50 protein-coding genes and 6 pseudogenes (1 of these 56 running past the window's edge) are annotated in these 54,709 nt (G+C 60.5%); 19 read left to right on the top strand and 37 right to left on the bottom strand.

Features of this window, described 5'->3' with window-relative positions; all coding sequences use genetic code 11:
* The 3 genes from HJB89_RS19350 to HJB89_RS19360 form a co-directional block, all read right to left on the bottom strand.
* Positions 1-471, bottom strand: partial view of a chemotaxis protein CheB gene (locus tag HJB89_RS19350; protein ID WP_221150409.1) — the start only. 552 nt of this gene lie to the left of the window's left edge; 471 of the gene's 1,023 nt are visible here — the first part of the coding sequence; its start codon is at positions 469-471; its stop codon lies off the left edge, out of view.
* 191 nt (positions 472-662) lie between these two features.
* A complete protein-coding gene (locus HJB89_RS19355; RefSeq protein ID WP_221150410.1) occupies positions 663-1,058 on the bottom strand; it encodes a response regulator in 396 nt (131 codons plus the stop codon).
* Between the two features lie 191 nt (positions 1,059-1,249).
* Positions 1,250-2,401, bottom strand: coding sequence for a helix-turn-helix domain-containing protein (locus HJB89_RS19360; protein ID WP_207585800.1), 1,152 nt, complete (start codon positions 2,399-2,401; stop codon positions 1,250-1,252).
* A gap of 229 nt (positions 2,402-2,630) precedes the next feature.
* Here HJB89_RS19360 and HJB89_RS19365 point away from each other — a divergent pair.
* A pseudogene (locus HJB89_RS19365) lies at positions 2,631-2,909 on the top strand (SDR family NAD(P)-dependent oxidoreductase); the annotation flags it as partial.
* Positions 2,910-3,024: 115 nt separating this feature from the next.
* On the opposite strand, the gene HJB89_RS19370 reads toward HJB89_RS19365, so the two are convergent.
* Entirely contained in the window at positions 3,025-3,288 is a 264-nt protein-coding gene (locus tag HJB89_RS19370) for a hypothetical protein (protein ID WP_207585801.1), read from the bottom strand.
* Positions 3,289-3,336: 48 nt separating this feature from the next.
* Positions 3,337-3,582: a hypothetical protein gene (locus tag HJB89_RS19375; RefSeq protein WP_221116245.1), complete on the bottom strand. Its 246-nt coding sequence runs from the start codon at positions 3,580-3,582 to the stop codon at positions 3,337-3,339.
* 182 nt (positions 3,583-3,764) lie between these two features.
* Here HJB89_RS19375 and HJB89_RS19380 point away from each other — a divergent pair.
* Together HJB89_RS19380 and HJB89_RS33620 are read left to right on the top strand one after the other, a co-directional pair.
* A pseudogene (locus HJB89_RS19380) lies at positions 3,765-4,651 on the top strand (protein-L-isoaspartate(D-aspartate) O-methyltransferase); the annotation flags it as partial.
* A 3-nt stretch (positions 4,652-4,654) separates the two neighbouring features.
* A pseudogene (locus tag HJB89_RS33620) lies at positions 4,655-4,729 on the top strand (DUF305 domain-containing protein); the annotation flags it as partial.
* Positions 4,730-4,918: 189 nt separating this feature from the next.
* Here the strand turns inward: HJB89_RS33620 and HJB89_RS19385 are convergent.
* The 7 genes from HJB89_RS19385 to HJB89_RS19415 all read right to left on the bottom strand — a co-directional run bounded on the left by HJB89_RS19385 (position 4,919) and on the right by HJB89_RS19415 (position 12,449).
* Positions 4,919-5,683: a FadR/GntR family transcriptional regulator gene (locus HJB89_RS19385; protein ID WP_221116244.1), complete on the bottom strand. Its 765-nt coding sequence runs from the start codon at positions 5,681-5,683 to the stop codon at positions 4,919-4,921.
* A 21-nt stretch (positions 5,684-5,704) separates the two neighbouring features.
* Positions 5,705-6,769: a four-carbon acid sugar kinase family protein gene (locus HJB89_RS19390; RefSeq protein ID WP_207585804.1), complete on the bottom strand. Its 1,065-nt coding sequence runs from the start codon at positions 6,767-6,769 to the stop codon at positions 5,705-5,707.
* Positions 6,766-7,758 (bottom strand): ABC transporter ATP-binding protein, encoded by a 993-nt coding sequence (locus tag HJB89_RS19395; protein WP_207585805.1) that lies wholly within the window; start codon positions 7,756-7,758, stop codon positions 6,766-6,768. Before HJB89_RS19395 ends, HJB89_RS19390 begins: the two co-directional genes overlap by 4 nt.
* Entirely contained in the window at positions 7,758-8,765 is a 1,008-nt protein-coding gene (locus HJB89_RS19400; RefSeq protein WP_207585806.1) for an ABC transporter ATP-binding protein, read from the bottom strand. The genes HJB89_RS19395 and HJB89_RS19400 overlap by 1 nt, the downstream gene beginning before the upstream one ends.
* The gene (locus HJB89_RS19405; protein ID WP_207585807.1) at positions 8,762-9,721 is read right to left on the bottom strand and encodes an ABC transporter permease; all 960 of its coding nucleotides are present in this window, start codon (positions 9,719-9,721) and stop codon (positions 8,762-8,764) included. The genes HJB89_RS19400 and HJB89_RS19405 overlap by 4 nt, the downstream gene beginning before the upstream one ends.
* A gap of 2 nt (positions 9,722-9,723) precedes the next feature.
* Complete coding sequence (locus HJB89_RS19410) at positions 9,724-10,680, bottom strand: ABC transporter permease (RefSeq protein WP_207585808.1); 957 nt, start codon at positions 10,678-10,680, stop codon at positions 9,724-9,726.
* Positions 10,681-10,811: 131 nt separating this feature from the next.
* A complete protein-coding gene (locus HJB89_RS19415) occupies positions 10,812-12,449 on the bottom strand; it encodes an ABC transporter substrate-binding protein (RefSeq protein WP_207585809.1) in 1,638 nt (545 codons plus the stop codon).
* Positions 12,450-12,775: 326 nt separating this feature from the next.
* On the opposite strand from HJB89_RS19415, the gene HJB89_RS19420 reads away from it, so the two are divergent.
* From HJB89_RS19420 to pdxA, 4 genes are all read left to right on the top strand, one after another.
* Entirely contained in the window at positions 12,776-13,681 is a 906-nt protein-coding gene (locus tag HJB89_RS19420; protein WP_207585810.1) for a dihydrodipicolinate synthase family protein, read from the top strand.
* An 11-nt stretch (positions 13,682-13,692) separates the two neighbouring features.
* Positions 13,693-14,880 (top strand): exo-alpha-sialidase, encoded by a 1,188-nt coding sequence (locus tag HJB89_RS19425; RefSeq protein WP_221116241.1) that lies wholly within the window; start codon positions 13,693-13,695, stop codon positions 14,878-14,880.
* Positions 14,881-15,236: 356 nt separating this feature from the next.
* On the top strand, positions 15,237-16,370 hold the full coding sequence (locus tag HJB89_RS19430) for an iron-containing alcohol dehydrogenase (RefSeq protein ID WP_207585812.1): 1,134 nt from the start codon (positions 15,237-15,239) through the stop codon (positions 16,368-16,370).
* A gap of 14 nt (positions 16,371-16,384) precedes the next feature.
* Entirely contained in the window at positions 16,385-17,398 is a 1,014-nt protein-coding gene (pdxA, locus tag HJB89_RS19435; protein WP_207585918.1) for a 4-hydroxythreonine-4-phosphate dehydrogenase PdxA, read from the top strand.
* Here pdxA and HJB89_RS19440 read toward each other — a convergent pair.
* The 5 genes from HJB89_RS19440 to HJB89_RS19460 all read right to left on the bottom strand — a co-directional run bounded on the left by HJB89_RS19440 (position 17,367) and on the right by HJB89_RS19460 (position 22,407).
* Entirely contained in the window at positions 17,367-18,458 is a 1,092-nt protein-coding gene (locus HJB89_RS19440) for an acyltransferase (RefSeq protein ID WP_207585813.1), read from the bottom strand. The two genes, pdxA and HJB89_RS19440, sit on opposite strands and share 32 nt — an antisense overlap.
* Before the next feature lie 88 nt (positions 18,459-18,546).
* The gene (locus HJB89_RS19445) at positions 18,547-20,073 is read right to left on the bottom strand and encodes a lipopolysaccharide biosynthesis protein (RefSeq protein WP_207585814.1); all 1,527 of its coding nucleotides are present in this window, start codon (positions 20,071-20,073) and stop codon (positions 18,547-18,549) included.
* Positions 20,074-20,093: 20 nt separating this feature from the next.
* Positions 20,094-21,179 carry a polysaccharide pyruvyl transferase family protein gene (locus HJB89_RS19450; protein WP_207585919.1) on the bottom strand — a complete coding sequence of 362 codons (1,086 nt, stop codon included), beginning with the start codon at positions 21,177-21,179 and terminating at the stop codon, positions 20,094-20,096.
* 317 nt (positions 21,180-21,496) lie between these two features.
* On the bottom strand, positions 21,497-21,979 hold the full coding sequence (locus tag HJB89_RS19455) for an RES family NAD+ phosphorylase (RefSeq protein WP_221116240.1): 483 nt from the start codon (positions 21,977-21,979) through the stop codon (positions 21,497-21,499).
* Complete coding sequence (locus tag HJB89_RS19460; protein WP_207585816.1) at positions 21,976-22,407, bottom strand: antitoxin Xre-like helix-turn-helix domain-containing protein; 432 nt, start codon at positions 22,405-22,407, stop codon at positions 21,976-21,978. The genes HJB89_RS19455 and HJB89_RS19460 overlap by 4 nt, the downstream gene beginning before the upstream one ends.
* A gap of 254 nt (positions 22,408-22,661) precedes the next feature.
* Here HJB89_RS19460 and HJB89_RS19465 point away from each other — a divergent pair, with 254 nt between their 5' ends.
* The 4 genes from HJB89_RS19465 to HJB89_RS19480 all read left to right on the top strand — a co-directional run bounded on the left by HJB89_RS19465 (position 22,662) and on the right by HJB89_RS19480 (position 27,304).
* Positions 22,662-23,675: a sugar ABC transporter substrate-binding protein gene (locus HJB89_RS19465; protein WP_207585817.1), complete on the top strand. Its 1,014-nt coding sequence runs from the start codon at positions 22,662-22,664 to the stop codon at positions 23,673-23,675.
* A 65-nt stretch (positions 23,676-23,740) separates the two neighbouring features.
* On the top strand, positions 23,741-25,291 hold the full coding sequence (locus HJB89_RS19470; protein ID WP_221150411.1) for a sugar ABC transporter ATP-binding protein: 1,551 nt from the start codon (positions 23,741-23,743) through the stop codon (positions 25,289-25,291).
* Entirely contained in the window at positions 25,281-26,300 is a 1,020-nt protein-coding gene (locus HJB89_RS19475) for an ABC transporter permease (RefSeq protein ID WP_221150412.1), read from the top strand. The genes HJB89_RS19470 and HJB89_RS19475 overlap by 11 nt, the downstream gene beginning before the upstream one ends.
* A gap of 2 nt (positions 26,301-26,302) precedes the next feature.
* Positions 26,303-27,304, top strand: coding sequence for an ABC transporter permease (locus tag HJB89_RS19480; protein WP_221150413.1), 1,002 nt, complete (start codon positions 26,303-26,305; stop codon positions 27,302-27,304).
* Positions 27,305-27,340: 36 nt separating this feature from the next.
* Here the strand turns inward: HJB89_RS19480 and glpK are convergent, their stop codons facing one another.
* The 10 genes from glpK to HJB89_RS19530 all read right to left on the bottom strand — a co-directional run bounded on the left by glpK (position 27,341) and on the right by HJB89_RS19530 (position 38,522).
* A complete protein-coding gene (gene glpK, locus HJB89_RS19485; protein ID WP_221116236.1) occupies positions 27,341-28,843 on the bottom strand; it encodes a glycerol kinase GlpK in 1,503 nt (500 codons plus the stop codon).
* A gap of 151 nt (positions 28,844-28,994) precedes the next feature.
* A complete protein-coding gene (locus HJB89_RS19490; protein WP_207585822.1) occupies positions 28,995-30,719 on the bottom strand; it encodes an ABC transporter substrate-binding protein in 1,725 nt (574 codons plus the stop codon).
* A gap of 78 nt (positions 30,720-30,797) precedes the next feature.
* A complete protein-coding gene (locus HJB89_RS19495) occupies positions 30,798-31,094 on the bottom strand; it encodes a DUF2160 domain-containing protein (RefSeq protein ID WP_164011166.1) in 297 nt (98 codons plus the stop codon).
* A complete protein-coding gene (locus tag HJB89_RS19500) occupies positions 31,094-32,005 on the bottom strand; it encodes a carbohydrate ABC transporter permease (RefSeq protein ID WP_207585823.1) in 912 nt (303 codons plus the stop codon). Before HJB89_RS19500 ends, HJB89_RS19495 begins: the two co-directional genes overlap by 1 nt.
* 1 nt (position 32,006) lies before the next feature.
* Positions 32,007-32,873, bottom strand: a complete 867-nt coding sequence (locus HJB89_RS19505; protein WP_007637179.1) for a carbohydrate ABC transporter permease — start codon at positions 32,871-32,873, stop codon at positions 32,007-32,009.
* 2 nt (positions 32,874-32,875) lie between these two features.
* Entirely contained in the window at positions 32,876-33,946 is a 1,071-nt protein-coding gene (locus tag HJB89_RS19510; protein WP_207585824.1) for an ABC transporter ATP-binding protein, read from the bottom strand.
* Positions 33,947-33,955: 9 nt separating this feature from the next.
* A complete protein-coding gene (locus HJB89_RS19515) occupies positions 33,956-35,035 on the bottom strand; it encodes an ABC transporter ATP-binding protein (RefSeq protein ID WP_207585825.1) in 1,080 nt (359 codons plus the stop codon).
* Positions 35,036-35,078: 43 nt separating this feature from the next.
* Positions 35,079-36,593, bottom strand: coding sequence for a glycerol-3-phosphate dehydrogenase (gene glpD, locus HJB89_RS19520; protein WP_221116235.1), 1,515 nt, complete (start codon positions 36,591-36,593; stop codon positions 35,079-35,081).
* Between the two features lie 141 nt (positions 36,594-36,734).
* Entirely contained in the window at positions 36,735-37,508 is a 774-nt protein-coding gene (locus HJB89_RS19525; RefSeq protein WP_207585826.1) for a DeoR/GlpR family DNA-binding transcription regulator, read from the bottom strand.
* A 96-nt stretch (positions 37,509-37,604) separates the two neighbouring features.
* Positions 37,605-38,522 carry a DMT family transporter gene (locus HJB89_RS19530; RefSeq protein WP_221116234.1) on the bottom strand — a complete coding sequence of 306 codons (918 nt, stop codon included), beginning with the start codon at positions 38,520-38,522 and terminating at the stop codon, positions 37,605-37,607.
* 72 nt (positions 38,523-38,594) lie between these two features.
* On the opposite strand from HJB89_RS19530, the gene HJB89_RS19535 reads away from it, so the two are divergent.
* Both HJB89_RS19535 and HJB89_RS19540 read left to right on the top strand, forming a co-directional pair.
* The gene (locus tag HJB89_RS19535; RefSeq protein WP_207585828.1) at positions 38,595-39,524 is read left to right on the top strand and encodes a LysR family transcriptional regulator; all 930 of its coding nucleotides are present in this window, start codon (positions 38,595-38,597) and stop codon (positions 39,522-39,524) included.
* Positions 39,525-39,572: 48 nt separating this feature from the next.
* Positions 39,573-40,141: pseudogene (locus HJB89_RS19540) on the top strand (dienelactone hydrolase family protein).
* A gap of 14 nt (positions 40,142-40,155) precedes the next feature.
* Here the strand turns inward: HJB89_RS19540 and HJB89_RS19545 are convergent.
* The 6 genes and pseudogenes from HJB89_RS19545 to HJB89_RS19570 form a co-directional block, all read right to left on the bottom strand.
* The gene (locus tag HJB89_RS19545) at positions 40,156-40,623 is read right to left on the bottom strand and encodes a GNAT family N-acetyltransferase (RefSeq protein ID WP_207585920.1); all 468 of its coding nucleotides are present in this window, start codon (positions 40,621-40,623) and stop codon (positions 40,156-40,158) included.
* 92 nt (positions 40,624-40,715) lie between these two features.
* Positions 40,716-41,237: a DUF992 domain-containing protein gene (locus tag HJB89_RS19550; RefSeq protein ID WP_221131145.1), complete on the bottom strand. Its 522-nt coding sequence runs from the start codon at positions 41,235-41,237 to the stop codon at positions 40,716-40,718.
* 409 nt (positions 41,238-41,646) lie between these two features.
* Positions 41,647-41,811, bottom strand: coding sequence for a DUF1328 domain-containing protein (locus HJB89_RS19555; RefSeq protein ID WP_003571841.1), 165 nt, complete (start codon positions 41,809-41,811; stop codon positions 41,647-41,649).
* Between the two features lie 100 nt (positions 41,812-41,911).
* Positions 41,912-42,500, bottom strand: a pseudogene (locus tag HJB89_RS19560) (hypothetical protein).
* Positions 42,501-42,569: 69 nt separating this feature from the next.
* Positions 42,570-42,962 (bottom strand): VOC family protein, encoded by a 393-nt coding sequence (locus HJB89_RS19565; protein WP_221131146.1) that lies wholly within the window; start codon positions 42,960-42,962, stop codon positions 42,570-42,572.
* 98 nt (positions 42,963-43,060) lie between these two features.
* Positions 43,061-44,683: an ABC-F family ATP-binding cassette domain-containing protein gene (locus tag HJB89_RS19570; RefSeq protein WP_221141303.1), complete on the bottom strand. Its 1,623-nt coding sequence runs from the start codon at positions 44,681-44,683 to the stop codon at positions 43,061-43,063.
* Between the two features lie 200 nt (positions 44,684-44,883).
* On the opposite strand from HJB89_RS19570, the pseudogene HJB89_RS19575 reads away from it, so the two are divergent.
* Positions 44,884-45,212: pseudogene (locus HJB89_RS19575) on the top strand (DUF6665 family protein).
* Between the two features lie 100 nt (positions 45,213-45,312).
* Positions 45,313-46,182 (top strand): aldose 1-epimerase family protein, encoded by an 870-nt coding sequence (locus HJB89_RS19580; protein WP_207585833.1) that lies wholly within the window; start codon positions 45,313-45,315, stop codon positions 46,180-46,182.
* 61 nt (positions 46,183-46,243) lie between these two features.
* Here the strand turns inward: HJB89_RS19580 and HJB89_RS19585 are convergent, their stop codons facing one another.
* Positions 46,244-47,827 carry a DHA2 family efflux MFS transporter permease subunit gene (locus HJB89_RS19585; RefSeq protein WP_221150414.1) on the bottom strand — a complete coding sequence of 528 codons (1,584 nt, stop codon included), beginning with the start codon at positions 47,825-47,827 and terminating at the stop codon, positions 46,244-46,246.
* 24 nt (positions 47,828-47,851) lie between these two features.
* Entirely contained in the window at positions 47,852-49,036 is a 1,185-nt protein-coding gene (locus HJB89_RS19590; RefSeq protein WP_207585835.1) for an HlyD family secretion protein, read from the bottom strand.
* Between the two features lie 134 nt (positions 49,037-49,170).
* Between HJB89_RS19590 and HJB89_RS19595 the strand changes: the two genes are divergently transcribed.
* A complete protein-coding gene (locus tag HJB89_RS19595; protein WP_221116230.1) occupies positions 49,171-49,818 on the top strand; it encodes a TetR/AcrR family transcriptional regulator in 648 nt (215 codons plus the stop codon).
* A 70-nt stretch (positions 49,819-49,888) separates the two neighbouring features.
* Here the strand turns inward: HJB89_RS19595 and uxuA are convergent, their stop codons facing one another.
* Both uxuA and HJB89_RS19605 read right to left on the bottom strand, forming a co-directional pair.
* Positions 49,889-51,076 (bottom strand): mannonate dehydratase, encoded by a 1,188-nt coding sequence (uxuA, locus tag HJB89_RS19600; RefSeq protein ID WP_221150415.1) that lies wholly within the window; start codon positions 51,074-51,076, stop codon positions 49,889-49,891.
* A 45-nt stretch (positions 51,077-51,121) separates the two neighbouring features.
* On the bottom strand, positions 51,122-51,838 hold the full coding sequence (locus HJB89_RS19605) for a GntR family transcriptional regulator (protein ID WP_221116228.1): 717 nt from the start codon (positions 51,836-51,838) through the stop codon (positions 51,122-51,124).
* 201 nt (positions 51,839-52,039) lie between these two features.
* Between HJB89_RS19605 and HJB89_RS19610 the strand changes: the two genes are divergently transcribed.
* The 3 genes from HJB89_RS19610 to HJB89_RS19620 all read left to right on the top strand — a co-directional run bounded on the left by HJB89_RS19610 (position 52,040) and on the right by HJB89_RS19620 (position 54,484).
* On the top strand, positions 52,040-52,438 hold the full coding sequence (locus tag HJB89_RS19610) for a DUF2934 domain-containing protein (RefSeq protein WP_221116227.1): 399 nt from the start codon (positions 52,040-52,042) through the stop codon (positions 52,436-52,438).
* Positions 52,439-52,474: 36 nt separating this feature from the next.
* Entirely contained in the window at positions 52,475-52,726 is a 252-nt protein-coding gene (locus tag HJB89_RS19615) for a hypothetical protein (RefSeq protein ID WP_207585839.1), read from the top strand.
* Positions 52,727-53,209: 483 nt separating this feature from the next.
* A complete protein-coding gene (locus tag HJB89_RS19620; RefSeq protein ID WP_207585840.1) occupies positions 53,210-54,484 on the top strand; it encodes an O-antigen ligase in 1,275 nt (424 codons plus the stop codon).
* The last annotated feature ends 225 nt before the right edge of the window (positions 54,485-54,709 follow it).

Below are 54,709 nucleotides of genomic sequence, written 5' to 3' on the forward strand. Positions count from 1 at the left end.
CGCATCGAGAGGGTGCTGCACCACGGCCGTGCCGCCATTGGATTTGATCGCATGAAGCCCTGCCGCGCCGTCATTGAGCATCCCGGTCAGGACGAGCCCCACCACGCGTGGTCCGAATGACAGGGCAGCAGAGCGAAACATCGGATCAATCGAGGGCCGGGCCATGTTTTCCCGTGGGCCGGCCCCGAACATGATCGTTTCGCCCATGAGCAGAAGGTGGCGGTCGGGTGCAGCGAGATAGACGTGTCCGCGCTCGATCGGCTGGCCGTCAACCGCCTGCGTCACCGGAAGCTTGGATCTCGCCGCTAGCATCTCCGGCAAAAAACCGGGTGAGTTTGAAGGAATGTGGGTACTGAGGAAGACGGTTGCCGGAAGGTCAGCAGGTAGATCAGCGACCAGGGTCTTGAGCACAGCTCCACTCCCCGTCGAACCGCCGATAGCAATGATATCCTTGGTCGCGCTTGATGACATGACCTTTGACCTTTCAAGATCATGCTCAACAGTCGGCGAGGCCTCATGGTTCCGCGTCGTACGCAGACAGGCCTAATTGTTCTTCCACATGGCAGCTCAATCGCGAAACCCTGCACCTGCGGCCGGGCTGTCGGTAGATGGGTCGACCGCGCGTCTCAGCAGATTCAAGACAGCTCCATACGGCGAGACGATCAGTTAAGCTTTTCGAACCCGCCGGGTGGACCAAAGAGTGCGACGGCGATCTGCTCGAGTTCAGTTGGTTTTTCGCAGAGCGCAAACCCCTTGTACTTTACTGGGATGTGGGAGGGGTCGTAGCCGGTAGCAAAGACGAAGTTGATGTCACGCGCCTCCAATTCATCGGCGACGGCAAATACAAGCTCGTCACCAAGGTAGACGTCGAGGATCGCTGCGTCGATGTGTTCCCGGTCGATAAGTTCGAGGGCGCGGCCAACGTTTGACGTCGGACCTACCACGATTGCCCCAAGATCCTCCAGCGTCCGGCGAGTCTCGTCAGCCAGAAAATATTCGTCTTCAACGATCAGGATGCGCTTTCCCGAAAAGAGTCTCGTTTGATTGCTATTTTCCACCGGGCACCTTTCCAACGAGGCGGGATTCGAAGAGCAGATAGATGCGTCCTGCGAACACAAGGAATTGGTTCATGATCTGGCTCCTTCGCCTGTCAAACTATAACTTGAGGCAAAAGTTGCGCCCCACGGCAGGTTTAAACGCTGCGACGAGGTGCTCACCGCTCATAGGAATATAGGCTTTATTTTCGTCCTTAAAGTTTTCGGGATTGAAAAGCGGGGATATGATTGGCCGAGTTCATCGAAATGTTCTCGGCGCCGCGCAATGAGAAACCCATCAGGCGCTCGTATTCCGCCTCGGGGATGCCGTAAGAACCATGGGCCTTCAGAACAAGCCCGTCCCGATCGACGACGATGACCTTTCCTCGTACGGATCTGATGAGCTTTTCGCCTTCCAGAACGTGGAGCGCGCCCGTCACTCCGGAACGCCGGACGCCGAGCATGAAAGACATATATTGATGGGTCAGATTCAGCACTTGGCTGTCGGCGCGATCATTGAGCATGAGCAGCCAGCGCGCCAGCCTCTGCTCTATGGAATATCGGCCATTAGCCAAGGCCGTATAGCTGATCTGGATTCCGAGCGACCGCGAAAATGACGATGAAAGAGATCGCAACTGCGGCGCCTTCTGCGTGAGACGAAGAAAGCTGTCGACATCGATGCGCTGGGCAGTTCCCTCGATCTGCACCATCATAGCGTAAGGCGTGCGCCAATCGCCTTCCAACAATCCGGTACCGGTAACGCCTTCACGCCCGATCAGACCGGCCTCTACTTGTGCGCCATCGAGGGACAAGGCGATCAGCGATACAATCCCGGCTTCGACGAAGGAGACTGCCGTTATCTCTCCAAACTGCCGTTCAAGGATCTCGCCTTGAACCAGCCGAATCGATTTCAGATGCGGCTGGATGACATCACTTTCACGGGACGAAAGCGCGGAAAGAATGAGATTTTTGTGGTCGCCCGATGCCTTCTCCGCCGGGCCTCGGCAGTTGGAAAGGGCTTCGAAAATCGCGCTCTTGTCCAGCGGCTTTTCCACGAAGATCCGATCCGCAAATCGCGGAGGAACGACGTCCCGGCTGTAGCCGGTTGCAAAGAAAAAGGGGATATTGCGCTTCGATAGCTCATCGGCGACAGGGAACACCATCGTTCCACTAAGATTGATGTCCAAGACCGCAACGTCAATTTGGGAACCGTCGTCAATATAATTCAGGGCTTGCTGGACGTTGGGTGCAGGCCCGATGATCTTCATTCCGGCTTCTGACAGCTTGGACGCGAGGTCGCTCGCAAGGACGTAGTCGTCCTCAACGACCAGGGCCACCCGCGCGGGCTTGTTGAAAGCCGTATTCATGCCGCTTGCCTCCTAACGTCATGTTCTGCTGCAGGCGAAAACGTTTGGGTTATCGACCTGTTCCAAATCGACCCCAAAGCGCCATTCCCAACATCGCGATCGACGGTGGCGCCACAGGACGCGAAGATCGTTCGGGTTGGAACTCCGGTTTCCAATAACCATTATCGCGAGGGATGGGTGTCGGGCCGCGCCGGCACCTCGTCCATCAACGCTGCGTTCGTCGCAGGGCCATGCGATCGGCAACCAGATGCGCAGCCGCGGCGAAGGCCGCATCTTGCCGACGGGCTCGATCGCCGGTCTCATGCCCGGCTCCGCCGTCTATAACGGCACCAAGGCCTTCATCAACAGTTTCTCTTTTGCCTTGCGCGAAGAACTGAAGGGATCCGGCGCGACCGTCAGCTGCCTCATGCCGGGCGCGACGGAGACCGAGTTCTTCAAGCGGGCCGATCTCATGGGTACTGCGATCGGCCAGGCGAAGAAGGATGACGCGGATGACGATGCGCGGATGCCAACGTCGCGCGGCAAGCATTCTGTCCCATCAGCATTCGGTTCGGGCACGAAATAAGAGCAAGTTTCTGGGGCGGCGCTGCGATCCGGTCCCGCGTCGCCATCCGTCCAGCAATTTAGTCGCGCTCGACGAATTTGTTGAATCGGCTGATCATCCCGTCCTTGGTCTTGTCCTGGTAGAGAAAAGCCAGCTTGTTCTGGTCGAAGATCTTGAAGAATTCATCCCAACCGATCCCGTCGAATTCCTCTTCTTTTTCTCCGAAATCGATGCGCAGCACGCCGCCTTTACCGCCGGCGCGGATAACCGCCGGCTTACCGTCCCTTTTCTCCGCCCATTTCTGGATCGCCTTGTGGTCCGTCGTCGTCTCGGAACTGCTCATTGCTGCCTCCATCTGTTGTTTTGTATTCGGCATATGATCGTCGGGTCGTCACAGCAGCGGTTGCCTTTGCTTCCAGTCGCGATATGGCGCGAGCAGTTCGCCGGGATAGCGCCGCTCGATCTCGCTTTCGGTCAAAACAATCCGGGGAAGGATCTCTTGCGCCGCATCGTCCCCGGCAGCTTCGCTGGCGCTTTCCAGCTCGCTCATGGTCATAAACACCTCGTCGTCGGTCATCACCTCAAGGCGGGAGGCAAGGTCGTCGACCGGTTCGTTGATGAGTGGGTTCGTGGACACTGACGCCTCATCGGAACGGAATTTCCTAGTTTGCATAGGCCTGTCGAACTTCGCTCTTCACACTAAGTTCCCCACATGGACCGAGCAGCGCATCGGAATGACGAGGCTCTCCCGTTGTTTCCATTCTTCTGCCCGGCCGAGAAGCTTGCCCCTAGCCACAACGCCGACAGTGGAGCTGATCCATGGATATGACGCAAATCCGAGACCGCATGGTGGAGCACCAGCTGACGCGTCGCGGCATTCGCGATCGAAGCGTCACCGAGGCGATGCGCACGGTGCCGCGCGAAAAATTCGTTGCTCCAGGTTTCGAGGAATTCGCCTATGAGGATGCGCCGCTGTCGATCGGCGAGGGCCAGACGATTTCGCAGCCCTTCATCGTGGCACTGATGCTCGAAAAGGCCAGTCTGGATGCCGGCGACAAGGTGCTCGAGGTCGGAACGGGCTCCGGCTACGCTTCAGCCCTCATGAGCCGAATAGCAAGGCAGGTCTATTCCATCGAGCGCCATGAAAGGCTGGCGCTTCTGGCCAGGGAACGGTTCGAACAGCTCGGATACCACAATATTGACGTTCGCGTCGGTGATGGCAGCAAGGGCTGGCCGGAAGCCGCCCCATTCGATGCCATTATCGTTTCTGCGGCAGCACCCGAGGTGCCGTCCGCCTTGAAGGAGCAGTTGGACCTCGGAGGGCGGCTTATCATCCCGGTCGGCCGCAGCGAAGAGCAGCGCTTGAGACGCATCATGCGCACCGGGGCCGCCCAGTTCGAGGAGGAAGATCTCGGCGGGGTGGTCTTCGTTCCCCTGATCGGCGAAGACGCCTGGACTGCTGCACATCCGAGGTACACGGCGACGGTCCCGGTATCGCCGGGAACTCTTGCGTCCGGCCCCGGTTCTCTGCGAAACGCACAGGGAGAGGGCATGGGAGAGATAAGCAAATCGCCGGCGCTACCCGAAGGCATGCTCGACCATACCGAGTTCCAGCAACGATTCTGGGCAGTTCAACGTATTTCGTGGATCGTGTTCACGCTTCTTCTGGTGATCTGCTTGCTGCTTTACTTGGAACAGGCGGCCCTCGGGACGATTTCAACAAGCAATATCACTCGGACAAGGAAGCCGCCGCCCACGAAGACGCCGCCGATCTCTTCAAGCGCTAATGCGACGAAGGGGACAATCCCAAGCTGAAGGCATGGGCCGCAAGCACACCTGGATGGGGAATGATCAAATGCCGTAGAAACGACGAGGCCGACGACGCACTGCCCCTCCCACCCTGGGGCATTGCTCGAGGAAATCATCCCGGCAACGGCAAAGACCAAGGTGGAAATCGCCCATCTGCTAGATCCTCAGAAGGACAGGTCGAGCGCCCTGCCCTCGAACAGACGGTCGCGGGAGCCTTCGAGATGCGCCTTCATCAGCCTTTGCGCATCGTCAGCCCGGCCATCGGCGATCGCTTTGTAGATGGCGTTATGCTCTTCATAGACCTGTTCCAGCCCTTGGCGAGGGCCAAGCAGGGAGAGGCCGTGGAGATGCATGCCGACGGCGATATGCGCCTTCAGCGCGTCGATCGAAGCGGTATAATAATGATTGTTGGCAGCCTCAGTTACCGCGCGATGGAAGATGAAATCGGCATCGGTGCGGTGCAACTGATGGCTGGTCGCCTCGCGCAGATCCGCAAGGGCGCCGGCGATTTTCTGGATCGCCGATTCATTGCGGCGCTTGGCGGCGAAATAGGCGGCGGCCGGCTCGATGGTCAGGCGGAATTCGTAGCAGCGCTGAATATCGGCGATCGTCTTGACCGGCGAATAGGCAAGCTGCGTCGTCGGCGACCCATGGGCGCTGACGAAGGTGCCAGCGCCCTGCCGGGCATAGACCATGCCCTGATCGCGCAGGCGGGCCAGCGCATCGCGGACGATCGGCCTGGAAACACCGAGCATCGAGGCAAGCTCATGTTCGCCGGGAAGGCGTGAATCCGGTGGATAGTTTCCGCCGCGGATACGCTCGAGCAGCTGGTCGAAGACGCGATCGACCAGCTTGACGGCCTTGCCGCGTTCGGGCTTGCCCGGCGGGCCGGCTTCCGCGTTCAAAGATTCGCCATTCACTTCAGCCACGTCATTCTCCCCGGCGGTATCTTATGCCGCCTGATTCCAAAGAACCAGTTTTAACAAACTATCCGGATTGCCGAAGCCTCCCGACTTCACGGCGCACCGAAATTGCCGCCCGTCAGCGGCCGTGATATCAAACCAAGGGATCCCAGCCTCGATCTCGCCCTTTGGCGCCAAGACTCTCACCCCAAGTGCCTGGAAAACGGCAAGCGCCGTATCGCCGCCGCCGACCATCAGCATCTCAGGCCTGGTGTCGTCGATGGCCAATCTGACGCCTGCCGCAAAGCGGCGGGCGACGAGTGCTGCATCGGCCTCCATCTCGCCGGTGCAGCGCAGCAGCGCCGGCAGCGCCAGGCCCTCGCCGCATTCGATCTTGCCCATCGGCGCATCCGCCAGCACGCGCAAGGCGCCCGAAGCTTCGAGCCGGTTCATCTGGACTGAGGTGATCGGATCGCGCGAGCCAAAGGCAAACAGCGTGCGCGGGGTTGCCGTAAATTCCGTCATCGGCCGCCGCCCCGTTTCGCCGAGCCGGCGGGCAAATGCCGCACCGAGACCACGCGCACCGACGCCGAGCGTCGTCAGCCAGTCATGACCCTCGACGATCTGATCGAGATCGCTCTCATCCTCGGCATCGGCAACGACAACATCGCCCGCACTGCCCGCAAAAAGCATGGCGATCGGCAGCGGCGTGTTGACGCCGCGGCCGACGACACATCCGCGGTAAGTCACGCGCTCCTGATCGGGGATGGCGGGCGCCACGAGGATGGTCTTCAGGCCGAGCGCCTTTTTCAGCGCCAGGCTTTCCGCAGCGACATTGCCCTTCAGCCGGGAGTCGATCTTCTTCATAACAACGGAAGGTTTGATGTCACGAATGACCTCGGCGGCCGATCGGACCCTTTCGGCAGCTTCACGCTCGCTAAGAGCGCGAGAGGCGGTGTTGATGACCAGGACATCGCAGCCGGTGGCGATCGCAGCCTGTGCCGCCTCGACATCGATGGCGACCGCAACCGAAAGGCCGGCCGCGACGAAGGGCGTGCCGGTATCGAGCGCACCCGTCAGATCGTCGGCAATGATCGCAGCCTGCAGCGTCATGCGATTTGCTCGGTATTGACGGCGTGGCAGGCAACGAGATGGCCGGGCCTGGCCTCCTCCCAGGCGGGAATAACTTTGCTGCAGACATCCATCGCGATCGGGCAGCGCGTGTGGAAACGGCAGCCGGAAGGCGGGTTCAGCGGGCTCGGCACGTCGCCCTGCAGGATCTGGCGCTGGCGGGTGCGCTCATGCTCCGGATCGGTCTCCGGAACGGCCGACAGCAGCGCCCTGGTATAGGGATGCAGCGGATTGTCGAACAGTTCCTCGCGGCTGGCAAGCTCGGCGAGCCGCCCCAGATACATGACGCCGACGCGGGTGCTGATATGGCGCACCACCGCCAGATCGTGGGCAATGAACAGATAGGTCAGCCGGTATTTCTCCTGCAGATCGAGCAGCAGGTTGATGATCTGCGCCTGGATCGACACGTCGAGCGCCGAGATCGCCTCGTCGCAGACGATGAATTTCGGCTGGCAGGCAAGCGCGCGGGCAATGACGACACGCTGACGCTGGCCGCCGGAAAGCTCATGCGGGTAACGCTGGGCAAACCGCGTGGGCAGGCCGACATCGGTGAGCAGCGTCGCCACTTTCTCTTTCAGCTCGGCCTTGGTGCAGAGTTTGTGGAAGAGGATCGGCTCGCCGATCGCCTCGCCCACCGTCATACGCGGATTGAGCGTCGAATAGGGATCCTGGAAGACGATCTGCAGGTCGCGGCGGAAGGGCCGCATCTGCTTTTCATCGAGCGTCGCGAGGTCCTGGCCCTTGTAAACGACCTTGCCGCTGGTCGCCTTGTAGAGGTTGAGGATGGTGAATCCGGTCGTCGACTTGCCGCAGCCGGATTCGCCGACGAGGCTCAGCGTCTCGCCTTCCATGATATCGAGATTGACGTTGTCGAGCGCATAGACCGTCGCCGAGCGTTCGCCGAAGGCGCCGAGCTTGACGTGGAAATGCTTGACCAGGTTTTCGACCTTGAGCAGTGGTTGAGCATCCATTACGCGGCCTCCTGCATTCTCTGGACGACGAAACAGGCGGCGCGATGATTGCTGCTGCCGCTTAAGCGTTCAAGCTGCGGCACCTTTTCGTGGCAGATCGTCTCGGCGAGCGGACAGCGCGGCGCAAACGGGCAGCCCTTCGGCCGGCGGCCGGGCTCCGGCGGCGTGCCGCCGATCGAACTCAGCCGGCTTGCCGGCGGGTCGGACAGTTTCGGGATCGAGGAGAGCAGGCCGCGGGTATAGGGATGGCTCGGGCGGGCATAGAGCTCGTCGACCGGCGCATCCTCGACGACCGTGCCTGCATAGAGCACGGCGACGCGGTCGACCAAGCCGGCGATCAGCGCCAGATCATGGGTGATCCAGACGACCGACATGCCGAGCTTGGCGCGCAGGTCCTTCACCAGATCGACGATCTGAGCCTGGATGGTGACGTCGAGCGCCGTCGTCGGCTCATCGGCGATCAGAAGCTTGGGATTGCAGGCAAGGCCGATCGCGATCATCACGCGCTGGCGCATGCCACCGGAAAGCTCGTGCGGAAAGGCCTGCAGGCGCTCTTCCGGGCCGGGAATGCCGACGAGGCGCAGAAGCTCGACGGCGCGGGCGCGGGCCGCAGCCTTTTTCATCCCGCGGTGATACATCAGCGGCTCGCAAATCTGGTCGCCGACGCGCATGACGGGATTAAGCGACGTCATCGGATCCTGGAAGACAAAGCCGATATCGCCGCCGCGCACCTTGCGCAGCTCGCGATTCGACATCGTCTGCAGATCGCGGCCGTCGAAGGTGGCCGTTCCCTTGGTGACCTTGATCTTGTTCGGCAGGAGCCGCATCAGGCTCAGCATGGTGAGGCTCTTGCCGCAACCGGATTCGCCGACAACGCCGAGCGTCTCGCCCTTGTCGACATGGAGATCGATGCCGTCGACGACGACGGCCGGGCCATTGCGGCCGTCGATCTCGACGGTGAGGTTCCTGACATCGAGCAGGCGTTCGGTGTTTTTGGTGTCGATCATTTGCTGCCCCGCGGATTGAGCGCGTCGTTGAGACCGTCGCCGAGGAAGCTGAAAGCAACCGAGGCAAGGCCGAGCACGGCCGCCGGAGCGGCAAGGAGATGCGGATAATGCTGCCAGACGCGAAGGCCGTCCGAGATCATGTTGCCCCAGCTCGGCGTCGGCGGATTGACGCCGACACCGAGGAAGCTGAAGGCGCTTTCCAGCACCATCGCCGTGCCGAGGCCGGCGCTGACCGAGACGATCAGCGGTCCAAGCGCATTCGGCACGACGTAACGCTTGATGATGACCCAGTTCGAAAGGCCGAGTGCCTGGGCTGCGGTGATATAGGGTCGGCTGCGAATCGACAGAACCTGGGCGCGCACCAGACGGGCATAGGGCGGCCAGGAGATCAACGCCATCGAGCCGAAGACGAGGATGAAATCCACCCATATCGTCTGGCGATAGAAGGGATTGAAGGTCTCGAGGTAACGCGCCTCCATCCATCGGGTGATCGGCGATTTCAGCGATGCGTTGATGACGACGACGAGCAGCAGGTTGGGAACCGACATTGTCACGTCGGTCAGCCACATGATGGCGCGGTCGAAGGGATTGCCGAAGAAACCGGCCACCGCGCCGAGCGTGAGGCCGATCAGCACCGCAAAGAAGGTGACGATGACGGCAACGAGGAAAGCGGTCCGCGTGCCGAAGACCACCCGGCTGAAGACATCGCGGCCGAGATCGTCGGTTCCAAAAAGATGGCTCATCGACGGCAGCGCGTTACGTGCGTTGAGATCCTGGCTCAGATAGTCATAGGGCGTCAGGTAAGGCCCGAAGATCGCTGTGAAGGCGAGGATCAGGACGATAACCAGGCCGAAGACGGCGAGCTTGTTGCGCTTCAGCCGATACCAGGCGTCGCGCCACAGGCTGACCGGCTGTTCCTCGACGGTTTCGGTGGTGGATAGAGGGATTGCGGACATGGTCAGCGGCTCCTTCTTGCATCATTGGCGCGCGGGTCAAGCAGCGGATAGAGCACATCCACCAAGAGGTTCGACACCATCACCAGGAACGATCCGATCAGCGTGATCGCCAGGATCACCGGATAGTCGGAATTGATCAGCGCCTGCACCGTCAGGCGTCCGAGCCCCGGCAGGCCGAAGACCAGTTCGACGAAGATCGCGCCGTTGACGATGGTGATCATGATCAGGCCGAGCTGCGTCACCACAGGCGTCAGTACCGGCCGCAGGATATGGCGCAGCGCCACGATGATCTCGGGCACGCCCTTGGCCCGCGCGGTCCGGACGAAATCCTCCGACAGCACCTCGATGACGGCAGCCCGGGTCTGGCGCACGATGAGCGCGATCGGCTGGAAGGAAAGCACGAGCAGCGGCAGTAGGATACGGACATCGAAAATGCCGCCCCAGCCATAGGGCACGCTCGCGCCCGGCAGCAGCACGATGAGGCCGACCATCAGCAGCGGCCCGGCGACATAGGCCGGGATCGCCCAGAGGAAGAGCGCGGAGCCAAGAATGGTATAGTCGAGGCGCGAATTCTGGTTCAGCGCCGCGATCATGCCGAGCGGGATCGCAACGACGGTCGTCAGGATGACGGAACAGAGGGCGAGCTGGAAGGAGACGGGAGCGGCCGCTGAGACCATTGCCCAGACGGCGCGGCCCGACGTCAGCGAGTTGCCGAATTGGCCGTGCAGCAGGTTCCAGATGTAAAGGCCGAACTGCTCGATGAAGGGTCTGTTAAGGCCAGCACTTTCGCGGATGGCTTCGATGCGCTGCGGATTATAAGCGACGTCGCCCGGTGCGCGCAGGAAGATCAGCTTGATCGGATCGCCGGCGCCGTAGAAGGCCAGCGCGTAGACGGCCAGCATCACCACCAGAACGGAGGGAATCCAGATGGCAAACCGGGTTAGCACGTAGCGCAGCATGGCCACCTCCCGTCAGTTGTTCGATGCGTTCTTGTCCTTCGCAGAAGCCCGACAGATCGCATCTCTTCTTGAAATTTGCGCGAAGACCTTGCGGCCTTCGCGCGTTTATCGCCAGGAACGATTGTTCCGGATCAACCGATGGAAATGTTCCAGGGTTCGACGATCTGCCAGTCGAGGTTCTTGTCCAGGCCCTTGACCTCCTTGGTGGCCCAGCGCGACATCGCCTGAGAATACCACGGAATGAAGGCCCAATCGTCGCGGAACGCCTTCTGGGCTTCCTGGGCAAGAGCGATGCGCTGCGGATCGTCCGCAGCCTTGGTCGTCGCCTCAGTAAGGGCGCTGTCGACCTTGTCGTTCTTGTATCCGCCGAGCTTGTTCTGCGCATTCGACGAGGTCGAGGCGATGCAGCCTGCCAAATAGGAAACGGCATCGGGAACGCGGGTGCCGACATCGTCGCGGAAGATTTGGACCGAGTTCTGGTCCGGGCCGGCATAAGCATCCTGCTGCGGCTTCATGTCGACGGCGGTGATGCCGAGGTTCTGGCGCCATTGCTCGGCGATGAACTGGGCGGCGGCCTGAATGGCCGGCGCCGAGATGCCGACGAACATGATCTTCGGCAGGCGCTCAGGTCCGCCATAGCTCGATTCGGCGAGCAGCTTCTTTGCGGCTGCCGGATCAAAGGGAAAGGGCTCGAAGCCGGAATCTTCGGCGCCCGGAACCGAGTTGAGGATCTGGTCGGCCTTCTTGTGCGGCCCGTCCGGATAGGACGCCTTGAACAGGCCGTCGCGATCGATCGCCATGATCAGCGCCTGGCGGACCTTCGGATCGTCCATCGGCGCGCGGGAGATATTGAACCAGAAGTGCTGGCTGGTCGGGATCAGCGGGCCGGCGGAGAATTCGGGGCCGAGATCCTGGATGATCGTTGAAGTGACGAGTTCCGTATGTGCGTTGAACTCGCCGGATTTGATCAGCGATGTCGCCGTCACATTGTCCTCGATCGAGGTGACCTCGATGCGCGCGAGCTTCGGCTTCGGGCCGAAGAAGTTCTCGTTCGGCTCGAAGGTGAGCTTGCCGGCGTCGATATCGATGCTCGTCAGCTTGAAGGGGCCGGAGAAGGCCGGCTTGCTGTCAGGCTTGTACCAGTCGATGATCTCCTCGCCGTCGCTGCCGCGCGACTGCGAGGCCTTGGTGATCGGCGCGATGTGGTTTGCCAGGCGCATGAAGAAGATCGGATCGGCTGCCGTCAGCGTCACGACGACCGTCCCCTCGTCGGGTGTCGCGACACCCGTCAGCTCTTTGCCGGAGCCGGCAGCGATCTCGGCGTAACCCTTGACCTTGCTCAGCACCTGGTCGGCGCGCTGGCTCTTGGTGTTCGGCATCGAGGCGACTTCCCACGATCCCTTGACGTCGGCCGAGGTGATCTTGCTGCCGTCGGAGAAAACGGCCTTGGGGTCGATCTTGAAAGTCCAGACGGCGTTGTCGGCCGATTCCCAACTGGTGAAGACGTAAGGCTTGATTTTGCCTTGGCTGTCGAAATACATCGGCGAGGCCCACCAGATCGAATTCCAGCGGAACGTCCTGCCGCCGCCGCGCAGCGGCGACCAATCCTGATCGAAGGCCGGATGTGCGACCTTGAGGACCTGGCCCTCGTCGGCCGTTACGATGCGGGCATTCATCCCGAACACGGTGAGGCCGACGCCGGCCGCAAGACCGAGCTTCAGCGCGTTGCGACGCGATATATTGGTTTTATCCGATTGATCTAAAGACATGGCATTCCTCCCAGGTGAATTCGGCAGCGCTCTCCCTGCCCCTTGCCAGGCGCAGCACAATCCGTCCCGTATCGTTCTCTCGTTATTGTAAATATGTCAACAAAAAATCGCATTTTCCATTCCAACAAAATTTCCAATGACAAATACCCATGCAATAACAATTAGTTAAATTTTACGTCTCGAAGGAATGCATTTTGTCTGCTTGACAAAAGGGCCGCAATGGAAAAGTTTTCCGCAATCCATCGCGACAGACGAATGACAATGGAATGTGCAGCCGGCCGGTTCGAACACGCACCGGCAGGACGGGACGCACCGAGGAGGGCGAAATGAGCCATCACAGGATTACAGGCGTTTTCAGCGCCGCCGCAACGCCGCTGACTGCGGACAATACGCCGGACCTCGCGCTTTTCACCGACCATTGCCGGCAGCTGCTGGCCGAGGGATGTCATGGCGTGGCCCTGCTCGGCACGACAGGCGAGGCCAATTCCTTCTCCGCAGCCGAGCGCCGCGCCATTCTGGAAGCGGCGCTAAAGGCCGGCATTCCGGCCGACAGGCTTTTGCCGGGCACCGGCGTCGTCGCCATTCCGGAGACCGTCGAACTGACCCGGCACGCGCTTTCGCTCGGCGTCACCAAGGTGGTGATGCTGCCGCCCTTCTATTACAAGGGCGTCTCCGACGACGGCCTCTTCGCCGCCTATTCGCAGGTGCTGGAAAAGGTCGCCGATACGCGTCTGCGGGTGATCCTCTATCACATTCCGCAGGTTTCTGGCGTTCCGCTCTCCATTCCGCTGATCGGCCGGCTGATTGCGGCCTTCCCGGAAACGATTGTCGGCATCAAGGAATCTGCCGGTGATTTCAACAACATGCAGGCGATAATTGCCGCCCATCCCGGCTTTTCGGTGCTGGCCGGCGCCGATCCGCTGCTGCTGCCGCTGCTGAAGGCTGGCGGTGCGGGCTGCATCACCGCAACCTCCAATCTCGTGGCGGATTCGCTGCGCACCGTCTACGACCATGTTCATGACGAAGCCCGCGCCGCCGATGTCGAGGCAGCGCAGGCGCGCATCAACGCCTATCGCACGCTTTCCAATTCCTACGTTCAGATCCCGACCATCAAGGCAATGGTGGGGTTAAAGACCGGCAATCCCGCTTGGAAGCGCACACGCGCGCCGTTGATGCCGCTGAGCGAGGCGGATTATGCCGCGCTCGCCGAAAGCTACGCCAAGCTGCCTTGAGGAGATCCGCTATGAGTTTTACCGGCCTGCCTTCGGAAGCCGTGCCCGCCCTGATGACTGGGCTTATCACCCCGCACCCCTCCATTCAGGGCCGGGCTGATGCCTATCTGCCCTCCCCTTGCATCCAGAACCATGCGGCCAATCTCGCCTTTCTGCCGGACGGCACGCTGACCTGCGTCTGGTTCGGCGGCACGATGGAGGGCATGGGTGATATTTCGATTTACATGTCGCGGCTGGCACCGGGCTCCCAGCGCTGGTCCAAGCCGGAGAAGATGAGCGACGACCCAGAGAAATCCGAGCAAAATCCGTTGATTTTCAACGCTCCGGACGGGAAAACATGGCTGCTCTACACCTCACAGACCTCCGGCAATCAGGATGGCTCTGTTGTCAAATGCCGGATATCGGGGGATGGCGGTAAAAGCTTCGGCCCGGTTCGCATCCTCTGCGACAGTCCCGGCACCTTCGTTCGCCAGCAGATCGTCGTCAACGACCGGGGCGACTGGCTGCTTCCGGTTTTCCGCTGCGTCGGCCTCAACGGCCAGCGCTGGAGTGGCGACGCCGATACGGCGGCGGTGCTGATCTCACGAGACGGCGGCGCCAGCTGGCAGATGCGCGATATTCCAGACAGTATCGGCGCCGTGCACATGAACATCCTGCCGCTCGGCGGCGACGAGATGGTCGCCTTCTACCGCAACCGCTTCGCCGAGAGCGTTCTTTCCAGCAGATCGACCGACGGCGGCGAAACCTGGAGCGTGCCCGAGCCCACCGAACTGCCGAACAACAACTCCTCGATCCAGGCTACCATGCTGAATGATGGAGCGATCGCAATGGTTTACAACCATTCGAATGCCGGCATGTCGGACGCGCGGCGTCAGTCCCTCTATGACGAAATCGAAGGCGACGAGCCCAAAGAGGCCACTATGGTCGCCGCCGATATCGGCCGCAAGGCGGTCTGGGGTGTTCCGCGTGCGCCGCTCAGCTTCGCGATATCGAGGGATGGCGGCAGAAGTTTTCCGCATCGCATCGATCTCGATACCGGCGACGGCTTCTGCCTCAGCAACAATTCGAAGGACTCGCTGAACCGCGAATTCTCCTACCCCTCGATCATCCAGGGCAGCGACGGCACGCTCCATGTGGCCTACACCTACTACCGGCGCGCCATCAAATATGTGCGGCTTGCCCCGCAATCCCTGCCGTAAGCGAGCCGGCGGCCGAAAATTGTAAATCTGTGTCCGGTCGAGCGCGAAAGCATGCAGGCTGGAACTGGCGTTGATCGGCATCGCGAGAGAATGTGACAACATCTCCGCGCTGTTCGGCACCGACGCAAATGGCGGCCCATCCTTCATGTTCGAATGCCAGTTCATCGAACAATTTACCGTAACAATCTGATATTCAATAAGATATTGACGCGCCGACGTCAGTTTGAACCGCATTTGACGCCATGTTCAGCGATAAAAATTTACTCACCTGGGAATGCTGGCTTGACATTAATCTTACAACTTTACATTAAAGACAGACGACATCGCCGCAAGGTCTTTGCAGGGAGGACTGGTTCATGGCCAGCTTGGATTCGCCAATCACGATCGTTCGGCCGCACCTGATCGAATTCGGCATCGGCACGGCGGGAAAGCTCGGCAAATGGGCTGCCGAAAAGGGCTATCGGCGCATGCTTGTCATCTCCGATGCCTTCAATGCCTCGCGCATCGACGTGCTGGAGCTGAAGGGCGAAGTGACGGTCTTTGCTGAAGTGACGCCCGAGCCGGACACGGCCAATCTCGAAAAAGTCCTGGCCGCGGCCAACGGCGCCAACGCCGAACTGATCGTCGGCTTCGGTGGCGGCAGCGCCATGGACCTGGCAAAACTTGCCGCCGTTCTTGCCGGCTCCGCGCAGACGCTGCATGACGTCGTCGGCCCCAACAAGGTGCATGGGCCGCGTAAGGCAGCACTCGCCCAGGTACCGACCACCTCGGGCACCGGCAGCGAGGCCGGCATCCGCGCGCTGGTCACCGATCCGGCCACTATGGCGAAGCTTGCCGTCGAAAGCCTGCATATGCTGGCCGACATCGCCGTCATCGATCCGGCCCTGACCTTCAGCGTGCCGGCCCGCACGACAGCCGCTACCGGCATCGACGCGATGGCCCATTGCGTCGAGGCTTTCACCAATCGCAAGGCCCATCCGATGGTCGATATCTATGCGATCGAGGGAACGCGGCTGGTCGGCAAATATCTCGCCCGTGCCGTCAAGGATGGTAACGACGGCGAGGCGCGCGCCGGCCTGTCGCTCGCCTCGCTGTACGGCGGTTTCTGCCTTGGCCCGGTCAACACTGCCGGCGGCCATGCGCTTGCCTATCCCCTCGGCACGCGCTGGCATGTTGCCCATGGCGCGGCGAACGCGCTGATCTTTCCGCATGTGCTTGCCTTCAACACGCTGGCCGCCCCGGAAAAGACCAAGACGGTGATGGCGGCTCTCGGACGTCAAACCTCGGAAACCATCGCATCCGTCTTCGATGCGGCTTACGCTTTCTGCGCCGAACTCGGTATCGAGATGAAGCTCTCCGGCCTCGGCGTGCCGGAAAGCGATCTCGACGCCATGGCCGACGATGCCTTTGCCATTCGCCGTCTGCTCGACAATAATCCGCGCGATCTCACACGTGCCGACATCCGCTCGATTTACGCAGCCGCGTTGTAGAAGGGACTTTTATGATGGACAGGAATGCGAAAGTCGCCGTGACGCTCGGCGATCCGGCCGGTGTCGGCCCTGAGGTGATCGTCAAGGCCTTGGCGGCCCTTCCGAGCGAAGAGCGCCGCGATTTCGTCATCGTCGGCAATGTCGAAGCGCTGGAGCGCGCCGACCGCGTCACCGGCACCGGTCTGCGGTTCGGGCCCGCCGATCGCCCCGGTGACGACAGGATCGCCGTAGATGAGGTTGCGCTCGGCGCGGCCCTGCCCGAGATCGGCAAGGTCAGCCCGGTCGCCGGCGATGCCTCGGTGCGCTATATCACCCGCGCGGTCGATCTTGCGATGTCTGGTGAAGCCGATGTCATCGTCACCGCGCCGATCAACAAGGAAGCGATGAACCTTGCCGGCCATCACCATGACGGCCATACCGGGCTTCTCGCCCACCTCACGGGCTCGAAGAGTTCCTTCATGCTGCTTGCCTCCGAGCGGCTGAACACCATCCACGTCTCCACCCACATCTCGCTGAAAGGCGCGATCGAACGCGCCAAGACCGAGCGGGTGCTCGCCACTATCGAAGCAGGCCATAAGCATTTCCTGAGGCTTGGCAAGAAGGCGCGCATCGCCGTTGCCGGCCTCAATCCGCATTGCGGCGAAAATGGCCTGTTCGGCACTGAGGACACGGAATTCCTGGCGCCCGCCGTCGAGCAGGCGCAGGCGAAGGGCATCGACGTCGTCGGCCCGATCTCCGCCGACACGGTGTTCGCCCGCGCCTATAACGGCGCCTTCGATCTGGTCATCGCCCAATATCACGACCAGGGCCACATCCCGATCAAGCTCGTCGCCTTCGAGACGGCGGTCAACGTCTCGCTCGGCCTGCCGATCGACCGCGTCTCGGTCGACCACGGCACCGCCTTCGACATTGCCGGCACCGGCAAGGCCAACCACGTCAACATGCTCTCGGCCATCGCCTATGCCCGGCTGATGGCGCGCTCGCCGCGGCGGGATGTTATTGAGCTCGGCGGGTCCGTACAGCCATAGTTTTGTCTAGGAAACGAGCGGTTACATAAGCAAAACATACGACTGCGCTGAGAAGCACGAAGAAGGCGAGAGGGCCATTCACCCCGATCGACCCGGCAACTGGCTTGAAAACACCGATCACACCTCGGTGCAAGATGTAGACGGGGTAGGAGATATACCCGATCCACGTCGCCAACGCCTCTAATTTTGCAGGCATCTCCAAAAAGAGGCCAAGCATCACGATGAGCGGCGCCAAAGCCATCGCGAACATCAAATCGTAATAAGGCCGCAGCACGGACGGAACCGGCGCTGCGATGCAGATCATCAGAAGCAGGCATGGCACTAAGGCGGTCCAACCCTTCCTCCAGGCGGGCATACCACCGAATAGACGGCTGATCACGACCCCTGCAGTAAATGAAAACATTACTCGTGGGAGTCCACCTATCGCGGAAGGCCACTCCCAGCCGATATTCAACATACCGTACTTAAGACCGACACAAACCAATAATGCAGCCGAGACCAAGGCAACGAGACAAAGGGCGCGGATAGAGAGCCGAAAAAGCCAACATGCAAAGAGTATGTTCACCAACAGTTCCCAGAACATCGACCATGCCGGGCCATTGATTGGAAACATCCCCTGCATTGGGTTGGCTTGAAGGAAATACATCGGGCTGGGCAGAAAAGCCCCGTTAGCAACTGTCGACACCAGCAGGTCAACGACACTTTGGCCTCTCAGCCCCCAGCTTGTCAGCAGAATGATCTGTACGAGACCGACTAAAATTCCGATCAGATAGAGCGGATAAAGACGTTTGATTCGTGCCGTCATAAACGCCTGGAATGGCAGACCGCGCGAAAGCCTTTTTCCGTAAATGTCCGCGATAATAAATCCGCTGAGAACGAAGAAAAAGTCGACTGCCAGATAAGCGGAGGGGGCATATCTCTCTTGGAAATGTGTAGCCACAACGCAAATTGCGGCAAACCCGCGCATTGCATCGAGAGAATAGTAACGGCTGCGGTCGGTAATCGAGACTCCTCCGTTGTCAATCACCGGTGGCGCATAACCGCGGTCGAGACTGGTCATCTTATCGATATCCTATGACACTTTATCTGAGGGGCGTGCACAGCGGTCGGCTCCTCCGCAGTACGGTCGCTGCGGAGGAGCCGAGATATCACGATTGATGGGCGATAGGGTCGACAATTGCGTCCCTATTGGTCTTGCGCTGCCGTACCTGCTTTATACTGCCGATCAAGACATTCAAACGAGCCCTGCAAAGGGCAAATATCAGGCAGCAGTACGCAATCCCGCCTGCAACGATTTCCACGGCCAACCGTGGATAAGGCGACCAATGAATCAGCGATTCGTGCAGGAGCAAAACGACGGCAACCATTCCCGCACAAGCCAGGCTTGGCCGAAGGAATTGCATCAGATAGGCCCCGACGCTCAGCTCTATATGCCGCGAAACCTTCCAACTGGTGATCGGCCAAAACAACAGAACTTCGACCATAATGGCGAAAACAATTGTTGTGACGCCATAGGGATAAAGAATTGCGATGGTCAGGAGCGTGAGGAGATTTCGCGCCAGCTGGTAGTAAAACCACCAATCCATCTCCCCTTGGCTCTTTATCAAGGATGCCTGCACGTAGCCGATCCCAGCCATCAACCCGATGACGCAGTAGAACCGGACTGGCCAAACGGCCTCGATCCAATGTGCGCCGAAAATAGTGGTGATCGCATCACCGGCAACTGCGGCAAGGCCAATGAACACCGGGTACGACACCAGAGAGCAGCCGAAGGTTGCCATCAGGAATGCTTCTCGAACTTTCTTCGGATCGCTTCGCAATGAGGAAAGCAACACGTGCGTGACGGATGTTAAGCCCCCGGCGATAACGTTGTTGATCATATCAAACAAACGCTTCGAAAAGTTATAGATACCGAGTGCCGATGGGCTCAAGAGCACGCCGATGATCAAGTTGTCCAAGCTCATGGTCTGTAAGAACCGAGTGCCAGAAGCAAAAAAGCCATAGTGAAGAAGGTCGTTCAGGCTTGCTCTCTTCAAGTGCAGTCCAGGCGACCACCCCGCACCCCAGAAGGCAGCGCCGCATGATGCCGCCGTGGCCGCGATCTGTGCAATCGCCAGCGCCCACAAGCCGAAGCCCGCGAGAACCAATATAAGGCAAATGCAAGCAGACGTGATCGTGGCGATGACGGTACGGACGGCCACCAGATGGAATGACATCTTTCTATTGACAATCGCATTCGGAACGATGGCCGTGAAATCGAAGAAGACCTTCAGCCCTATGATGTAAATAAGGTACGTGACTTCCTTATGCCCCACGTATGCCGCGATTGGCGACGCGGCTAAACACAAAACTCCGTAGACCAAAAATGAAAAGACGAGGGAAAGTAGGAATATGGTATCGAGATGGCTACGCCTTATTTCGGCTCTCTGTATGATTGCTTCACCAAACGCAGTCGGTCCAAAACTGCCTGCAAACGACACGATACTGAATGCCAAGGCGACAAGACCGAAATCCTGCGGTTGGAGAACGCGAGACGTCACCACGAAAACCGCGAAGGTGAGGACTGTCGGAATAAGCGTACTCATCGCCGACCAGAAGGCACCCGTTACGGCTGCGGCGGATCGGTTCTTACTGACATGGCTGAATAGAATATCATCGTCTCGTGCAAGCGACAAAACTGAGCTCCTACGGGCAATCAAACTATAGAGGGTTGAGGGACGAGATCCGGGGCGGGAAGACCGGGACGCAGATCTATCGGTCGACTTGACTTGTACCAAGCACCGTTCATCTCATACGGAAGGCGGGACATTGCCGCCAAAAGCTCACTGGCATTTGCCGCCTTTTCCACCAGGAGAGTGTCGCCAGTCCAGCTACTGATGAAGTCGTGCAGTTTGCTTCCGTTTCTCGCAACCGCGACATGCGGCTTATTGATCAAAAGACAGAGAGCATGACCATGTAAACGGTTGGTGATTATCCGTTGCGCGCCGGACAGCATCTTCACGCCATAATCGACATACCGAGCAGCGACATCCTCATGATGTTGGGCCACCATCTCGGAACGGCTGAAGCCACGCCGCATTGCGGCCTTGACGACACTCGACTTGCGCAAGCGCGACAAACTATCCGGACCGCTGATCCAATTGGTAAGGGGTCCGTCAACGATCGCTCGGGCTTCAGCTAGATCAACGTCGTCCTCTCCAAAAGGCTGCATGACGTATAATACCCTGAGAGGATCAGCTTCGAATGGTTTAAGCAGCCCGATACCGAATGCCGTGTCCGGCCCAGCTTCGACATCGCAATCGAAGTTCGCCTTTGCCAGATCGAAACTTTGCTCATCGCGCGTCATAAAGAAAAAATTGCGATGCCTCCCAATCGTACGCTTCGCGTACTCCATCAGTGCCTCGTTAGCGAAATCGATTGTCTGAGGCATCTGAATGATGGTTCGATCCGGATATTTGCACGCCAGGCGATAGCGAATATCATCTCTGCCGGTCCGAGCATCTCCGAAGTCGGCCCACCCGCAAATGAATATTGGCGCGTCGCCGGGAGTGTCTTTTATTTCATTAATACTTTGAAGTGATCCGCCGGTAAGCACCGGCAGGCGCCCTGTCACATCCTGCAATACTTTTGCCAATCCCAACCAACTTGCGTGGTGGCCGGGATCTTTATTGGATGGAAAATCCATTATAATGTAAGGTTGTCCTCTACTAACAAATTTCCTTACCGATTTAATCAACTTTTCTTGCAGTCGCCGTATTGCAACTTCGCCGAGATGATACATATATTCTACTTGCATTTTCAAAATTCGACCAGCAATTACATGCCCAAGTTTAGAAGTCAATTGGACTATCGTGCGTCATAGCTACGCACCAAACTTGCCTTACTTTTAACGTAAATAATGATGACGAGGTTCGGACCTTGCGCGCTCCGGAAGCATGACAAGGTCGTTGTGCTTGGCAGCGAAGGCAGCAGGTCGCCGCTTTTGCTCACGCCTATACCGGCGCCTTCGATTGGCGCGTTCGACGGCGGCAGACGGCGTCACCCCGACATTGGAAAGGGTAACGGCGCGGAAGGACGCGATTGCGACCGACCGCCCCATCACATCCCGAACAGACGGCGATCCCAGAAGACGGGTTGGTGGAGGCTGACCGTGAGCGATGAGAATTCCGGGTGGGCCGGATTGATCAGCACGTTGCGGTCGACGCGGGCGACGACGCTCGGCACCAGCAGGATGGCGCTGCGCTTTTCCTGGCACCAGTTTTCGCCGAACGCCTTGCTGACAACAGCCGGCATGCTGTCCCAGCCCGGCAGCGCCGGTTCGGAGAAGACCTCGTAGCTGAGCCCGCGCGGCATGGTGATCGTGACATAGTGCTGGTTGGGCGGCAGCCTGCCGCTGCCATGGACGAGCTTTTCGAGCAGCGCGGTCGAATAGTGCTCGCTCGTATAGATGATCGGGCTGCCCGACGCGTTCCACCGCCCCGGCGCGATGGTCGAGCCTGTGGCATCGAAGATCGGGTAGGTTCCATTGGGATCGCCGATGCGGACGGATGTCAGCGTGCGGTCAAGAAGCTGTGCGCTCACGCAGCGCTGCCGTATTTCAGGCTTCCAAGGATATCGAGCACGAGTTCGCCGCCGATCTCGCTCTGGATGACGACGTCGATCGGCCGCCTGTCCTCCAACATCGCATGCGGGCGAAACAGGAAATCACGCGCCTCGGCCTCGGTCTGCCAGACATCGAGCGCCAGCCCCCAGACCCGCGCGAGGCGGGCGAGCCTTATGCCCTCGTCGGAGGAGAGCCGATGCTTGGACTTGCGCCGCTCATAGGTGGCTTTGGGAACGAGCCGGTATTTGAACTGGAGATCATCAGGCGCCAGAAGCAGCGCCATGCGGTCAAGCGCCTTGACCGGCAGTCCCGCCTCAATGCTGGAAAGCAAGCCGAAGGCCGAGCGCGACGCCGGCTCCCTGGAGGGTAGCCCGAGAACATCGGCAACGGCAGCAAATCCCATCATGATCGTGGATCCTTTTCACATGAGGTTATATTTAGTCTCATGTGAGACGATGTTCAATAGCGCCATTCCGCTTATCTTCGAGAACAGCGGATTGCCGCATTCCGTCGACGGACCGGTCGCGGGAAACCGCAGCCAGGGATGCGCTCTCGCTCCCTCCACTCTTTTCCCCGAAGATCGTTCTTTTGGAAATTCGTTCCTCCTCATTCGCATTAATCTAGTTAATCTATAGACATAATTAATTGGAGAGAGTGGTAATGAGCATCGAAAAGTCCGGAAGCCGCTTCGGAAGACGAGACCTGTTGAAACTGTCCGCAGCGGCCGGGGTCGCCGTCGCCGGCGCTTCGCTGGTCGGGCAGAAGACGGTTTTGGCAGCCGACGAAGAACCGTCGCTGAAAGGCAAGCGCATCGCCATCAGCGCGACCGGCACCGATCATTTCTTCGACCTGCAGGCCTATAATGCCCAGATCGAAGAGGTAAAACGCCTCGGCGGCGAGCCGATCGCCGTCGATGCCGGGCGCAACGACGGCAAACTGGTGTCGCAATTGCAGACGCTGATTGCCCAGAAGCCGGATGCGATCGTTCAAATCCTCGGCACGCTCAGCGTCATCGACCCGTGGCTGAAGAAGGCGCGCGACGCCGGGATTCCTGTTCTGACCGTCGACGTCGGCTCGACCAATTCGATCAACAACACTACCTCCGACAACTGGGGCATCGGCAAGGACCTGGCGCTGCAGCTCGTCTCCGATATCGGCGGCGAAGGCAATATCGTCGTTTTCAACGGCTTCTACGGCGTAACCCCCTGCGCGATCCGCTACGACCAGCTGGTCAATGTCGTCAAATATTTCCCGAAGGTCAAAATCCTCCAGCCGGAACTGCGCGACGTCATCCCGAATACCGTGCAGGACGCCTTCACGCAGATCACGGCGATCCTCAACAAATATCCGGAAAAGGGTTCGATCAAGGCGATCTGGTCGGCCTGGGACATTCCGCAGCTTGGCGCGACCCAGGCCCTAGCGGCCGCCGGGCGGACCGAGATCCGCACCTACGGCGTCGATGGCAGCCCGGAAGTGCTCCAGCTCATCGCCGATCCGAATTCGCCGGCCGGCGCCGATGTCGCCCAGCAGCCGGCGGAAATTGGCCGCACCGCCATCCACAACGTCGCCAAGCTGCTCGCCGGCCAGACCCTGCCGCGCGAGACCTATGTTCCGGCACTACTCGCCAACAAGACCAATGTCGGCGAAATCACCAAGAAGCTCGGCATCGGCTGACACTGAACACGAGCGGTCCGGTCATCGCCGGATCGCTCGCAATCTTCCCGCCCGGAGAGATCGACATGACGGCCATTTCGTTGAAACAGCCGGTGACGGCACGCGACGACATCATCCGCTTTGAAGGCATCGTCAAGCATTTCGGCGGTGCGCAGGCGCTTGCCGGTGCGTCGCTGATCGTCAGGCGCGGCACCATCCACGGTCTCGTCGGCCAGAACGGCGCCGGCAAGTCGACGCTGATTAAGCTGCTGGCCGGTCTTCACCAGCCCGATGGCGGCCGGATCGAGATCGAAGGGCAAACATTCGACAGGCTGACACCGCATCTTGCCGAAGAGCTCGGCATCCACTTCATTCACCAGGATCGACTGCTGGTGCCGACCTTCACCGTCGGCGAAGCACTGTTCCTCGGCCGGGAACCACGCATCGCGGGCACACCGTTCCTCGACCGGCGACTGATGCAGCGCCGTGCGTCTGACATTCTCAATGACTATTTCGGTATCCGGTTGCCGAACGCAGCCTTGATCGGCGAATTGTCGACGGCCGAAAAGCAGATCGTGCAAATCACCCGCGCGCTCCTCAATCAGCCGAAGGTGCTCGTCTTCGACGAGCCGACGGCAGCCTTGGTGCGCCGGGAGGCCGATATCCTCTTCCGGTTGATCCGCCGTCTGCGCGACGAAGGCGTCACCATCATCTATATCTCGCATTACCTGAACGAAATCGAAGAGCTCTGCGACCACGTCACCGTGTTGCGCAACGGGCTGGACGTCGCCTCCCTGCCGATTGGGGACACTTCGGCTGGCGCGATCGCGCGGCTGATGGTCGAACGCGACATCAAGGAGATGTTTCCGAAGCCGCAGGTGACGCCCGGCGAAGACATCCTCAAGGTCGAGCAGCTGTCGGCGCCGGGGAAATATAGCGACATCAGTTTCACGCTTCGCCGCGGCGAGGTGCTCGGCCTTACCGGCCTGCTCGGCTCCGGCGCAAAGGAGCTGGTCCGCGCTCTCTTCGGTCTGGAGACAGCGGGTCCCGGCCGTATCGAGGTCGGCGGCAGGGTTGCCCGTTTCACCAATCCAACACAGGCAGCCAGCCGCCAGATCGCACTGGTGCCGGAAGACCGGCGTCGCCACGGCGTCGCGCTCGACCTCAGCGTCGCGGAAAATATCAGCCTTTCGAGCCTTGGCCGCTTCACCCGTTTCGGCTTTCTCGATCGCAGACGCGAACAGCAAGAAGTGGACGCTCTGATTGCGCGTCTGCAGGTGAAGACCAATGGGCGCGATGCCCTGCTGCGTACGCTTTCGGGCGGCAACCAGCAGAAGATCGCCATCGCCAAGTGGCTGAGCCGCCGCTCCGAGGTCTATCTCCTCGACGAACCGACTGTTGGAGTCGATATCGGCTCCAAGGTCGAGATCTATACGCTGATCGGCGAACTCGCGTCGCGCGGCGCCGGCGTCATCGTGCTGTCTTCGGACCTGCCGGAACTGATCGGCATCACCGATCGCATCCTGGTGCTCTTCCGCGGCCGCGTGGCACGGGAATTCATCTCGTCGGAGACCACGGCGGATGCGGTGCTCGCTCAATCGACAGGATCATCCGAGGGACATCGCCATGTCGGCTGAAGTGGAATTCGCGCCTTCCGGTTTTTCCGCTGCTGAACCGCCTCCCCGGCCGGCCGGCAATATTGCGGCGACCGCGTTGCGCTTCGGATCGCTGATCGCTTTCGCCGCCATCCTGATCATCTTCTCGCTGACTGCACCCTATTTCCTCAGCATCGGCAATATCGGCAATGTGCTTGGTCAATCGGCCATCTCCGGCGTGCTTGCCATTGGGTTGACGATCGTGCTGATTGCCGGCGGCTCCAATGTCGTCACCGGCGGCATCGACCTTTCGCTGGCTGCCAATATGGGTCTCAGCGCTGCCGTCTATGCGAGCCTGACACAGCTCGGCTACGGCGATGCGACAGCGATCGCCGCGGCAATCCTCACCGGCGCGCTGATCGGCACGGTTAATGCCATTGCCGTCGTCTATGCCGGCATCGTGCCGCTGCTGGCCACGCTGGCCGTCATGAACGTCGTCGCCGGCCTGGAATTGGTGCTGACCGGCAATACCGTCCTGCCGGCCTCGACGCCTTTCCTGTCGGCGCTCTCGGCCTCGGATGCTTTCGGCATCCCGGTTCTTGCCTATGTGCTCCTCGGTTTCACGGTGATCGCCGCAGCGATCGTGCAATATACCCCGCTCGGCCTGCGCCTTTATGCCGTCGGCGAGTTTCCGGACGCAGCGCGTGCGGCCGGCCTGCCGCTTCGCCGCCTGCTCGCCGGCGCCTTCGTCGCCAGCGGCGTCTCCGGCGGCATCGCTGGCATTCTGTCGGCTTCCTATCTGAGCGGCAGCACGACCGGCGCCGGCGAGATGCTGTTGCCCGTCGTCGTGACGGCCCTGCTCGGCTCGGTCTTTTCGCGCCGGCTGGTTCCGACGATCACCGGGACGCTGCTTTCGGCCCTTTTGGTCGGCTTCCTGGTCAACGGCTTCCAGCTGCTGAACATTTCGAGCACGCTGGTCAGCGGCGTCCAGGGCGTGCTCATTCTCATCGTCGTTTCCGCGACCACGTTGCTGCGCCGGCAGGAGGCCTGACCATGTCGCTCCAGACCCCTCCCCTCGCCACCATCGACTTACCGCGTCTCATCGCCGGCGGCCTGGTGCGCTATGGGCTGATCCTCGCCCTTGTTGCGGTGTTCGCCGCCTTTTCCGTGGCAACGCCGACATTCCTGACGCCTGCCAATCTGCAGAGCATCCTGGTCAATAATTTCACGCTGCTTGCCATCGTCTCCGTCGCCATGACCTTCGCCGTCGCGTCGGGCGGCATCGATCTTTCGGTGGGAACGGCGATGGATTTCGCCAGCTTTGCCTTCGTCTCGCTCGTCCTTGCCGGGCAGCCGGTGGCAGTCGCCGCAGTCGCGGGACTGGCCGCCGGAGCGTTTGTCGGTGCGTTCAACGCGCTGCTGATTTCAGGGATCGGCGTGTCGCCGTTCCTCGCCACGCTCGGCACGCTGTTCATCGGCCGCAGCGTGCAGCAGCTGCTGACCAATGGCGGCAATCCGGTCTATCTGCCGCCGAATGGCGTGCCGGAAGCCTTCCGTTTCCTCGGCCACGGCACGATTGCCGGCTTTCCGGTGCCGCTTGCCGCTGCCATCGTCGTCATCGCCGCTGCTGCCGTTGTTTTTGCCCGCACGCGTTTCGGTCGCGTCATCCTGTCGATCGGCATCCAGCCGGGCGTCGTGCGCTATTCCGGCATCGCCGCGCCGGCCCATGTCGCGGTGACTTTCATCCTGGTCGGGTTGATCGCGGCAATCGCCGGGCTGATCCTGACCGCAACCGTCACCACCTACATCCCCTCCTCGGGCAATGCCTTCCTGCTGAATGCGATCGGCGCGACCTTCATCGGCACGACGCTCAGCCCACTCGGACGGCCGAATGTCGGCGGGACCGTTCTCGGCGCGCTGCTGCTCAGTATCGTCGTTAATGGGCTGCTGCTGACCGATCTGAACTTCTATTGGCAGCAGGTCGGCACGGGAACGCTGATCTTCGCCGTGCTCGCCCTGAGCTTTGTCAGCAGAAAGGCCGCAAGCGGCACGTGAGAAAAGCAGCCAGTGCCGTCAAGTTCGGGGAAGCTGTTACCCCGCCGAGACGTCCGAAATCATCCGCGAGACGGCATTCTTCCAGCCGATGATCTTGGCCTGCCGCTCGCTCTCCTCCATCGAGGGGTTGAAGCGGCGGTCGCAGGCCCACGACTGCGCAAAATCCCGCTTGCCGGGCCAGATGCCGGCTTTCGAGCCGGCAAGCCAGGCAGCGCCGAGCGCTGTGGTCTCGCGGATCGCCGACCGGTCGACCGGATTCCCCGTCATGTCAGCCAGGCACTGCATCGTCCAATCCGAAGCCGCCATGCCGCCATCGACGCGCAGCACGGTTTCCAGCTGGTTGACGCCCCAGTCCTTCTTCATCGCCACCAGCAGGTCGAGCGTCTGATAGGCGACGGATTCGAGCACGGCGCGGGCAAATTCCGCCGGCCCGCTATTTCGCGTCAGGCCGAAGATCGCGCCGCGCGCTGCCGGATCCCAATAGGGCGCACCGAGGCCGGTGAAGGCCGGAACGATATAGACCTGCTGTCCGGGATCGGCCTTGGCCGCCAGCACCCCTGCCTCCGAAGCCTGGTCGATGATGCCGAGGCCGTCGCGCAGCCATTGAACGGCGGCACCGGCGATGAAGATCGAACCCTCAAGCGCATAGGTCGTCTCGCCGTCGAGGCGGCAGGCGATGGTCGTCAGCATCCGGTTGGAAGAGGAAACACGATCCCTGCCGGTGTTCAGCAGCGCAAAGCAGCCGGTTCCGTAAGTGGATTTCATCATGCCGGGCTCGAAGCAGGCATTGCCCACGGCCGCCGCCTGCTGGTCGCCGGCGACGCCCAGGATCGGAAGATCCGCGCCGAACAGCGCCTTGTCGACGCGGCCGAAATCATCGGCGCATTCCCTGACCTCGGGAAGCATGGCGACCGGAATGCCGAGAATACCGAGAAGCTCTTCGTCCCAAACGCCGTCATCGATGTTGTAGAGCAGCGTTCGCGACGCATTGGTCGCGTCGGTGGCGTGCACGCGGCCGCCCGTCAGATTGTAGATCAGCCAGCTGTCGATCGTGCCGAAGCAAACCTCGCCCGCCTCCGCCTTCTCACGCAGGCCGTCGACATTGTCGAGCAGCCAGCGAAGCTTGGTTCCGGAGAAATAGGGGTCGAGCAGCAGGCCGGTCTTGGCGCTGAAGAGTTTCTCATATCCATCGGCCTTCAGGCTCTCGCACATTTCGGCTGTGCGCCTGTCCTGCCAGACGATCGCACGGTGAAGTGGGGTTCCGGACCGGCGGTCCCAGACGACCGCCGTCTCGCGCTGATTGGTGATGCCGATCGCGGCAATGGCGGCGGCGTTCGTGCCGGCATCAACAATCGCCTTGCGCACGGTATCGACGACGGACTGCCAGATTTCGGCGGCATCGTGCTCCACCCATCCGGGCTGCGGATAATATTGGGTGATTTCCGCCTGCGCCGAGCCGGCCATTTTCATGTCGCCATCAAAGATAATCGCGCGCGAAGATGTCGTGCCCTGGTCGATTGAAAGAATATAGCCGCTCATCTCGTCTCCGGCTCGCACGAGATCGCTCCGCCTGCCAGAGATGGCAGGGCGCGGGCGGACGTCATGAGAGAAAGATTGTGGGTGCCACCGGCCGTAGCCGATGGCAGGAAGTGATGGCCGGAAGCCTCGTCGCCTCCGGCCGAGGTCTGCCTTACTTCGACTGCCAGCTCTTGACGAGTTCGTCGTAGTTGACGGTGACCGGCTTTTCCTTCTCGTTCTCGATCTTCAGCTGCGGCGCAAGGTTGCCCTTCTTCACCGCATCCGCGTTCCAATAAGCGAGATCATGCTCTTTGGCGAGCTTCGGGCCGATATCACCCTGGACGCCCGATTTCTCGATACGGCCCATGACCTTCTCCTGCTCGCCGCAAAGAGAATCCATGGCTTCCTGCGGCGTCTTGGCGCCGGCGGCGGCGTCACCGATAGCCTGCCACCAAAGCTGAGCCAGCTTCGGATAGTCGGGAACGTTGGTGCCGGTTGGCGACCACTGAACACGCGCAGGCGAACGATAGAACTCGATCAGACCGCCGAGCTTCGGAGCACGCTCCGTAAAGCTCTTGTCGCGAATGGTGGATTCGCGGATGAAGGTGAGACCGAGCTGGCTCTTCTTCACGTCAACCGTCTTCGAGGTCACGAACTGTGCATAGAGCCAGGCGGCTTTCGCACGGTCCGTAGGCGTCGATTTCATCAGCGTCCAAGAACCGACGTCCTGATAACCAAGCTTCATGCCGTCTTTCCAGTAAACGCCATGCGGGCTCGGTGCCATGCGCCATTTCGGCGTACCGTCCTCGTTCATAACAGGCAGGCCAGGCTTGACCATGTCTGCTGTAAAGGCCGTGTACCAGAAGATCTGCTGCGCGACGTTACCCTGTGCCGGAACCGGACCGGATTCCGAGAAGGTCATGCCCTGAGCTTCCGGCGGTGCGTAGGCCTTCAACCAATCGAGATACTTCTGGATCGAGTAGACGGAAGCCGGGCCATTGGTGTCACCGCCGCGCGCGACGCACGAGCCGACAGGACGCGACTTCTCGTCGACCTTGATACCCCATTCGTCGACCGGAAGACCGTTCGGCAGACCCTTGTCACCATTGCCGGCCATCGAAAGCCAGGCGTCGGTGAAGCGCCAGCCGAGCGACGGGTCCTTCTTGCCGTAGTCCATGTGGCCGAAGACCTTTTTGCCGTTCACGTCACGGCCGGTAAAGAATTCGGCAATGTCCTCATAGGCCGACCAGTTGACCGGAACGCCGAGATCGTAGCCATATTTCGCCTTGAAATCGGCCTTGTTCTTCTCGTCGTTGAACCAGTCGTAGCGGAACCAATAGAGGTTGGCGAATTGCTGGTCGGGAAGCTGGTAGAGCTTCTTGTCCGGTGCCGTCGTGAACTTGGTGCCGATGAAGTCGTTGATATCGAGGCCGGGGTTTGTAACGTCCTTGCCTTCGCCGGCCATCCAGTCGGTCAGGTTGCGCACCTGCTGATAGCGCCAATGCGTACCGATCAAGTCGGAGTCGTTGACCCAGCCGTCATAAAGGTTCTGTCCGGTCTGCATCTGTGTCTGGATCTTCTCGACAACGTCACCCTCTTGAATGACGTCGTGGGTGACCTTGATCCCGGTGATCGCAGTAAAGGCCGGAGCCAGAACCTGGGACTCATACTGGTGGGTGGTCAAAGTTTCCGAGACAACCTTGATGTCCATACCCTGCAAAGGCTTCGCAGCATCGATGAACCACTGCATTTCCTTTTCCTGGTCGGCGCGAGAGAGCGTCGACACGTCGCCGATCTCTTTGTCCAGAAAAGTCTTAGCCTCGTCCATGCCGGCATAGGCCGACGCGGTCATCGCCAGCAGCAAGCCTGCTGTCGTCGTCAATAAGTGCCGTCGCATAATATCCTCCCAGGGTTTGCGATTGCAGTCACGTCTCAGGCGGCCAAGGACCCCCGGCCATCTGTCTTCACTTTGCCGTCACACGTAGCGGAACACGCCGATGGCGTAGACCACGGAGATGGCAAGAGCCCACCACAGGTTGGGCCCACCGAGCCCAAGCCATGCAAGATGAATGAACGCTGCGCCGAGCAGCGAAAGGAAAAGCCGGTCACCGCGCGTCGTCTCGAAGCGCAGGATTCCGATCCGCGGATTGCCGCCCGGCACCGCATATTCCCATATCCCCATGCCGATCAGCAGCAATGCGATGACGATGAAGAAAGCGGCCGTCGGCCATGTCCACGCCATCCATGAAAAATCGGGAAGCGAAAAGCTCATCAAACTCTCCCCAGGGCGAAGCCCTTTGCGATGTAATTGCGCACAAACCAGATCACCAGCGCCCCCGGGATAAGGGTCAGAACGCCCGCGGCGGCCAGCAGGCCCCAATCCATGCCGGATGCAGAGACGGTGCGGGTCATGGTGGCGGCGATCGGCTTCGCGTCGGTTGTCGTCAGCGTTCGTGCGATCAGCAACTCGACCCAAGAGAACATGAAGCAGAAGAAGCAGGCGACACCTATGCCGCTCGCAATCAGCGGCGTGAAGATCTTCAGGAAGAACCGCGGGAACGAGTAGCCATCGATATAGGCCGTCTCGTCGATTTCCTTCGGCACGCCGGACATGAAGCCTTCAAGGATCCAGACCGCCAGCGGTACGTTGAAGAGGCAATGCGCCAAGGCCACGGCGATGTGCGTATCGATGAGTCCAAAGGCCGAGTAGAGCTGGAAGAACGGCAGGGCAAAGACTGCTGGCGGCGCCATCCGGTTGGTCAGCAACCAGAAGAACAGATGCTTGTCGCCGAGGAACCGATATCGGGAGAAGGCATAGGCCGCCGGCAGCGCAGCTGCCACCGAGATCACCATGTTCATGACGACATAGCTGATTGAATTGATATAGCCGGAATACCACGCCTTCTCCGTGAAGATCGTCACGTAATTCGCGATCGTCGGGTTATGAGGATAAAGCGTCAGAGAATTGACGATTTCCGCATTGGTCTTGAAGCTCATGTTGACGAGCCAATAGATCGGCAGCAGGAGCACGATGATATAGATCGTCGGAACCAGCCACCACCAGCGCGATTCCTCGCCGCGCCGGCGCATCAGACGGCCGACTTCATCGGCGGAGAGCCCGCTTGCGACACTGGTAACGCCTGGGATGTTTCGGCTCGATGTCGTTTCGTTGGAGACGCTCATTTCAATTCTCCGCGTCGTGGCTGGTCATGACGGTGTAGAACACCCACGAAAGCAGCAGGATGATCAGGAAATAAACCAGCGACATGGCAGCTGCCGGACCGAGATCAAACTGTCCGAGGGCGGTCTTGACCAGATCGATCGACAGGAAAGTGGTCGAGTTGCCCGGACCGCCACCCGTGACGACAAAAGGCTCGGTGTAGATCATGAAACTATCCATGAAACGCAGCAGCACGGCGATCAGAAGAACGCGCTTCATCTTGGGCAGCTGGATATAGCGGAACACTGCCCAACGGGACGCACCGTCGATCTTGGCTGCCTGATAGAAAGCATCTGGAATGGAAACGAGGCCGGCATAGCAGAGCAAGACGACCAGGCTCGTCCAGTGCCAGACATCCATGATGATGATCGTCACCCAGGCGTCGAGCGGATCCTGCACATAGTTGTAATCGATGCCGATGGCGTTGACGTAATAACCGAACAAACCAATGTCGTTGCGGCCGAACACCTGCCAGATCGTGCCGACCACGTTCCATGGGATCAACAGCGGCAGTGCCATCAGAACCAGGCATACCGGCACGCCGATGCCTGATTTCGGCATGTTGAGCGCAATGAAGATACCGAGCGGAATCTCCAGCGCGAGAATGATCAACGAAAAAATCAGGTTTCGCTGCAGGGCGGCCCAGAATCGGTCGGAATGCAGGATTTCGGTAAACCAGTCCGTTCCGTTCCAGAAGAACTGGTTGTTTCCGAAAGTGTCCTGAACGGAATAGTTCACAACCGTCATCAAGGGAATGACAGCCGAGAAAGCCACCAGCACGAGGACCGGCAGAACCAGAAACCAGGCTTTGTTGTTCCAGGTTTTTTCCATGATCAAGCCTCCGGTCCGGCGCGCCAAGAGTCGGCATAGATACTGATAGCTGATGGCTCGAAGGTCACCCGGGGATCGGCCGGAATTTCCTCGTCCTCGGGAATGACGATCGCGATCGGCTGGCCGGCGAACTGCGCGCGGACGATCTTCTGCCGGCCGATATCTTCCACCTTGCTGACCGTCACAGGCATACCCTCACGGCCGACCCGGATAAACTCGGGCCGGATTCCAAGCTCTACCTTGGCCGCTGCCGAAGTCTTTGGCGCATAGCCGAGCGTTAGCGCGTGCTCGCCGACCCGAACCGTACTGCCCTCTACCTTGGCCGGCATGAAGTTCATGCCCGGCGAACCGATGAAGTAGCCGACGAAGGTATGGCTCGGACGCTCGAAGAGTTCGGCCGGCGTGCCGATCTGCACGATCTCGCCATCATACATCACCACGACTTTGTCGGCGAAGGTCAGCGCCTCCGTCTGGTCATGCGTGACATAGACCATGGTAAAACCGAACTGCTTGTGCAGCCGCTTCAGCTGCGATCGCAGCACCCATTTCATATGCGGATCGATAACAGTGAGCGGCTCGTCAAAGAGAATCGCGTTCACATCCGAGCGCACGAGGCCGCGGCCGAGCGAAATCTTCTGCTTTTGGTCCGCCGTCAAGCCGCGCGCGCGCCGCTTGGCCCAGCCGGCAAGATCGATCATCTCGAGGATTTCGCGGACGCGCCGGTCGACATCCGCCTCGGCCACGCCGCGGTTGCGCAGAGGAAAGGCGAGGTTGTCGTAGACCGTCATCGTGTCGTAGATGACCGGGAACTGGAATACTTGCGCGATATTTCGCTGCTGTGTCGGCAGGTTCGTAACATCCTGCCCGTCGAAGAGAATCCGCCCTTCGGACGGCTGAATGAGGCCCGAAATGATATTGAGCAGCGAGGTCTTTCCGCAGCCCGAAGGCCCGAGCAGTGCATAAGCGCCGCCATCGTTCCACTCATGGTGCACTTCCTTGAGAGCGTAGTCCTTCTCGCTCTTCGGGTTCGGCCCATAGGCATGGCGAATATGATCGAGGGTGATACGTGCCATGATCTTCTCCTAGCCCCCTTGCCTGGCGGTGGTGATCGCCCGGCCGTCCGCGCCGAACGCCATCAGGTGGCGCGTATCGATGAAAACGGAGATGTCCGTGTCCGGGTCGATATTGTGGATGCCGTGCGCAAGCATCACCCAGCGGGTGCCGGCAAATTGCAGATGAACAAAACTTTCCGAGCCGGTGATCTCCGAAACCTGTGTTCGCGCCGTCATCCGCGCCGAACCAGCCGTCTGGGCGGTTGGTGCAAGATGATGCGGGTGAAACGCTATGGTTGCCGGCCCGTCCGGCACGTTCTGAAGATGCGGCGGCACGGCAAAAATCACCGCGCCATCGCGCAGGAAATTGCCTTCCGATTTGACCAGATCAATAAAATTCAGCGGCGGATCGGCAAAGGTTTTCGCCGTCGTCAGATCGAGCGGATTGCGATAGACCTCGATCGTCGGGCCGAACTGCGTGATCCGGCCCTCGCTGAGCGCTGCCGTATTGCCGCCCAGCAACAAGGCTTCGGACGGTTCCGTCGTGGCATAGACGAAGATCGCGCCGGACTGCGCGAAGATGCGCGGCAATTCCTGCCGCAGCTCCTCACGCAGCTTGTAGTCGAGGTTGGCAAGCGGCTCGTCCATCAAAACAAGGCTCGCATTCTTCACGAGTGCCCGGGCAAGTGCGGTGCGCTGCTGCTGGCCGCCGGAGAGGTTGAGCGGCGTGCGATCGAGATAAGGCCCGAGTTTCAGAAGTTCGGCAGCCTTGCGCACCTCCAGATCGATGATCTTGGCATCCTTGCCGGCAATCCGCAGCGGCGAGGCAATATTCTCGTAGACCGTCAATGCCGGATAATTGATGAACTGCTGATAGACCATGGCGATGTTGCGCTTCTGGACAGGCATAGCTGTCACGTCAGCACCATCAAAATGGATCGTGCCGGTTGTCGGCCGATCAAGGCCGGCCATCAGACGCATCAACGAGGTCTTGCCCGACAATGTCGGCCCAAGCAGAACGTTTAGCGTTCCTCTTTCAAAAACAAGATCGGTCGGGTGGATATGATAGTCCCCTCCCACCATCTTTGCGGCCTTCCGCAGTTCCAGCATTCCGATTCCCGTGCCTCCACGCATCGGGGACCACATGTTGCCCTTATCCGGCCATCGCCGGCATGGCAGCCATGTACTCCTCCAGTGACTGAGCCTGCTCCCTCGAAAGGCGCAGACCATCCTTTGTTCTCCTCCACAGCACGTCTTCGGCGTGCCGGGCCCATTCCTGTTTGACGAGATAGGTGACCTCGGCCTCGTAGAGGTCGCCGCCGAACAGCCGTCCCAAATCGTCGACGCCGCGGGCTTCGCCGAGCAGCGCCTTGACCCTCGTCCCGTAACGGCGAACCAGCCGGCGGGCATGTTGATCGGCGAGGAACGGATAAAGCCGCTTCAGATCGGCGACCTGCCCCTCGTAACCCCGGACCGGGAAGTCGCCGCCTGGCAGATGGCTCTTGGCCGTCCACGGGGCACCCTTGACGCCGATCGCAGCGCCGATCTTCTCCAGCGCGTGTTCGGAAAGCCGGCGATAGGTGGTGAGCTTGCCGCCGAAGACGTTGAGTAGCGGTGCGCTACTCCCCTCGCCGTCCAGCTTCAACACATAGTCACGCGTCGCCTCCTGCGCCTTCGAGGCACCGTCGTCATAAAGCGGCCTGACTGCGGAATAGGCCCAGACGATATCCTCCGGCCTGACCGGCTCCTTGAAATATTCCGACGCCGCATTGCACAGATAGATGGTCTCTTCCTCGGAGATCCGAACATCCTTGGGATCGGCGGTGTAATCGCGGTCGGTGGTGCCGATCAGCGTAAAGTCGCCCTCGTAAGGAATGGCAAAGATGATGCGGTTGTCGGGATTCTGAAAGAAATAGGCGCGTGGACCGTCAAACTTTTTCTTCACCACGATATGGCTGCCCTGGACAAGGCGGACATGGTGAGCCTCGTTCTGGCCGAAGGCGGAACGGATGACATGGTCGACCCACGGACCGGCAGCATTGACCAGCATGCGGGCCTGATGGTTGTCATTGCGGCCGGTGACCGTATCGGTGGTCTCGATGTGCCAGAGGTCGTTCTCGCGCCTTGCCGACACCACTTTGGTGCGCGGCATGATGGTCGCCCCCTTGTCGGCGGCGTCGCGGGCGTTCAGCACCACCATGCGGGCATCATCGACCCAGCCGTCGGAATATTCGAAGGCCTTGGCGAACAGCGCCTTCAGCGGCTTGCCGGCCGGATCGCGGCGCATGTCGAGCACCGATGTCGCCGGCAACAGCTTACGGCCGCCGAGATGGTCGTAAAGGAAGAGGCCGAGCCGGATCAGCCAGGCCGGCCGGATGCCGCCCTTATGGTAGGGCAGCACGAAACGCAGCGGCCAGATGATGTGCGGCGCCATCGCCCAGAGGATCTCGCGCTCCATCAGCGATTCCCGCACTAGGCGGAACTCATAATGCTCGAGATAACGCAGGCCGCCATGAATGAGCTTGGTGGCGCCAGACGAGGTGCCCGAGGCGAAGTCGTTCATCTCCGCCAGCGCCACGGAATAACCGCGCCCAACAGCATCGCGCGCAATGCCGCAGCCGTTGATGCCGCCCCCGATGACGAATATGTCGTGTATCTCCCGGCCCAATATCCCCTCCGAGCCTGCTGCGGATTTCGCATCGCACAAAACTCACGCAATTGCGAAAGTGAAGTCAGTTAAAACGAAAGAGATACGAATGTCAAACGAATGTTTCGCGGCGGAAATTCAGAACAGTGCCGGCATCATGCTTTAGCGAAACCTGCCGTTCGTTTCGATCAGCTTTACATTGTTTTCGAGGCAGAGATTGCGGATCGACGGCACCGGACAATGGTCGGTGATGAAGGTATGAACTTGGGAAAGTTGGCCGATCCTGACTGGAGCGGTGCGTTCGAACTTCGTCGAATCCGCAACCAGAATGACATGCCGGGCGTTGGCGATGATCGCCTGTGCGACCTTGACTTCGCGAAAATCATAGTCGAGAAGCGCGCCATCCACGTCGATCGCCGAAGCCCCGATCACGGCATAGTCGACCTTGAACTGGCGGATGAAATCGACTGCCGCCTCGCCGACGATCCCGCCATCCGAACCGCGCACCACACCGCCGGCGATCACCACCTCGATTGCGGGCAGCAGACGTAACCTATTGGCAACATTGATATTATTTGTAATCACCATCAGCTCGTGATGCTCGGCGAGCGCCTCGCCCACCGCCTCGGTCGTCGTTCCGATATTGATGAAGAGCGAGGCCCCGCTCGGGATCAGCTCGACCGCGGCCATGCCGATCGCCTGTTTCTCGGACGCGGCGATCTGCCGCCGCGCCTCGTATTTGACGTTCTCGGTCCCGCTCGGGAATGTCGCGCCGCCGTGGATACGCGTCAGCACCTGCGCATCGCAGAGATCGTTCAGGTCCTTGCGGATCGTCTGCGGTGTCACTGAAAAGCGGGAAGCGAGCTCCTCGACCAGGACCCTGCCGCTCGATTTCGCTATCGCCACGATTTCAGTTTGCCGGTCGGTCAAGAACATGAGCACGCACCTTTCGATCTACTTTCGTTTTAAAGAAAGCGAACGCCTGCGCAATGCCTATCTGTCACCTGATCACCTTCCGGGGCGAATTTGCTGCTATCGTTTCCGCATCACATTGACGACGAGCACACCGAGGATCGCCATGACGCCACCGACCGCGCCAAGCGCCGTCGGCGTCTCACCCAGCCAGAGGAAACCGATCAGCGTGGCGACGGGCGGAACGCCATAGAGAAAGTTCGAAGCGCGGGCGGCCGTCAGCCGCTTCAGCGCGATCGCCCAGGTGAGGTAGCCGATCGCAGTCGGGAAGATGACGAGATAGGCAACGCCCCAGTTCACCTCCGCCGGGGCGGCGGCCAGCGCCTGAATCGTCGCCGGTGCGGCCGGAAACAGCGGCACCGAACCGATCAGCAGGATCCAGGCGGTGACGGCAAGCGCCGGCATCCGGCCGAGCAGCGGCTTCTGCAGCACGCTGGCGATCGCCGAGCAAAGTGCTGCGCCGAGGATGAGGACGGCATTCGGATCAAGCTTGAAGCCGCCGTCGGAGGCAACCGCAATCAGCGCCACACCGCCGAAGGATATGGCAGTGCCGGCCCAGCCCCAGCGGCCGAAGCGCTCGCCGAGCGCGAACGTGGCGATGAGGGCGGTGAAGACGGGCATGGTGTTGATGATGAAGCTCGCCGGCCCTGCCGCAACCGTCTGCTCACCGGTGTTCAACAGAACCGCATAAGCGGCGATGAAGAGCACCGCAGCGATGGAAAGGCGGACGAAATCGCGTTTTTCCGGCAACGGCCGGTAGATCACGAGGTAGACCAGAGCGATGGCGCCGGCTGCCACATACCGCGCGGTCGCCAGTTCGATCGGCGTCAGTGGTCCGAGACAGATGCGGATCACCACGAAAGAGGACGCCCAGAAGAGGATTGTGACGAGGATCGCGCCGAAGGCGACCAGATCGAACCCGCCCTGCTGTTTCGTCGAAATCGGTGTGCTTGCCGCCATGCTCATTTTCGCCTCCATTTGTTCTTCGACAATGGATTAGGCCTTCGATGCGTGCTTGAAAAGCATCGCAATCGATGATCAAATGTGTCTATGGTTCACAGCTCGCCCGTGCTTCCGCCGCTCGATACGCTCGAGACCTTTGCCCGCGCCGCCCGGCTTGGATCGTTTTCGGCCGCGGCCGAGGAAAGCGGCATCACGCATGGCGCGGTGTCGCGGCAGGTCTCGCGCCTCGAGCGCTGGATGGGGGTGCGGCTGTTTGCCCGCGAAGCCAGAGGCGTGCGGCTGACGCCGGAGGGCATGCGGTTTTTCGCGCGGGCGGAGGAAGCGCTTGCACTGCTCGGCAATAGCGGCGAACGCTGGCTGCCTCGCCGCAATAGGGCGGTGGTGCGCCTTTCGGTGACGCCCTCGGTCGCCTCGTTGTGGCTGTTTCAGCGTCTGCCGAAGCTCGAAGGAAACGAGCTGCATGTCGAGTTGACGCTCGAACACCGGCTGGCGGATTTCGGCGAAGGCACGGACCTTGCCATCCGCTGCGGCAAAGGGCCGTGGGCCGGCGTGCGCGCCCTGTCGCTCTGGCAGGAGAAGTCGTATCCGATCGCCGCCCCGGCCCTGGCAGACCGGCTCGGCCAGCGCTCCGATGCTGTTTCGCTGCTCGACCTGCCGATCCTGCACGACTCCAATATCGAAGGCTGGCGTCGCTGGCTTGCGCGCGAGGGCGTCGACTACACGCCACGCGGCCACGACCGTCGCTTCGAGGATTACAATCTCGTCGTCGATGCCTGTGTACAAGGGCTCGGCATCGCTCTCGCCCGGCCGCCGCTGTCGGATGCCGCGCTTGCGGCCGGGCGCGTCGTCGCCGTGTCGGAGCGGACGCTCGACAATCATGTGGCCTTCCACCTTATTCGACCGGACGATGCGCTCAGAAGCCCCGCCATCGAATTCGCCAGTCGCTTCCTACGCGAGGCAGGCCATGACGAGGCGACGATCGCCGCTTTTATCGCACCCGGCCGGGCGAAAGCGTAGGCGGAAGGTCGGTGGCGACGTTCGCTGCACCGATTGAGGAGATTAGTAATGGCAACGGTGGTGCTGTTTCATTCGGTTTATGGACTCCGGTCACTCGAGCGCGATGCAGCAGAGCGTCTGCGGGCGGCTGGGCATCAGGTGTTTACGCCGGATCTCTCTATGCGGGCAAGGTCGCGCGATCGATCGATGAGGGCATTGAACTGAAGGAGGCGATCGGGTGGTCCACTCTTTGCCAACGCGCGGAAAAGGCGGTCGCCCCGCTGCCTGGCTCCGCCGTGCTCGGCGGATTTTCGATGGGTGCTGGCGTCTCCGCACATCTTTGGCCGAAGCGGCCGCAGATGGTAGGCTTGCTGCTGCTTCAAGGCCTCGCTGAAATTCCGGACAACGCGCGCCGGGGCCTTCCCGTCCAGATCCATCTTGCCGATCCGGATCGATTCGCGCCCAGGGAAGAGGTTGAAACCTGGCAAGCGGCAGCGGCCCGGTCGAGCATCGCCGCGGAGATCTTCAAATATTCCGGCGCCGGTCATCTCTACACCGATCCGACGCTGCCGGATCACGATGCAGCTACGGCCGAACTGACATGGAGCCGCGTCATCGGCTTCCTCGCTGCACTGTAGTAGCCGCCAGGCCGTTACTCCGCCGGAAACTGCAGGCGCATTTCCTTCGCCAGTTCAAACCCGGCGGCCCGGTAAACGGGCTCACCGGCATCCGAGGCGTGGATGACGGCCGTCGTGCAGCCGATAGACTTCAGATAATCAATAGCCTTGTTGGTCAGCGCCAACGCGATGCCGCGCCGGCGGAAGGCGTCGGCGACATAGACAGACCAGATGTAGCCATGCAGTCGCTGTTCCGGCTGGATGATCTCCGGAAATGGTGATTGGTGCATCTGGCACGACGCGGAACCGGCGATTTCACCGTCGACGATAGCAAGGAACGAAGTCAGACGCCGCTCCTCGCGTCCGCTTCTGATGAAAGACAAGATCCGCGCCGCCGCATCGGGCCTGTAGTGTTCCGGCGGCGTGCCATAGCTGTCCCAGATCTTCAGATGGTGCCCCACCAGGATCTCATCCTCGTCGGGCGTTGCCGTTCGAATATCCATCATGTCGTGATCCGGCCGGGGGCATATCGGCGCGTAAAATCGCCCTTCAAAGGGGTGGCGCCCTGCCGCATCGCGGGGCGCCCAAAGGCATATCAGTTCGCGGCTGTCAGCGTCATCGACGCACTGCCGGCCGCAACGTTGAGGCCAAGCTGGCCGGTCAGGCTGACCGTCTGCAGATGGATCGAGCCAGAGGTTCCGCCAATCAGGAGATTGGCGCCGACACCGGCCCCGAGCGTCGCTTCGGCGGTAGCGCCGACATAGAGGCCGGCGAGCGATCCGCGGTGATAACCGGCGGTCGGCGCGAACACGGCCCAGATCAGGCGGCTGCGGGTGGTAAAGCCGAGGTCGATGCCGAGCTTTCTCATCTCGCCAGTATAACGATCCGACAGCTCGTTGCCGACGGTTGACTGGAAGATGCAATCGGCTTCCTTGGATGAACCGAGCACATAACCTGTACCGCCACCGATATCGCAGGTGAGGTAACCGATCTTGACACCATTGCGCAGGTCCGGCTCTTCATACGTCCTGGTTACGAGGTCGGCGGCATTGACCGCCCCAGCGCCGGCCAGCGTCAACGATACCGCGGCAAGTGCCTTCGCAAAAATTTTGTCCATAAGTCTCTCCTTCTCAAATCGTGACGAGCATACCCGGCTACTCGCCACCAGATTCGGCAATAGATAACGGACGGAACTGCAAAACGATCCCGATCCGGTACCATCTTCACGTCGCCTGTCAGAGCGCAGAAGATGCGCAAGCGACAAACACGCTTACGGTTCAGCTCCCATTGGGACATTTCGAAGGCACTAATTCGCGCCATCCGGTTATTTCATGATGTTGTCAGGAATGGTTGCCGGAAAGGCACGATCCTGATCGCCGTCGACTTTCTGCGGACGGTATCGATTCATTTTGGCCGACCCGAACCACGACGACCGGATCGGCCGAAGCGAAACGTCAAAGCGGATGGGTCGATACAGAAAAACCCGGCGATGTGTTCGCCGGGTTTTTATATTTGTTCTATTCGCGCTATACTCTTCGCATAAAGCGCATGACGAGCGACACGACGAACAACACCAGGAAAATGAAGAACAGAACCTGGGCAATGGAAGCTGAAGCTCCTGCTATACCGCCAAATCCGAGGACGCCGGCAATCAAGGCCACAACGAGAAACACCAGAGCGTAATAAAGCATCGCAATCTCCTTTTACGTTGCTGCGGAGATAACGGAGGCCGCCCCATTTGGTTCCCTGCCCGTCTCACGGCCGGCACATGCGACGTCGCATCGGATTTGTTCAGCCGAAATGAAAAGCGCCGCTGACCATCCGGTCGCCTTCATTCGGCTCGGGAGGCTCGGCCGCATCGAGATAGGCCTTGAGCGGCCCGGTCAGCACGAACCAGATGCTTGCTCCCAGCATGAAATAGGCTCCCACCGGATCGTCGATGCGGGCGATGAAGGGAAGGCAGGCGGAGGCGAACAGGACGATGATCCGCACCGACCACTCCGCCTCACGTTTGGCGATGGCGCGCGCTCGCAGCGACTTGTATTGCCGGGCGCCATAACCTCCTCCCGTCGCTTTCAGCGCCGAAAGCAGTTTTCGTGCTGATGGCAGCGCCAGCATGAGCAGCGCGGCGACACTGAGCGCGAAAGGTTTGCCAGTCATGACCTGCCCGCTGGCGATCAGGAGAAAGGAGAGCACGACGAGATTCCATGTCGGCTCCAACAGCTCCGGCGGTTGCCGCGTGCGGAGATGCCAAGTGCGCAGCAAGCCCGCCGCGCCGTGCAGTAGCGGCTGATCGATATAGCGATTGATCCAGTCCATGCCGATGCTCGTCCCCGATTGCATGAAGAGGGCTCCGAACACCACGGAATTTGGTCATCATCGTGGCAATACCTGCCGAATCACGCCCGTCGCGTGAAGGAAGCGGCCTGCCAAGGCTTTAGTTGCAACGTTAGCGCAGTTCCTGCGCGACCTCCCAGACATGGCCGGACGGATCGGCAAAGGCCGCCGTACGGCGGCCCCATGGACGATCGATCGGACCATTGAGCAGCATGATCCCGAGTTTGCGCAGGTCCGCGCAGACCCCGTCGACATCATCGACCTTGATCGTCAGCAAGACGCGACTGCCCGAACCGGATGCCGCCACCGGTGACGGATCGACCAGCTGCGGCGCTTCCGTACCCTTGAGAAGGTTGACCATCGTCCCCGAAAATTTCAGCACCGAGCAGACAGCGTCCTGATAGACGACATCGGCGGCAAAGACCTTTTGGTAGAATGCCCTCGCCGCGTCAATATCGTCGACGAACAGGGTGATGACCTCGATCCTATCCAACCTCATGGGCATTTCTCCTCCGTTGCTTCGATCGTCCACCGATATCGATGGCCGGCTTTCTGCTGGTCGCTTCGAGCCTGCCGGTTTCGACATGCCGGGAAAAATAATCGTCAGCTCCTGAGACCCGGCGCCTCGTGGCCGGTGCGCGCCACATATTCCGTGTAGCCGCCGCCATATTGATGCACGCCGTCCGGCGTCAGCTCCAGCACCCGGTTGGAGAGTGCCGCCAGGAAATGCCGGTCGTGCGAGACGAACAGCATGGTGCCCTCATATTGCGACAGCGCCTTGATCAGCATCTCCTTGGTGTCGAGGTCGAGATGGTTCGTCGGCTCGTCAAGCACGAGCAGATTCGGCGGGTCGAACAGCATAATGGCCATGACCAGCCGCGCCTTCTCGCCGCCGGACAATACACGGCAGCGCTTCTCGACATCGTCGCCGGAGAAGCCGAAACATCCGGCGAGCGCCCGCAAAGGCCCCTGCCCCGCCTGTGGGAACCGGTCTTCCAGCGACTGGAAGACGGTGTGCTCGCCGTCGAGAATATCCATGGCGTGCTGGGCGAAATATCCCATCTTGACGCTGGCGCCGAGAGCGACGCTGCCTTCATCGGGCTCGGCGGTCCCCGTCACCAGCTTCAGCAGTGTCGACTTGCCGGCGCCGTTGATGCCCATGATGCACCAGCGTTCCCGGCGCCGCACCATGAAATCCAGTCCTTCATAGATGCTTCGACTGCCGTATTTCTTGTGCACGTTCTTGAGGTTGATCACATCTTCGCCGGATCGCGGCGCCGGCTGAAACTCGAAGGAGACCACCTGACGGCGCTTGGGCGGCTCCACCCGGTCGATCTTTTCCAGCTTCTTGACGCGGCTCTGCACCTGCGAGGCATGCGAGGCGCGCGCCTTGAACCGCTCGATGAACTTGATTTCCTTGGCGAGCATCGCCTGCTGGCGTTCGAATTGGGCCTGCTGCTGCTTTTCGTTCTGCGCCCGCTGCTGCTCGTAGAATTCGTAATCACCCGAATAGGTCGTCAGCGTGCCGCCATCGATCTCGATGATCTTAGTGATGATCCGGTTCATGAACTCGCGGTCATGCGAGGTCATCAGCAGAGCGCCCTCGTAGCCTTTCAGGAACTCCTCCAGCCAGATCAGGCTTTCGAGATCCAGATGGTTGCTCGGCTCGTCGAGCAGCATGACATCGGGACGCATGAGCAGGATGCGAGCGAGCGCCACGCGCATCTTCCAACCGCCCGACAGGGCGCCGACATCGCCGTCCATCATCTCCTGGCTGAAGCTCAGGCCGGCGAGCACTTCGCGGGCGCGTCCTTCGAGCGCATAACCGTCCAGTTCCTCGTAGCGCGCCTGCACCTCGCCGTAGCGCTCGATGATCTTGTCCATGTCGTCGGCCTGCTCGGGATCGGCCATGGCCGCCTCAAGCTCACGCAATTCGCCGGCAACGAGGCTGACCGGGCCGGCGCCGTTCATCACCTCGGCGACGGCACTGTGGCCCGCCATCTCGCCGACGTCCTGGTTGAAGTAGCCGATGGTGACGCCCTTTTCACAGGAGACCTGCCCTTCGTCTGGCTGCTCCTCACCGTTGATCATCCGGAAGATCGTCGTCTTGCCGGCGCCGTTCGGGCCGACGAGACCAATCTTCTCGCCTTTGTTGAGAGCTGCAGACGCCTCGATGAAGAGAATCCGGTGGCTGAGTTGTTTGCTGATATTTTCGATACGAATCATGATTTGCGCGGGACCCGGGAAAAGATTTTGGCGCCCTTATGCCACGCATGGAAATGACAGGATAGGCCCGTTTCCAACCCTCTCGATCTCCTGAGGATGCCGAAACCTGTAAGCGGTTTTCGGACGACCTCGTGCTCGCTGCTTTAATTTAGAACCGGATTGGATAGTATCGAGGCTCGCGCCAAGGAGAGGCCGTGCCAATGAGCGTCCGCCCGCCGCAGTCCCTCAGACAATCGCAGCAGAATACAAACGGCTTCAACGTCCTCGAATACGAGCTGATGTCGGAACGCGCCGATGCGCTCGGGCGCCACGGGCAGAAGGTGGAGGCAGCACTCGCCGCGCTGAGGGCTTGGACTACCAACCACAGAGTGACGAGGAACGCGAGAGACTTCTCAATGCAGCGTCCGACGCCGTCTGGGCCTTCTTCATCCAGCGTGAGATCTGCGGGCTGCGGAACAACCGCGACGCCATTCAGCGTTATGGCATCCCGAACGAAGTGATCGCCAGATTGGGCGCCGTGCCAAAATAACACGTAGCGACGGTGGGAGCGGCTCCCTTACCTATTGAGTGGAAATCAGCGGCCCAGAAAGATATGGCTTGATGCCGAACCATGGCGAAAGGGAATTGCGATGCCAAGCTCGATCCGGATTGGAAACCAGCATCTCACCGTCGACGTCTCCTCCCTCGGCGCCGAGATGCAGGCGCTCACCACCAGAAACGGACGCTCATGGCTGTGGACGGGCGACCCAGCCTTCTGGACCGGGCGGTCGCCGATCCTTTTTCCGATCGTCGGCAAGGCGCCGGAGGACAAGATAGCAATCGACGGCACGATCTATCCGATGGCCCAGCATGGTTTTGCCCGCCGCAGCGAATTCGCGCTTGCGGCATCCACCGCGACGATGTGCCGATACGAACTGGTCGCCTCGGCGGCCACCCGGGCGGCTTATCCATTCGATTTTCAGCTGGCGGTGGAGCATGCGGTTGAGGGCCGCGCGCTGACGGTGGCGGCAGAAGTCACCAACCGCGATCAGAAGGCGATGCCGTTCGGGCTCGGATTCCATTCGGCCTTTGCCTGGCCGCTGCCGGGTGCCGCCGGGCACGCCCATGTCGTTACGCTCGACAATAAGGGCGAGCCGCCGCTTGTGCGGCTGCAGGGTGGCCTCATCAATCCTGCGACGCTGCCCTCGCCGTTCGATACCGGTCGGTTGGTGCTCGATCACGCCATGTTCGACCAGGATGCGATGATCTTTCCGCAAGGGGCAGGCGAAGGCTTAACTTATGGCGCCGAAAATGGGCCGACCATGCAATTCCGGTTCGAAAATCTGCCCAATCTTGCCCTGTGGACCAAACCGGGCGCTCCCTTCCTCTGCATCGAGCCCTGGCACGGAACGGCCGCGGAGGCTGGACGTTCGAGCGAGCTTTCGAAGCGGCCCTACACGACTATCCTGGCACCGGGCGCGGTCGCTCGCTTCGCCTTTACCGTCGAGATTTTACAATAGAAAGCCGCGCGCCCGACGGGGGCGCACGAAGGAGGCTTTTACAGCCGTCGCAGGGGCGTTGTCAGTGAGCGCCCGCGCCACCCCCAGCCCGCGGCTTTTGGGTGAGCAGCAGGGCGACGGCAGCAATTGCAAGAACCACGCCGATGACAGCGAAAGTGTCGGCGAAGCCCAGGATGAGGGCCTGACGCCTGACGATCTGCCCGAGAACGACAACGGCCTTCTGCCCGGCGATAGCTGGGTCGGAAATGCCGTGCTGCATGAAATAGCCGGTCGTTTGCGCAAGCCGGTCGCGTACTTCATCACGGGAGAGCGTGACCGACTGGCCGATGATATTCGAGTGGAACTGCTCGCGTTTGGTCAGCACCGTGCCGAGCGTTGCCGTGCCGACGGCGCCCCCGAGATTGCGCAGCATGTTGGTCAGGCCCGAAGCAGCGGCCGCGTCAGCGGCTGCGATGCCGGCGGTAGTAATGGCGGTGATCGGCGTCAGCACCAGCGCCTGGCCGATGGCGCGGACGATGTTCGGGATCCAGAACTGGTCGCCGGCGGTATTTGCCGAAAGCGTGATGTTCATGAAGCAGCTGATCGCGAAGATCGAGATGCCGAGGAAGCCGATGTAACGCGCATCGAAGCGCTTCATCATCATCGGAACAAGCGGGATCAGCAGCAGTTGCGGCAAACCGGTCCAAGCCAGCACCATGCCGATCTGCTCGGCATTGTAGTGCTGAACCTGGCCGAGATATTGCGGCAGGATATAGACGGTGCCGAAGAGGGCGACGCCAACCAGCACGTTGACGGCAACACCGATGCCGAAATTTCGCTGCGTCAGCAGGCTGAGCTTGACCAGCGGCTTCTTCACGGTGAGCTCGATCCAGATGAAGCCGGCGAGAAAGACGAAGGCGAGGATGCTGAGCTTGACGATGAAGGGCGAGGAAAACCAGTCCTCCTTGTTGCCTTCCTCGAGAACCGTCTGCAGCGCTGACAAACCGATCGCCATGGTGAAAATTCCCGCCCAATCGCCTTCCCTGAGCAGGCGGAGCTGCATCGGCTGCTTGTCGAGCGTCAGAGCGAGCGCTACGGCCATGATGGCGCTCGGGATGGCGTTGATGAAGAAGATGGTCTGCCAGCCATAGTTTTCGGTGAGGTAACCGCCGATGGTCGGACCGATCGCCGGCGCGAAGGTGACCGAGAGCGCAAAGATCGCAAGGCCGAGCGGCTGCTGCGGTTTTGGCAGCTTGGTCAGCACCATGGTGAAGGCCATCGGGATCAGCACACCACCGGCAAAACCCTGCAGGCCGCGCAGCAGGATCATCGTCCCGAGATCATGGGCGAAGGCGCAGGCGATCGAAAACAGCGGAAACAGGATAGAATTAACGAGGATATAGCGGCGGAATGAAAAGACGCTGCTGAAATAGGCCGTCAGCGGAATGACGACGATTTCGCCGATCAGATATGAGGTTGAGATCCAGGCACCGTTGTCGACGCCCGTTCCGATACCGCCCTCGATATCGAGGAGGGAGGCGTTGGTGATCTGGATGTTGAGGATCGCCATGAAAGCGCCGATCATCCCGGCGAGAACGGCGATCCATTCCCGGGTGCTGGCCCGGGGCTGCGATGTGGCGACGGCTGTTGCTGCGATGGTGGACATGACACGATCTCCTGATCCCGGCGCCTATTTGCGGTCGGCATCGGCGATGGTGTCGATGCTCGGTTGAACCGACATGCCCGGACGCAGGTCGCCATCGGCGGCTTCGTCATCAAGCACGATCTTGACCGGAATGCGCTGAACGACCTTGGTGAAATTTCCCGTTGCATTGTCGGGAGGCAGCAGGGCAAATTCCTGGCCGCTTGCCGGAGCAAGGCTGTCGACGTGGCCGTGATAGATGCGGCCTGGAAAGGTATCGACCTCGATATTGACCGGCTGGCCAGCCCGAACATCGGTGAGCTGCGTCTCCTTATAGTTGGCAATCACATAGACCTCGCTCGTCGGCACGACCGACATCAGCTGGGTGCCGGCCTGGACATACTGGCCAACACGCAGTGTGCGGTTGCCGACGGTGCCGTCGACAGGTGCGGCAATGGTTGCATAGGAGAGGTTCAGCTCAGCCTGATGCTGGATTGCCCGGTCATGGGCAATCGTCGCCCTCGCCTGGGCGAGTTCGGCATTCAGGAGATCGACCTGCTTGACGGCGGCATCGAGCGTGGCGTTGTCGCGAACGTTGGTTGCCTGGGCTGCAGCGATGGCAGAGGCCGCCTGCTGCGCCGTCTGGACCGGAGCATAACCGTTGGTCGCGAGATTGGCATAGCGCTTGTTGTTTTGTTCGGCAAAGGTCTCATTGGCCTTGTCGACTTCGACCGTGGCGCGGGCGGCGGCAATCGTAGAGCGCTGAATATCAAGCGACGCCTGTTTGGCGTCGAGCACCGCCTCAGCCGCAGCGACATCGGCCTCGGCCTGATCGAGGGCGGCGCGGAAATCGCGATCGTCGATGCGGGCAAGCGGCTGGCCGGCCTCGACCATCTGGTTATCGCTGACCAGCACTTCTGCGATATAGCCCGACACTTTCGGGGCGACGGTGGTATTGTCAGCCTTCACATAGGCATCGTCGGTCGAGACTTCGAAACGGCCGATGGTCCAGTAGTTGTGGCCGTAATAGCCGGCAGCGGCAATCAGCACGAGCGCCGTTGCACCGAGCAACAATCCGCGACCGCCGCGTTTGCGAACGGGAGGCTCCGAAACGAGGGCAGGTTCGACGATGCGCGGCGAATTGCCGGCATCAAGGGTTGCGGGTGCGGCTTCCGCAGTGGTTTCTGGCACAGGTGCGTTGTTGTTAAGGGCCTGCAGCGTTTTGATGGACATGTCTCTCTCCTGGGAGTGGTCGCTGTCGCTATAGGCCGCGGCCTTTGAATTCCGGTGGCATACGTTTTGGAAACTTGATGTTTTCCAAAATATGTATTAGAAAACGGATGTCAACGATAATTTGGAAAATTGTGATGGTCCAAAATCACGAAATCGAGAAGAGGTCGCGAGGCCGGCCGCAAGTGCGTTGTGACGACGATACGAGAAGCGTCATCATCGAGGCGGCCAACAGGCAGTTCCACGAGAGCGGCTATGCGGCCGCAAGCATCGCTGCGATCGCACAAGAGGCGGGGGTTTCGACCAAGACGCTCTATCGCCTGTTTCCGACGAAGGCAGACCTCTTTTCCGAGATGGTCACGGAGCGCACGGGGCGCTTTCTCATGTCGCTTGACCCGGGCACCCTCGCCGTGGCCGATCTCAGACAGGGACTTGAACGCATGCTGATGGCCTATGGCATGCTGACGCTCTCGCTGGATACGATCACCGTCACCCGGCTCGTCATCAGCGAGTCCGACCGTTTTCCCGAGATCGCCAATACCTTCTATGAGAAAGCCATCGTCAGGACCAATACGCTGATGGAGGACTGGCTGCGTAAGCAGATCGACCGCGGCCTGATTGCGCTTGACGAGCCGCACGCCGCCTGCGGCATGCTGCGCGGCATGATGATCATGGAGCCGCAGCGCGCCGCAATGCTGCGCCAGGAACCACCGCCGAAAATCGAGGCGATTGAGGCTCGGGCGAAGATGTGCGCCGATCTTTTTTTGAAGGGTTGCGCGCTCTGAAGCGTTGCTCAAGCTTCAGAGCGCGATGATTTCTGCTGAAAGGCGCAGCACTGCAAACCGCGGAACGCCCTCAGTTCGGCGGCGCGTCGAGCGCATGCAGGATGCCGCGAAGTTCTGCAAGGCCGCGCATGCGGCCGATGGCGGGGTAGCCAGGTGTGACGATCTTGTCGAGATCGTCGAGCATGCGGTGACCATGGTCTGAGCGAAAGACGATCGTGTCCTGCGCGCTGCGGCGCCGATCTTCCGCAACCAGTTCCCTGAGCACGGCGACCATGTCGACGTCGCCTTCCAAATGGGCGCTTTCATGGAAGGTCCGGCCGTCGCCTTCGCGGCTCGTGGCGCGCAGATGGGCAAAGTGAATGCGCGACGCGAAACGCCGGGCGATCGCAGGCAGGTCGTTTTCGGCGCGCACGCCGAGGCTGCCGGTGCAATAACACATGCCGTTGGCTGGCGACGGCACCGCATCAAAGAGCGCGGCATAGTCATCGGCCGTCGAGGCGATGCGCGGCAGGCCGAACAGCGAACGCGGCGGATCATCGGGGTGCAGCGTCAGCTTGACGCCGCGCTCCTCGGCCGCCGGCGTCACCGCCTCCAGGAATTCGATCAGATGCCGGCGCAGCCGCGCGGCATCGATACCGCTATAGGCGACCAGCTTTTCCCGGAATGCCGGAATGGTCAGAGGCTCGGTGGTCGAACCCGGCAGAGCCGAGGTGATGATGCGGGTGATGTCGGCGATCTCGTCCTCCGACATGGCTTCGAAGACGATACGCGCCCGTTCGCGGTCATCGCCGGAATAGTGCTGCGCCGCATCCGGCCGTTCGAGAATGAAGAGATCGAAGGCTGCGAAACGTTCGTGATCGAACCGCATGGCGGTGGCGCCCGTCGGCGTCACGAAATCGAGCTCGGTGCGGGTCCAGTCGACCACCGGCATGAAATTGTAGCAGACGATCGGAATGCCACAGGCGGCGACCGCTTCGAGGCTGGCGATCCACGCCTCGATTTCGGCCGTCGCCTCCCCGCCCTTGCGCTTGACGGCGTCGGGAATCGGAATGCTCTCGACCACCGACCAGGCGAGCGGCGAACGGTCGCCAGGCGTGGTCTCGATCAGAGACTGGCGCTCGCGCACTTCCTTTTCCGTCCACGCTCTGCCAATCGGCACCTGATGGAGCGAAGAGACGATGTTGGTCGCACCCGTCTGGCGGACATCATCCAGCGTCACCGGCGCTTCCGGCCCGAACCATCTCCAACCCTGCCGCATCCTTGTTCCTTCCCTTGCCTTTTCATTTCGTGTCTTAGTCTGCCATCAGCAGAAATAATCGGGGTAACGCGAGCGCAGCTCGTCGACGTCGGGAATGACGGCGCTCAGGTGATGGATCATCGCGTGCCGTGCAGCCGTCGCATCATGGGCGGCGAGCGCATCGCGAATGATCATATGTTCGTGCACCACAGTGTCCATCCGCCCGAGCACCGGCAGCGTCAGCCGCCGAGCCCGGTCGATCTGCACCTTGACCGTTTTCAGGATCGCCCAGATTCCGGGATAACCCGCTGTCTGTGCGATCGCCTCGTGAAAGGTCTCGTCTTCCTCATGGAAACTCGAGGCATTGCCTGTTGCGGCATGCGACCGCTGCCGGGCGATGATGGCATCGAGACGGCCAATGTCGGCAGCGGTGGCGAGGAGAGCAGCAGTCTCGACGGTCGTGCCTTCGAGCGCCTTGCGCACGACGACCGCCTCGGGAATCGCAGAAACCGGCACGCGCGACACGACGGTGCCCGACTGTGGGTAAATGTCGACCAGCCCGCCTTCGGAAAGCCTGAGTAGCGCCTCACGCACCGGCGTGCGGCTGACGCCGAAATCGTCGGCGATGCGCTTTTCCTGCAGCAACATGCCAGGCGGCATCCGCAGCGACACGATATTGGCATGCAGGCGCTCATAAATGGCGCCGGCGGTGGTGATCCGCCGCAGCCTGCCGACAATCTGCGGCGGGGCGACCAAAACTTCAATTGCTGATGCCTGCCGCATAACGATACCAAAACGGAGAGATTTTGGCATACTAGTATATCAATTATCTCACCTTGCCAACTCGTGTTGCCATGCGGGACGGCATGACGTCCATCCGGAGGATGGCCGGCAGCCGTGCAGGATGCCGGACCTCCGTACCAAGGTACCCATTGTTTGGAACTTAGATCGGGCGAGCTGGTTGAGATACTCAAGGAGACGCTCATGAAAAACCCGGCACGACGCAAGACAAGCGAAGCCCCGGCCGACGGCCGGCCGGAATTTCCATCCGCCGCGGACAGCCGCGGAAAGAAAACGGCTCGGCGAGCCGTAAACGACATCGGTAGGCAGACCGGCGGGTCGCCGGCAGCCAGCCGCGAAGAGGAGATCCGCAAAAGGGCATATTCGCTCTGGGAAAAGGACGGTAGGCCAGAAGGCCAGCACCGGCATCACTGGACCTTGGCTGAGCATGAACTCGACGCACCGGGCGAAATCAACAATCCTCCAAATCTCGCGGCACTGCGAGAGGCCTCGCGCCAACATACCGATACATTCCTCGTCAGAACCGATCTCGAAGATGCCGATCAGCGCGAAGCCTCCCCCGGCACGCGTGAGCAGAGTTGAACTTCAGCCTATAGCCAATCTTAGGAAGGTGCCGACATGGCCGACAAACAAAACTTGAACGCCGGATTCACCGGAATACCCGCCGAGCAACCGGAGGGATTGACCAAAGTTGCGAGGTCGGCGGCCAATGGGGTGACACGAGAGGTCTACGCCGTCGCCTCCGGCGTTAGGGATCACCCGCACACCGCAAGCGCATTATTGCTCGGCACCGGCATTCTGGCCTTCGGCCTCGGCTACCTCTTCGGTCGATCATCGACCGAAAGTATGACACGTCGATATTGGCGATAGCGGAGACGTTCAATGAAGCGGCTCGCGGGATGGAAGATCCGGAGCGCCCGGTCGCCCACCAGCCACATCTTTTGCCCGTCGGACATGATGCTAGAATAGGATGTCGCCCGAAGACCGCTGACTTTCGGCACCCTTGCACGATCGGCGGCGAAGTCCCGTCAGCTGGGTCGTTTCGAAGCGACCTGTCGCGTCATCTGCGTTAATGCTTCGCAGCCCGCCCGGGCGTGACGTCGCCCTCGGCGATCCCATTTGCGAAAAATACCGGTCGACGATCAAACTTCGAACCGAACCTGCACCTCACGTGTCTACTGCTGAAGCCGACCTTATGTCGCATCCCGTCATTTCGTACGCCCACGTTCGTCCACAGATGCTGTTGCTGGAATACCACGAGGCTTAAAGCCTTAGATTGCATCTAATCGCCCCGCTTGACAGGCGTGATCACGATCCTTAGCGAAACGGCATCAGCATGGTCAGGATCGGCAAGTGAAATACCTCAGACAACTGAAGATAGCAGTGCTCTATCCAGAAAATGGGGCGGGAAGCGCACGTGATCGGAACAACCGCATTGCGGTCTTTTTCTTTGCAATCCTTCCCGGACTTTCGCCGAACTTTAACTTGTTCATCCTTCTCGCATCAATGGTGTGGGGCCTCTGCTGTCTGGCGACGGGCAGCCTGGCCTTGAACCTGTCGAAATCCGACCGGCTGGTTGCCATTGGCATGTCGATCTACCCGCTGGTGATGATCGCGAGCATATTCATCAATCCACCTTACTCCGAAGAACTGGACTGGATATTCCGGCTGCTGCCTTTCTTTTCGGTCTGGCTGTTATTGCCGCGAATGCGCCAGTCTCCCGATGGCCGCCTCGTGCCGCTGTTTATTCTCAGCGCAGGTATCGGCATGATCGTTACCTTTCTCTTCAGTCTGCTGCAGATCATGTTTCTGATGGAGAGGGCGGAGGCTGGGACATCGAATGCTGCACTGCTGGGCATCATAGGCGTTCTTTTCGGCGGCATAGCGCTTCTTAACGTTCAATCCCCGAAAAGCGTGGAGCAAAGAATTGCGATCTTGGGGTATGCCGCCGGTCTAGGCTGCGTACTGCTTTCGGGAACGCGCTCGGCCTGGCTCGTCATTCCCGTTCATATCGTCATTTTTCTCTGGTATTTCCGCAAACACAGTTTCCATCTGAGCTTGCGCAGTCTCGCCATCACCGGCTCTGTGCTGTTTGCGGGACTTATCGCTTTGGGCAGTGGCCAAATCCTCCATCGCATCGAGGCGCTGCAGGAGAATATGGCATCGCTCGACCGCAGCGACGGCGAGGTCACGTCGCTCAGTGCACGGTTCGCTCTTTATAAAGGGGCAGTATCAGCAATCAGTAAGGACCCGCTGACCGGCTATGGCCCGCAAAATCGGATGGCTTCGGTGTTGGCGGAGCTGCCCGACAGCTTAAGGCCGCAGCTGACCTATTCGCATGTTCACAACGGTTTTCTCACGGCGGGAATCGACGCCGGTATTTTCGGCATCGCAGCGCTTTCGCTGATGCTCGCGACGCCCGTAATTGGCGCGTGGAGAAAGGAAGCTGGGCCGGGCCGGGATCTGGCCATTGCGCTCGCTCTGCTGCTCGTCAGCAGCTACGTCATAACAGGCAGCTTTGGCATCATGTTCAATCAGAAGGCCTTGGATCCGATCTTCGCCTATCTGGTCGCTCTTATTTGCGTGGATCGCGGCAGCACAGGCTTTGCGCCCGTCGTTCGCAACTGACGTCTGGCACCTAGAGTATGATGCCGAAAAGTGTGACCGGTTTTCCGACGAGATCCCGCTCTATTTAATTTAGAGCAGGATGATTGACGGCTAAGGCGGCCGTATTGGTTTCGGCGCCGGTGAAAGCGAGATCCGAGACCTCGCCCGTTGACGAATAGCCGGAAACAAGCTCAGCCAATGTCGCTCGGGCAGCGATCATATCATTCCGATCCAATGCCGCATTGA

The organism is Rhizobium sp. NZLR8 (assembly GCF_019685025.1).
Lineage (GTDB): Bacteria > Pseudomonadota > Alphaproteobacteria > Rhizobiales > Rhizobiaceae > Rhizobium.

Bases quoted from the DNA above. Each gene is read 5' to 3' on its own strand.
- HJB89_RS19565 (WP_221131146.1), bottom strand. From the start codon at position 42,962: ATGCCCATGAGGTTGGATAGGATCGAGGTCATCACCCTGTTCGTCGAC.
- HJB89_RS19525 (WP_207585826.1), bottom strand. From the start codon at position 37,508: ATGTTCTTGACCGACCGGCAAACTGAAATCGTGGCGATAGCGAAATCG.
- glpK (WP_221116236.1), bottom strand. From the start codon at position 28,843: ATGAGCGGCTATATTCTTTCAATCGACCAGGGCACGACATCTTCGCGC.
- HJB89_RS19410 (WP_207585808.1), bottom strand. From the start codon at position 10,680: ATGCTGCGCTACGTGCTAACCCGGTTTGCCATCTGGATTCCCTCCGTT.
- HJB89_RS19500 (WP_207585823.1), bottom strand. From the start codon at position 32,005: ATGAGCGTCTCCAACGAAACGACATCGAGCCGAAACATCCCAGGCGTT.
- HJB89_RS19460 (WP_207585816.1), bottom strand. From the start codon at position 22,407: ATGATGGGATTTGCTGCCGTTGCCGATGTTCTCGGGCTACCCTCCAGG.
- HJB89_RS19400 (WP_207585806.1), bottom strand. From the start codon at position 8,765: ATGATCGACACCAAAAACACCGAACGCCTGCTCGATGTCAGGAACCTC.
- HJB89_RS19480 (WP_221150413.1), top strand. From the start codon at position 26,303: ATGTCGCTCCAGACCCCTCCCCTCGCCACCATCGACTTACCGCGTCTC.
- uxuA (WP_221150415.1), bottom strand. From the start codon at position 51,076: ATGCGGCAGGGTTGGAGATGGTTCGGGCCGGAAGCGCCGGTGACGCTG.
- HJB89_RS19570 (WP_221141303.1), bottom strand. From the start codon at position 44,683: ATGATTCGTATCGAAAATATCAGCAAACAACTCAGCCACCGGATTCTC.
- HJB89_RS19505 (WP_007637179.1), bottom strand. From the start codon at position 32,873: ATGGAAAAAACCTGGAACAACAAAGCCTGGTTTCTGGTTCTGCCGGTC.
- HJB89_RS19475 (WP_221150412.1), top strand. From the start codon at position 25,281: ATGTCGGCTGAAGTGGAATTCGCGCCTTCCGGTTTTTCCGCTGCTGAA.
- HJB89_RS19610 (WP_221116227.1), top strand. From the start codon at position 52,040: ATGAAAAACCCGGCACGACGCAAGACAAGCGAAGCCCCGGCCGACGGC.
- HJB89_RS19510 (WP_207585824.1), bottom strand. From the start codon at position 33,946: ATGGCACGTATCACCCTCGATCATATTCGCCATGCCTATGGGCCGAAC.
- HJB89_RS19390 (WP_207585804.1), bottom strand. From the start codon at position 6,769: ATGACGCTGCAGGCTGCGATCATTGCCGACGATCTGACGGGTGCGCTC.
- HJB89_RS19420 (WP_207585810.1), top strand. From the start codon at position 12,776: ATGAGCCATCACAGGATTACAGGCGTTTTCAGCGCCGCCGCAACGCCG.
- HJB89_RS19430 (WP_207585812.1), top strand. From the start codon at position 15,237: ATGGCCAGCTTGGATTCGCCAATCACGATCGTTCGGCCGCACCTGATC.
- HJB89_RS19545 (WP_207585920.1), bottom strand. From the start codon at position 40,623: ATGGATATTCGAACGGCAACGCCCGACGAGGATGAGATCCTGGTGGGG.
- HJB89_RS19615 (WP_207585839.1), top strand. From the start codon at position 52,475: ATGGCCGACAAACAAAACTTGAACGCCGGATTCACCGGAATACCCGCC.
- HJB89_RS19360 (WP_207585800.1), bottom strand. From the start codon at position 2,401: ATGAATACGGCTTTCAACAAGCCCGCGCGGGTGGCCCTGGTCGTTGAG.
- HJB89_RS19585 (WP_221150414.1), bottom strand. From the start codon at position 47,827: ATGTCCACCATCGCAGCAACAGCCGTCGCCACATCGCAGCCCCGGGCC.
- HJB89_RS19440 (WP_207585813.1), bottom strand. From the start codon at position 18,458: ATGACCAGTCTCGACCGCGGTTATGCGCCACCGGTGATTGACAACGGA.
- HJB89_RS19415 (WP_207585809.1), bottom strand. From the start codon at position 12,449: ATGTCTTTAGATCAATCGGATAAAACCAATATATCGCGTCGCAACGCG.
- HJB89_RS19595 (WP_221116230.1), top strand. From the start codon at position 49,171: ATGGTCCAAAATCACGAAATCGAGAAGAGGTCGCGAGGCCGGCCGCAA.
- HJB89_RS19590 (WP_207585835.1), bottom strand. From the start codon at position 49,036: ATGTCCATCAAAACGCTGCAGGCCCTTAACAACAACGCACCTGTGCCA.
- HJB89_RS19370 (WP_207585801.1), bottom strand. From the start codon at position 3,288: ATGAGCAGTTCCGAGACGACGACGGACCACAAGGCGATCCAGAAATGG.
- HJB89_RS19425 (WP_221116241.1), top strand. From the start codon at position 13,693: ATGAGTTTTACCGGCCTGCCTTCGGAAGCCGTGCCCGCCCTGATGACT.
- HJB89_RS19450 (WP_207585919.1), bottom strand. From the start codon at position 21,179: ATGTATCATCTCGGCGAAGTTGCAATACGGCGACTGCAAGAAAAGTTG.
- HJB89_RS19490 (WP_207585822.1), bottom strand. From the start codon at position 30,719: ATGCGACGGCACTTATTGACGACGACAGCAGGCTTGCTGCTGGCGATG.
- HJB89_RS19535 (WP_207585828.1), top strand. From the start codon at position 38,595: ATGGTTCACAGCTCGCCCGTGCTTCCGCCGCTCGATACGCTCGAGACC.
- HJB89_RS19495 (WP_164011166.1), bottom strand. From the start codon at position 31,094: ATGAGCTTTTCGCTTCCCGATTTTTCATGGATGGCGTGGACATGGCCG.
- HJB89_RS19515 (WP_207585825.1), bottom strand. From the start codon at position 35,035: ATGCTGGAACTGCGGAAGGCCGCAAAGATGGTGGGAGGGGACTATCAT.
- HJB89_RS19555 (WP_003571841.1), bottom strand. From the start codon at position 41,811: ATGCTTTATTACGCTCTGGTGTTTCTCGTTGTGGCCTTGATTGCCGGC.
- pdxA (WP_207585918.1), top strand. From the start codon at position 16,385: ATGGACAGGAATGCGAAAGTCGCCGTGACGCTCGGCGATCCGGCCGGT.
- HJB89_RS19530 (WP_221116234.1), bottom strand. From the start codon at position 38,522: ATGGAGGCGAAAATGAGCATGGCGGCAAGCACACCGATTTCGACGAAA.
- HJB89_RS19395 (WP_207585805.1), bottom strand. From the start codon at position 7,758: ATGGATGCTCAACCACTGCTCAAGGTCGAAAACCTGGTCAAGCATTTC.
- HJB89_RS19405 (WP_207585807.1), bottom strand. From the start codon at position 9,721: ATGTCCGCAATCCCTCTATCCACCACCGAAACCGTCGAGGAACAGCCG.
- HJB89_RS19605 (WP_221116228.1), bottom strand. From the start codon at position 51,838: ATGCGGCAGGCATCAGCAATTGAAGTTTTGGTCGCCCCGCCGCAGATT.
- HJB89_RS19470 (WP_221150411.1), top strand. From the start codon at position 23,741: ATGACGGCCATTTCGTTGAAACAGCCGGTGACGGCACGCGACGACATC.
- HJB89_RS19580 (WP_207585833.1), top strand. From the start codon at position 45,313: ATGCCAAGCTCGATCCGGATTGGAAACCAGCATCTCACCGTCGACGTC.
- HJB89_RS19550 (WP_221131145.1), bottom strand. From the start codon at position 41,237: ATGGACAAAATTTTTGCGAAGGCACTTGCCGCGGTATCGTTGACGCTG.
- HJB89_RS19465 (WP_207585817.1), top strand. From the start codon at position 22,662: ATGAGCATCGAAAAGTCCGGAAGCCGCTTCGGAAGACGAGACCTGTTG.